This is a genomic window from Meridianimarinicoccus aquatilis (assembly GCF_004358675.1).
Lineage (GTDB): Bacteria > Pseudomonadota > Alphaproteobacteria > Rhodobacterales > Rhodobacteraceae > Meridianimarinicoccus > Meridianimarinicoccus aquatilis.
On record NZ_SMZO01000023.1, the window covers coordinates 1 to 54,387 of the forward strand.

General features: G+C 58.1%; 64 protein-coding genes, 1 tRNA gene and 1 pseudogene (1 of these 66 only partly in view). 45 read left to right on the top strand and 21 right to left on the bottom strand.

Annotation, left to right across the window (positions count from 1 at the left end; genetic code table 11):
- The 22 genes from tuf to rpmD all read left to right on the top strand — a co-directional run.
- On the top strand, window positions 1–1,176 hold a 1,176-nt coding region (gene tuf / locus E2L05_RS11165; RefSeq protein WP_133341793.1), incomplete at its 5' end, for an elongation factor Tu.
- Between the two features lie 82 nt (window positions 1,177–1,258).
- The gene (rpsJ, locus tag E2L05_RS11170) at window positions 1,259–1,567 is read left to right on the top strand and encodes a 30S ribosomal protein S10 (protein ID WP_007792792.1); all 309 of its coding nucleotides are present in this window, start codon (window positions 1,259–1,261) and stop codon (window positions 1,565–1,567) included.
- A gap of 14 nt (window positions 1,568–1,581) precedes the next feature.
- Entirely contained in the window at window positions 1,582–2,424 is an 843-nt protein-coding gene (rplC, locus tag E2L05_RS11175) for a 50S ribosomal protein L3 (protein WP_133342995.1), read from the top strand.
- Window positions 2,421–3,041 (top strand): 50S ribosomal protein L4, encoded by a 621-nt coding sequence (gene rplD, locus E2L05_RS11180; protein ID WP_133342996.1) that lies wholly within the window; start codon window positions 2,421–2,423, stop codon window positions 3,039–3,041. The genes rplC and rplD overlap by 4 nt, the downstream gene beginning before the upstream one ends.
- Window positions 3,038–3,334, top strand: a complete 297-nt coding sequence (locus E2L05_RS11185; RefSeq protein WP_133342997.1) for a 50S ribosomal protein L23 — start codon at window positions 3,038–3,040, stop codon at window positions 3,332–3,334. The genes rplD and E2L05_RS11185 overlap by 4 nt, the downstream gene beginning before the upstream one ends.
- Before the next feature lie 422 nt (window positions 3,335–3,756).
- A complete protein-coding gene (gene rplB, locus E2L05_RS11190; protein WP_133342998.1) occupies window positions 3,757–4,599 on the top strand; it encodes a 50S ribosomal protein L2 in 843 nt (280 codons plus the stop codon).
- Window positions 4,600–4,602: 3 nt separating this feature from the next.
- Window positions 4,603–4,881 carry a 30S ribosomal protein S19 gene (rpsS, locus tag E2L05_RS11195; protein ID WP_133342999.1) on the top strand — a complete coding sequence of 93 codons (279 nt, stop codon included), beginning with the start codon at window positions 4,603–4,605 and terminating at the stop codon, window positions 4,879–4,881.
- A gap of 3 nt (window positions 4,882–4,884) precedes the next feature.
- On the top strand, window positions 4,885–5,265 hold the full coding sequence (rplV, locus tag E2L05_RS11200) for a 50S ribosomal protein L22 (RefSeq protein WP_133343000.1): 381 nt from the start codon (window positions 4,885–4,887) through the stop codon (window positions 5,263–5,265).
- A complete protein-coding gene (gene rpsC, locus E2L05_RS11205; RefSeq protein WP_133343001.1) occupies window positions 5,265–5,984 on the top strand; it encodes a 30S ribosomal protein S3 in 720 nt (239 codons plus the stop codon). Before rplV ends, rpsC begins: the two co-directional genes overlap by 1 nt.
- A 12-nt stretch (window positions 5,985–5,996) precedes the next feature.
- The gene (gene rplP, locus E2L05_RS11210) at window positions 5,997–6,410 is read left to right on the top strand and encodes a 50S ribosomal protein L16 (protein WP_109812295.1); all 414 of its coding nucleotides are present in this window, start codon (window positions 5,997–5,999) and stop codon (window positions 6,408–6,410) included.
- Window positions 6,411–6,530: 120 nt separating this feature from the next.
- A complete protein-coding gene (locus E2L05_RS11215) occupies window positions 6,531–7,151 on the top strand; it encodes a TIGR02466 family protein (protein ID WP_133343002.1) in 621 nt (206 codons plus the stop codon).
- Between the two features lie 202 nt (window positions 7,152–7,353).
- Window positions 7,354–7,563, top strand: coding sequence for a 50S ribosomal protein L29 (gene rpmC, locus E2L05_RS11220; protein WP_133343003.1), 210 nt, complete (start codon window positions 7,354–7,356; stop codon window positions 7,561–7,563).
- Window positions 7,564–7,566: 3 nt separating this feature from the next.
- Window positions 7,567–7,797 carry a 30S ribosomal protein S17 gene (gene rpsQ / locus E2L05_RS11225; protein WP_133343004.1) on the top strand — a complete coding sequence of 77 codons (231 nt, stop codon included), beginning with the start codon at window positions 7,567–7,569 and terminating at the stop codon, window positions 7,795–7,797.
- A 74-nt stretch (window positions 7,798–7,871) separates the two neighbouring features.
- Window positions 7,872–8,240, top strand: a complete 369-nt coding sequence (rplN, locus tag E2L05_RS11230) for a 50S ribosomal protein L14 (RefSeq protein ID WP_133343005.1) — start codon at window positions 7,872–7,874, stop codon at window positions 8,238–8,240.
- Window positions 8,240–8,545 carry a 50S ribosomal protein L24 gene (gene rplX / locus E2L05_RS11235; RefSeq protein ID WP_133343006.1) on the top strand — a complete coding sequence of 102 codons (306 nt, stop codon included), beginning with the start codon at window positions 8,240–8,242 and terminating at the stop codon, window positions 8,543–8,545. Before rplN ends, rplX begins: the two co-directional genes overlap by 1 nt.
- Entirely contained in the window at window positions 8,545–9,105 is a 561-nt protein-coding gene (gene rplE / locus E2L05_RS11240) for a 50S ribosomal protein L5 (protein ID WP_133343007.1), read from the top strand. The genes rplX and rplE overlap by 1 nt, the downstream gene beginning before the upstream one ends.
- A gap of 19 nt (window positions 9,106–9,124) precedes the next feature.
- Window positions 9,125–9,430, top strand: a complete 306-nt coding sequence (gene rpsN / locus E2L05_RS11245; protein WP_133343008.1) for a 30S ribosomal protein S14 — start codon at window positions 9,125–9,127, stop codon at window positions 9,428–9,430.
- A 13-nt stretch (window positions 9,431–9,443) separates the two neighbouring features.
- The gene (rpsH, locus tag E2L05_RS11250) at window positions 9,444–9,836 is read left to right on the top strand and encodes a 30S ribosomal protein S8 (RefSeq protein WP_133343009.1); all 393 of its coding nucleotides are present in this window, start codon (window positions 9,444–9,446) and stop codon (window positions 9,834–9,836) included.
- A gap of 12 nt (window positions 9,837–9,848) precedes the next feature.
- Window positions 9,849–10,382, top strand: a complete 534-nt coding sequence (rplF, locus tag E2L05_RS11255; RefSeq protein ID WP_133343010.1) for a 50S ribosomal protein L6 — start codon at window positions 9,849–9,851, stop codon at window positions 10,380–10,382.
- A 10-nt stretch (window positions 10,383–10,392) separates the two neighbouring features.
- Window positions 10,393–10,752 carry a 50S ribosomal protein L18 gene (gene rplR, locus E2L05_RS11260; RefSeq protein ID WP_133343011.1) on the top strand — a complete coding sequence of 120 codons (360 nt, stop codon included), beginning with the start codon at window positions 10,393–10,395 and terminating at the stop codon, window positions 10,750–10,752.
- Window positions 10,753–10,880: 128 nt separating this feature from the next.
- Window positions 10,881–11,456 carry a 30S ribosomal protein S5 gene (gene rpsE / locus E2L05_RS11265; RefSeq protein WP_133343012.1) on the top strand — a complete coding sequence of 192 codons (576 nt, stop codon included), beginning with the start codon at window positions 10,881–10,883 and terminating at the stop codon, window positions 11,454–11,456.
- Window positions 11,457–11,467: 11 nt separating this feature from the next.
- On the top strand, window positions 11,468–11,656 hold the full coding sequence (rpmD, locus tag E2L05_RS11270; RefSeq protein WP_133343013.1) for a 50S ribosomal protein L30: 189 nt from the start codon (window positions 11,468–11,470) through the stop codon (window positions 11,654–11,656).
- Between the two features lie 325 nt (window positions 11,657–11,981).
- Here rpmD and E2L05_RS11275 read toward each other — a convergent pair whose 3' ends face one another.
- Complete coding sequence (locus E2L05_RS11275) at window positions 11,982–13,160, bottom strand: benzoate/H(+) symporter BenE family transporter (protein ID WP_133343014.1); 1,179 nt, start codon at window positions 13,158–13,160, stop codon at window positions 11,982–11,984.
- Between the two features lie 281 nt (window positions 13,161–13,441).
- Here E2L05_RS11275 and rplO point away from each other — a divergent pair, with 281 nt between their 5' ends.
- The 15 genes from rplO to E2L05_RS11350 all read left to right on the top strand — a co-directional run bounded on the left by rplO (window position 13,442) and on the right by E2L05_RS11350 (window position 27,738).
- Window positions 13,442–13,915, top strand: a complete 474-nt coding sequence (gene rplO / locus E2L05_RS11280) for a 50S ribosomal protein L15 (RefSeq protein WP_133343015.1) — start codon at window positions 13,442–13,444, stop codon at window positions 13,913–13,915.
- 101 nt (window positions 13,916–14,016) lie between these two features.
- On the top strand, window positions 14,017–15,387 hold the full coding sequence (secY, locus tag E2L05_RS11285) for a preprotein translocase subunit SecY (RefSeq protein WP_133343016.1): 1,371 nt from the start codon (window positions 14,017–14,019) through the stop codon (window positions 15,385–15,387).
- A 69-nt stretch (window positions 15,388–15,456) separates the two neighbouring features.
- Window positions 15,457–16,572: a porin gene (locus E2L05_RS11290; RefSeq protein ID WP_133343017.1), complete on the top strand. Its 1,116-nt coding sequence runs from the start codon at window positions 15,457–15,459 to the stop codon at window positions 16,570–16,572.
- 321 nt (window positions 16,573–16,893) lie between these two features.
- Window positions 16,894–17,262, top strand: coding sequence for a 30S ribosomal protein S13 (rpsM, locus tag E2L05_RS11295; protein ID WP_133343018.1), 369 nt, complete (start codon window positions 16,894–16,896; stop codon window positions 17,260–17,262).
- A gap of 15 nt (window positions 17,263–17,277) precedes the next feature.
- Window positions 17,278–17,673, top strand: coding sequence for a 30S ribosomal protein S11 (rpsK, locus tag E2L05_RS11300; RefSeq protein WP_133343019.1), 396 nt, complete (start codon window positions 17,278–17,280; stop codon window positions 17,671–17,673).
- Between the two features lie 112 nt (window positions 17,674–17,785).
- Window positions 17,786–18,802: a DNA-directed RNA polymerase subunit alpha gene (locus tag E2L05_RS11305; protein ID WP_133343020.1), complete on the top strand. Its 1,017-nt coding sequence runs from the start codon at window positions 17,786–17,788 to the stop codon at window positions 18,800–18,802.
- A 223-nt stretch (window positions 18,803–19,025) separates the two neighbouring features.
- Complete coding sequence (gene rplQ, locus E2L05_RS11310) at window positions 19,026–19,445, top strand: 50S ribosomal protein L17 (RefSeq protein WP_133343021.1); 420 nt, start codon at window positions 19,026–19,028, stop codon at window positions 19,443–19,445.
- A gap of 83 nt (window positions 19,446–19,528) precedes the next feature.
- Complete coding sequence (locus tag E2L05_RS11315; protein ID WP_133343022.1) at window positions 19,529–20,839, top strand: replication-associated recombination protein A; 1,311 nt, start codon at window positions 19,529–19,531, stop codon at window positions 20,837–20,839.
- A gap of 31 nt (window positions 20,840–20,870) precedes the next feature.
- Window positions 20,871–21,251, top strand: coding sequence for a fluoride efflux transporter CrcB (gene crcB, locus E2L05_RS11320; protein ID WP_133343023.1), 381 nt, complete (start codon window positions 20,871–20,873; stop codon window positions 21,249–21,251).
- Window positions 21,248–22,291, top strand: a complete 1,044-nt coding sequence (locus E2L05_RS11325) for an RluA family pseudouridine synthase (protein WP_133343024.1) — start codon at window positions 21,248–21,250, stop codon at window positions 22,289–22,291. The genes crcB and E2L05_RS11325 overlap by 4 nt, the downstream gene beginning before the upstream one ends.
- Before the next feature lie 19 nt (window positions 22,292–22,310).
- Window positions 22,311–23,024, top strand: a complete 714-nt coding sequence (locus E2L05_RS11330; protein ID WP_133343025.1) for an ATP12 family chaperone protein — start codon at window positions 22,311–22,313, stop codon at window positions 23,022–23,024.
- Between the two features lie 265 nt (window positions 23,025–23,289).
- Window positions 23,290–24,306, top strand: a complete 1,017-nt coding sequence (locus tag E2L05_RS11335; RefSeq protein ID WP_133343026.1) for an amino acid ABC transporter substrate-binding protein — start codon at window positions 23,290–23,292, stop codon at window positions 24,304–24,306.
- Between the two features lie 113 nt (window positions 24,307–24,419).
- Window positions 24,420–25,634, top strand: coding sequence for an amino acid ABC transporter permease (locus E2L05_RS11340; protein ID WP_133343027.1), 1,215 nt, complete (start codon window positions 24,420–24,422; stop codon window positions 25,632–25,634).
- A 1-nt stretch (window position 25,635) separates the two neighbouring features.
- On the top strand, window positions 25,636–26,937 hold the full coding sequence (locus E2L05_RS11345) for an amino acid ABC transporter permease (RefSeq protein ID WP_133343028.1): 1,302 nt from the start codon (window positions 25,636–25,638) through the stop codon (window positions 26,935–26,937).
- Window positions 26,938–26,967: 30 nt separating this feature from the next.
- The gene (locus tag E2L05_RS11350; RefSeq protein ID WP_133343054.1) at window positions 26,968–27,738 is read left to right on the top strand and encodes an amino acid ABC transporter ATP-binding protein; all 771 of its coding nucleotides are present in this window, start codon (window positions 26,968–26,970) and stop codon (window positions 27,736–27,738) included.
- A 33-nt stretch (window positions 27,739–27,771) separates the two neighbouring features.
- Here E2L05_RS11350 and E2L05_RS11355 read toward each other — a convergent pair whose 3' ends face one another.
- Both E2L05_RS11355 and argB read right to left on the bottom strand, forming a co-directional pair.
- On the bottom strand, window positions 27,772–28,278 hold the full coding sequence (locus E2L05_RS11355) for a SixA phosphatase family protein (protein ID WP_133343029.1): 507 nt from the start codon (window positions 28,276–28,278) through the stop codon (window positions 27,772–27,774).
- 24 nt (window positions 28,279–28,302) lie between these two features.
- Complete coding sequence (argB, locus tag E2L05_RS11360) at window positions 28,303–29,169, bottom strand: acetylglutamate kinase (protein WP_133343030.1); 867 nt, start codon at window positions 29,167–29,169, stop codon at window positions 28,303–28,305.
- Window positions 29,170–29,287: 118 nt separating this feature from the next.
- On the opposite strand from argB, the gene E2L05_RS11365 reads away from it, so the two are divergent.
- The gene (locus E2L05_RS11365) at window positions 29,288–30,025 is read left to right on the top strand and encodes an SDR family NAD(P)-dependent oxidoreductase (RefSeq protein ID WP_133343031.1); all 738 of its coding nucleotides are present in this window, start codon (window positions 29,288–29,290) and stop codon (window positions 30,023–30,025) included.
- 15 nt (window positions 30,026–30,040) lie between these two features.
- Here the strand turns inward: E2L05_RS11365 and yihA are convergent, their stop codons facing one another.
- The 6 genes from yihA to ttcA all read right to left on the bottom strand — a co-directional run bounded on the left by yihA (window position 30,041) and on the right by ttcA (window position 36,513).
- Complete coding sequence (yihA, locus tag E2L05_RS11370) at window positions 30,041–30,700, bottom strand: ribosome biogenesis GTP-binding protein YihA/YsxC (protein WP_133343032.1); 660 nt, start codon at window positions 30,698–30,700, stop codon at window positions 30,041–30,043.
- A complete protein-coding gene (locus E2L05_RS11375; RefSeq protein WP_133343033.1) occupies window positions 30,697–31,338 on the bottom strand; it encodes a CatB-related O-acetyltransferase in 642 nt (213 codons plus the stop codon). The genes yihA and E2L05_RS11375 overlap by 4 nt, the downstream gene beginning before the upstream one ends.
- Window positions 31,335–32,081 (bottom strand): MOSC domain-containing protein, encoded by a 747-nt coding sequence (locus tag E2L05_RS11380; RefSeq protein WP_133343034.1) that lies wholly within the window; start codon window positions 32,079–32,081, stop codon window positions 31,335–31,337. Before E2L05_RS11380 ends, E2L05_RS11375 begins: the two co-directional genes overlap by 4 nt.
- Window positions 32,078–33,895 (bottom strand): membrane protein insertase YidC, encoded by a 1,818-nt coding sequence (yidC, locus tag E2L05_RS11385; RefSeq protein ID WP_133343035.1) that lies wholly within the window; start codon window positions 33,893–33,895, stop codon window positions 32,078–32,080. Before yidC ends, E2L05_RS11380 begins: the two co-directional genes overlap by 4 nt.
- A 129-nt stretch (window positions 33,896–34,024) precedes the next feature.
- Window positions 34,025–35,416, bottom strand: coding sequence for a putative bifunctional diguanylate cyclase/phosphodiesterase (locus tag E2L05_RS11390; RefSeq protein WP_165971742.1), 1,392 nt, complete (start codon window positions 35,414–35,416; stop codon window positions 34,025–34,027).
- Between the two features lie 224 nt (window positions 35,417–35,640).
- On the bottom strand, window positions 35,641–36,513 hold the full coding sequence (gene ttcA / locus E2L05_RS11395) for a tRNA 2-thiocytidine(32) synthetase TtcA (protein WP_133343037.1): 873 nt from the start codon (window positions 36,511–36,513) through the stop codon (window positions 35,641–35,643).
- A gap of 129 nt (window positions 36,514–36,642) precedes the next feature.
- Here ttcA and E2L05_RS11400 point away from each other — a divergent pair, with 129 nt between their 5' ends.
- Window positions 36,643–37,626 (top strand): alpha/beta hydrolase, encoded by a 984-nt coding sequence (locus E2L05_RS11400; RefSeq protein ID WP_133343038.1) that lies wholly within the window; start codon window positions 36,643–36,645, stop codon window positions 37,624–37,626.
- 15 nt (window positions 37,627–37,641) lie between these two features.
- Here the strand turns inward: E2L05_RS11400 and yidD are convergent, their stop codons facing one another.
- Genes yidD through rpmH form a run of 3 tightly spaced genes read right to left on the bottom strand, consistent with a single transcriptional unit; the run spans window position 37,642 to window position 38,466 of the window.
- Entirely contained in the window at window positions 37,642–37,863 is a 222-nt protein-coding gene (yidD, locus tag E2L05_RS11405; protein WP_133343039.1) for a membrane protein insertion efficiency factor YidD, read from the bottom strand.
- Window positions 37,860–38,315 (bottom strand): ribonuclease P protein component, encoded by a 456-nt coding sequence (rnpA, locus tag E2L05_RS11410; protein ID WP_133343040.1) that lies wholly within the window; start codon window positions 38,313–38,315, stop codon window positions 37,860–37,862. Before rnpA ends, yidD begins: the two co-directional genes overlap by 4 nt.
- A 16-nt stretch (window positions 38,316–38,331) precedes the next feature.
- Window positions 38,332–38,466, bottom strand: a complete 135-nt coding sequence (gene rpmH, locus E2L05_RS11415; RefSeq protein ID WP_027262933.1) for a 50S ribosomal protein L34 — start codon at window positions 38,464–38,466, stop codon at window positions 38,332–38,334.
- Between the two features lie 280 nt (window positions 38,467–38,746).
- On the opposite strand from rpmH, the gene E2L05_RS11420 reads away from it, so the two are divergent.
- The 4 genes from E2L05_RS11420 (at window position 38,747) to E2L05_RS11435 (ending at window position 42,514) form a co-directional block, all read left to right on the top strand.
- Complete coding sequence (locus tag E2L05_RS11420) at window positions 38,747–39,478, top strand: TVP38/TMEM64 family protein (RefSeq protein ID WP_133343041.1); 732 nt, start codon at window positions 38,747–38,749, stop codon at window positions 39,476–39,478.
- Between the two features lie 2 nt (window positions 39,479–39,480).
- On the top strand, window positions 39,481–40,896 hold the full coding sequence (locus E2L05_RS11425; RefSeq protein ID WP_133343042.1) for a dihydrolipoyl dehydrogenase family protein: 1,416 nt from the start codon (window positions 39,481–39,483) through the stop codon (window positions 40,894–40,896).
- Window positions 40,897–40,957: 61 nt separating this feature from the next.
- Window positions 40,958–42,358: a sensor histidine kinase gene (locus tag E2L05_RS11430; RefSeq protein WP_133343055.1), complete on the top strand. Its 1,401-nt coding sequence runs from the start codon at window positions 40,958–40,960 to the stop codon at window positions 42,356–42,358.
- 79 nt (window positions 42,359–42,437) lie between these two features.
- A tRNA-Arg gene (locus tag E2L05_RS11435) sits at window positions 42,438–42,514 on the top strand.
- Window positions 42,515–42,986: 472 nt separating this feature from the next.
- Here E2L05_RS11435 and E2L05_RS11440 read toward each other — a convergent pair.
- The 9 genes and pseudogenes from E2L05_RS11440 to E2L05_RS11475 all read right to left on the bottom strand — a co-directional run bounded on the left by E2L05_RS11440 (window position 42,987) and on the right by E2L05_RS11475 (window position 52,917).
- Window positions 42,987–43,745 carry a COG3904 family protein gene (locus E2L05_RS11440; RefSeq protein ID WP_133343043.1) on the bottom strand — a complete coding sequence of 253 codons (759 nt, stop codon included), beginning with the start codon at window positions 43,743–43,745 and terminating at the stop codon, window positions 42,987–42,989.
- The gene (locus E2L05_RS11445; protein ID WP_133343044.1) at window positions 43,742–45,019 is read right to left on the bottom strand and encodes a hypothetical protein; all 1,278 of its coding nucleotides are present in this window, start codon (window positions 45,017–45,019) and stop codon (window positions 43,742–43,744) included. The genes E2L05_RS11440 and E2L05_RS11445 overlap by 4 nt, the downstream gene beginning before the upstream one ends.
- Before the next feature lie 71 nt (window positions 45,020–45,090).
- Window positions 45,091–46,380, bottom strand: coding sequence for a PQQ-dependent sugar dehydrogenase (locus E2L05_RS11450; protein ID WP_133343045.1), 1,290 nt, complete (start codon window positions 46,378–46,380; stop codon window positions 45,091–45,093).
- Between the two features lie 720 nt (window positions 46,381–47,100).
- Window positions 47,101–48,483 carry a hypothetical protein gene (locus E2L05_RS11455; protein WP_243721947.1) on the bottom strand — a complete coding sequence of 461 codons (1,383 nt, stop codon included), beginning with the start codon at window positions 48,481–48,483 and terminating at the stop codon, window positions 47,101–47,103.
- A 6-nt stretch (window positions 48,484–48,489) separates the two neighbouring features.
- Window positions 48,490–48,906, bottom strand: a pseudogene (locus E2L05_RS21330) (TniQ family protein); the annotation flags it as partial.
- Window positions 48,903–49,856, bottom strand: a complete 954-nt coding sequence (locus tag E2L05_RS11460) for an ATP-binding protein (protein ID WP_165971743.1) — start codon at window positions 49,854–49,856, stop codon at window positions 48,903–48,905. The gene E2L05_RS11460 and the pseudogene E2L05_RS21330, both read right to left, overlap by 4 nt.
- Window positions 49,846–51,990 carry a DDE-type integrase/transposase/recombinase gene (locus tag E2L05_RS11465; protein WP_133343048.1) on the bottom strand — a complete coding sequence of 715 codons (2,145 nt, stop codon included), beginning with the start codon at window positions 51,988–51,990 and terminating at the stop codon, window positions 49,846–49,848. Before E2L05_RS11465 ends, E2L05_RS11460 begins: the two co-directional genes overlap by 11 nt.
- Window positions 51,987–52,397 carry a TnsA endonuclease N-terminal domain-containing protein gene (locus tag E2L05_RS11470; protein WP_133343056.1) on the bottom strand — a complete coding sequence of 137 codons (411 nt, stop codon included), beginning with the start codon at window positions 52,395–52,397 and terminating at the stop codon, window positions 51,987–51,989. Before E2L05_RS11470 ends, E2L05_RS11465 begins: the two co-directional genes overlap by 4 nt.
- Window positions 52,398–52,710: 313 nt before the next feature.
- Complete coding sequence (locus E2L05_RS11475; protein ID WP_243721948.1) at window positions 52,711–52,917, bottom strand: helix-turn-helix domain-containing protein; 207 nt, start codon at window positions 52,915–52,917, stop codon at window positions 52,711–52,713.
- A gap of 206 nt (window positions 52,918–53,123) precedes the next feature.
- Between E2L05_RS11475 and E2L05_RS11480 the strand changes: the two genes are divergently transcribed.
- Window positions 53,124–53,735 (top strand): hypothetical protein, encoded by a 612-nt coding sequence (locus tag E2L05_RS11480; protein ID WP_133343050.1) that lies wholly within the window; start codon window positions 53,124–53,126, stop codon window positions 53,733–53,735.
- 428 nt (window positions 53,736–54,163) lie between these two features.
- Window positions 54,164–54,387, top strand: partial view of an AAA family ATPase gene (locus E2L05_RS11485; RefSeq protein WP_133343051.1) — the 5' end (the start) only. 1,282 nt of this gene lie beyond the right edge of the window; 224 of the gene's 1,506 nt are visible here — the first part of the coding sequence; its start codon is at window positions 54,164–54,166; its stop codon lies off the right edge, out of view.

Sequence of the window (54,387 nt, forward strand, 5' to 3'; positions counted from 1 at the left end):
ATGGCAAAGGCAAAGTTTGAACGGAACAAGCCGCACGTGAACATCGGCACGATCGGCCATGTTGACCACGGCAAGACGACTCTGACGGCGGCGATCACGAAGTATTTCGGTGATTTCAAAGCGTACGACCAGATTGACGGCGCGCCCGAAGAGAAGGCTCGTGGGATCACGATCTCGACCGCGCACGTGGAATACGAGACCGAGAACCGCCACTACGCACACGTCGACTGCCCCGGCCACGCTGACTATGTGAAGAACATGATCACCGGTGCGGCGCAGATGGACGGCGCGATTCTGGTTGTGAACGCAGCTGATGGCCCGATGCCGCAGACCCGCGAGCACATCCTGCTGGGTCGCCAGGTTGGTATCCCGACCATGGTCGTCTACATGAACAAAGTTGACCAGGTTGACGACGAAGAGCTTCTTGAACTCGTCGAGATGGAAATCCGCGAACTGCTGAGCAGCTATGAGTACCCGGGCGACGACATTCCCGTGATCCCAGGCTCCGCTCTGGCAGCGATGGAAGGCCGTGACAACGAGATCGGCGAAGAGTCCATCAAGAAGCTGATGGCTGCCGTTGACGAATGGATCCCGACACCTGAGCGTGCGGTTGACCAGCCGTTCCTGATGCCGATCGAAGACGTGTTCTCGATCTCTGGCCGCGGGACTGTTGTGACCGGCCGTGTTGAGCGTGGCGTGATCAACGTTGGCGACGAAATTGAAATCGTCGGCATCCGCGACACCAAGAAAACGACCTGCACAGGCGTTGAAATGTTCCGCAAGCTGCTGGATCGCGGTGAAGCAGGCGACAACATCGGCGCATTGCTGCGCGGTGTGGACCGTGAAGGCGTTGAGCGCGGCCAGGTGCTGTGTAAGCCGGGTTCGGTAAAGCCGCACACCAAGTTCGAGGCAGAAGCTTACATCCTGACCAAAGACGAGGGTGGCCGTCACACCCCGTTCTTCGCCAACTATCGCCCGCAGTTCTACTTCCGCACGACGGACGTGACCGGCACGGTGACATTGGCTGAAGGTACGGAAATGGTAATGCCGGGCGACAACGTCAGCTTCGCAGTTGAGCTGATCGCACCGATCGCCATGGAAGAGAAACTTCGCTTCGCGATCCGCGAAGGCGGCCGCACCGTTGGCGCGGGCGTGGTTTCGAAAATCCTCGACTAATCAGACCTTCGGGAATGCAAGTGGGGCGCCCGATACTGGGCGCTCCACCTCTCTTTTCCATGCCGCGAAAGGCGACACGACAATGCAAAGCCAAAATATTCGCATCCGGCTGAAGGCGTTTGACTATCGGGTTCTGGACGCCAGCACCCAAGAGATCGTCAATACGGCCAAGCGCACGGGCGCTCAGGTACGCGGTCCAATCCCGCTGCCGAACAAGATCGAGAAATTCACCGTGCTTCGGGGACCCCACGTGAACAAGAAATCGCGTGACCAGTTCGAAATCCGGACACACAAGCGTTTGCTCGACATCGTCGACCCAACGCCGCAGACCGTGGACGCGCTGATGAAGCTCGACCTGGCTGCCGGCGTTGACGTCGAGATCAAAGTATAAGGAGGGCACCCAGAATGTTGCGCTCTGGAGTTATCGCTAAGAAGGTGGGCATGACCCGCCTGTTCATGGAAGACGGCAAGCAGGTTCCAGTAACCGTGCTTCAGCTCGACAGTCTGCAGGTCGTTGGCAAGCGCACCGCTGAAACGGATGGCTATTCCGCCGTTCAGCTTGGCGCAGGCAATGCCAAGGTCAAGCGGGTCAGCAAGCCGATGCGCGGCCACTTCGCCGTTGCAAACGTGGCCCCCAAGCGCAAGCTTGTGGAATTCCGCGTGGCACCTGAGAACCTGATCAACGTCGGTGAGGAAATCACCGCGGATCATTACTTCGCAGGCCAGTTTGTTGACGTGTCTGGTACGTCGATTGGTAAGGGCTTTGCCGGTGCGATGAAGCGTCACAACTTTGGCGGTCTTCGGGCCAGCCACGGTGTGTCGATCAGCCACCGTGCACACGGGTCGACCGGTCAGTGTCAGGATCCGGGCAAAGTCTTCAAAGGCAAGAAGATGGCTGGTCACATGGGCGCCGCCCGCGTGACAACGCAGAACCTGCAGGTGATCCGCACCGATGCCGACCGTGGCTTGATCATGGTCAAAGGCGCGGTACCGGGTTCCAAAGGTGGCTGGGTTACGATCAAAGACGCTGTCAAGAAACCGTTCCCAGAGAACGCGATCTTGCCTGCTGCTCTGAAATCGGCTGCTGAAGAAGCCAAGCGTTTGGCGGATGAAGCAGCTGCCGCCGCTGCAGCTGAAGAGGAAGCCGCCGCAAAGGCAGCAGCCGCTGAAGCCGCCGCCGCCGAAGAAGCCGCGCTGAAAGAAGCCGAGGCTGATATCGCCGCCGAGAAGAAGGACGACGACGCATGAAACTCGATGTGATCAAACTGGACGGCGAAGCCGCCGGCACGGTCGATCTGGGCGACGACGTGTTCGGCCTGGAACCTCGTGCGGATATCCTGCACCGTGTTGTCCGCTGGCAGCGTAACAAGGCGCAGGCCGGTACGCACAAGGTCAAGACACGGTCGGAAACCAGCTACTCGACAAAGAAAATCTATCGCCAGAAGGGCACCGGCGGCGCACGCCACGGTGACCGGAACGCGCCGATCTTCCGCAAGGGTGGTATCTACAAGGGTCCGACCCCACGCAGCCACGCGCACGACCTGACCAAGAAGTTCCGCAAGCTTGGGCTGAAGCACGCTTTAAGTGCAAAGGCACAGTCCGGGACCCTCGTTGTTCTGGAAGACGCGGCCTTGGCAGAAGCCAAGACCAAGTCGCTGGCGCAGGCTATCAAAAAGTTGGGCTGGAAGCGTGCGCTGATCATCGATGGCGCCGAGGTGAACGCAAACTTCGCACAAGCCGCGGCAAACATTGATGGGCTCGACATTCTGCCGTCCATCGGGGCCAATGTTTATGACATCCTCAAGCGTGACACCTTGGTGATCACAAAAGCGGGTGTCGAAGCGCTGGAGGCGCGTCTGAAATGAGCACCAAACCAGAACACTACGACGTGATCCGCAAGCCGATCATCACAGAGAAGGCAACCATGGCGTCCGAAGCCAATGCTGTTGTGTTCGAAGTGGCGATCAACGCGAACAAGCCGCAGATCAAAGAAGCGGTGGAAACACTTTTCAATGTCAAAGTGAAGGCCGTGAACACGACCGTCACCAAGGGCAAAGTAAAGCGGTTCCGCGGTATGCTCGGCAAGCGTCGGGACGTGAAAAAAGCATATGTGACGCTCGAAGAGGGCAACACAATCGACGTGACGACCGGCCTTTAATCGGCTGCGCGTTGAAGCAATTTGAGCCTCGGCATTTCGGTGCCGGGGCTTTTTCTTTTGCCCGGAGGATTGGCAAGATTTCCGTGGTCTTTTTTGCAGCGTCGCCGTTAGGATATGGCGCATGCGCAGCCTCGTTGCCGGGCGAACAAGCCTCTGTTTTGCAACGCAAAAATTTTACGCGTGGCGAATGCTCATTGCGGCCACGGCCTGCCGGGATGCTCATTTGTTTGCCTTGCAAAACTATCGTGGTTCGGAAGGTTGACCCTTCGTCCCTGCTTCACTAAGAGGTCCTATCGGCACGGCCCCGGATTCGTCTGGGGCCGCTGATTTTTTATCGGATACCTTCGGGGATCTACACGTCTGGGGATTGTCGCGGCTCTTGCTCGCAAGGCAGGCCCCACTAACAACGGAAGACAGAAAGCATGGCACTTAAGTCGTACAAACCGACGACGCCTGGCCAGCGCGGGCTGGTTCTGATCGACCGTTCGGAGCTCTGGAAAGGGCGCCCGGTTAAATCTCTCACTGAGGGTTTGACCAAATCGGGCGGCCGGAACAACACCGGACGGATCACATCACGCCGCCGCGGCGGTGGGGCAAAGCGTCTCTACCGGATCGTCGATTTCAAACGCACCAAGTTCGACATGTCGGCAGTGGTTGCGCGGATCGAATATGACCCGAACCGGACGGCCTTCATCGCACTGATCCAGTACGAAGATGGCGAACAGAATTACATCTTGGCGCCTCAGCGTCTTGCAGTTGGTGACAAGATCATCGCTGGGGCGAAGGTTGACATCAAGCCGGGCAACGCAATGCCTTTCTCCGGCATGCCGATTGGTACAATCGTCCACAACATCGAACTGAAGCCCGGCAAAGGCGGCCAGATGGCCCGCGCTGCAGGGACCTACGCCCAGTTCGTTGGTCGTGATGGCGGTTACGCGCAAATTCGTTTGTCTTCGGGCGAACTGCGCCTCGTGCGTCAGGAGTGCATGGCCACCGTCGGTGCCGTGTCGAACCCAGACAACTCGAACCAGAACTACGGTAAAGCCGGCCGGATGCGCCACAAGGGCGTTCGTCCTTCGGTGCGTGGTGTCGTCATGAACCCGATCGACCACCCGCACGGCGGTGGTGAAGGTCGGACCTCGGGTGGTCGTCACCCGGTGACGCCATGGGGCAAGCCGACCAAGGGTGCACGCACCCGCGACAAGAACAAGGCATCGCAGAAGCTGATCATCCGCTCGCGTCATGCCAAGAAGAAGGGCCGCTAAGCCATGGGACGTTCCGTCTGGAAAGGGCCTTTTGTCGACAGCTACGTGCTGAAGAAGGCCGAAAAATCCCGCGAGTCGGGTAAGAACGAAGTCATCAAGATCTGGTCACGGCGGTCGACAATTTTGCCGCAATTCGTGGGTCTGACCTTCGGTGTGTACAATGGCAAGAAACATATCCCGGTGAATGTCTCCGAAGATATGATCGGCCAGAAGTTCGGTGAATATTCTCCGACCCGGACCTATTATGGTCATGCGGCGGACAAGAAAGCGAAGCGGAAGTAAGTCATGGGCAAGGAAAAGAACCCCCGCCGCGTGGCTGAAAATGAAGCAATGGCAAAACTGCGCATGCTTCGTACCAGCCCGCAGAAGCTGAACCTTGTGGCGCAGATGATCCGTGGCAAGAAAGTCGACAAGGCATTGGCCGACCTGACTTTCTCGAACAAGCGTATCTCGGACGATGTGAAGAAATGTCTTCAGTCGGCCATCGCCAACGCCGAAAACAACCACAATCTTGACGTGGACGAGCTTGTCGTCGCCGAGGCGTATGTGGGCAAGAACCTGACGCTCAAGCGCGGTCGTCCGCGGGCGCGTGGCCGGTTTGGCAAGATCATCAAGCCGTTTTCGGAACTCACCATCAAGGTCCGTCAGGTCGAGGAGCAAGCATAATGGGTAATAAAGTAAATCCCGTCGGCATGCGGCTTCAGGTCAACCGGACCTGGGACAGCCGTTGGTATGCTGACACGAAGGATTATGGCGATCTTCTTCTTGAAGACCTTAAAATCCGCGACTTCATTCATGAAGAGTGCAAGCAAGCCGGCATTAGCCGTGTGATCATCGAACGTCCGCACAAGAAGTGCCGCGTTACGATCCACACTGCGCGTCCCGGTGTGATCATTGGCAAGAAAGGCGCGGACATCGAAACGCTCCGCAAGAAACTTGCCAACATGACCACAAGCGAAGTTCACCTGAACATCGTGGAAGTCCGCAAGCCTGAGCTGGATGCGCGTCTCGTTGCCGAGAACGTTGCGCAGCAGCTTGAGCGTCGTGTGTCCTTCCGTCGTGCGATGAAGCGCGCTGTCCAAAGCTCCATGCGTATGGGGGCACTGGGTATCCGGCTTAACGTCGCTGGTCGTCTTGGCGGCGCAGAAATCGCTCGGACGGAATGGTATCGTGAAGGTCGCGTGCCGTTGCACACACTTCGTGCCGACATCGACTATGGCTTCGTCGAAGCGACGACCCCCTATGGAATCATCGGGATCAAGGTCTGGATCTTCAAGGGCGAGATCATGGAGCACGATCCAGCCGCGCGTGACCGCAAGGCTCAGGAGCTTCAGGATGGTCCCGCACCCCGCGGCGCAGGCGGCAATCGCCGCGGCGACCGGTAAGGAGAGACTTCAATGCTTCAACCAAAACGCACGAAGTTCCGCAAACAGCACAAAGGTCGGATTCACGGCCTCGCTAAGGGCGGATCCGATCTCGCATTCGGCACATTTGGCCTGAAAGCCACTGAGCCAGAGCGTATTACAGCACGTCAAATCGAAGCGGCACGCCGCGCGATGACCCGTCACATGAAACGTCAGGGCCGGGTCTGGATCCGGATTTTCCCAGATGTTGCCGTGACCTCCAAGCCCACCGAAGTTCGGATGGGTAAAGGTAAGGGTTCCGTTGATTTCTGGGCCGCAAAAGTAAAACCGGGCCGGATCATGTTCGAACTGGATGGCGTGGCCGAGCCAATCGCCCGTGAGGCCCTGCGCCTTGCTGCGATGAAGCTGCCAATCAAGACCCGCGTGGTCGTCCGCGAGGACTGGTAAGCTTTAGGGTTACCGCAAACTGATTAAGACCTCGCCGGGAAACTGGCGGGGTCTTTTCTTTTGGCGGGGCAGGTGCGCTTCGCCTCTCGCAGCGGGCGTTTGAGTGGGGTATGAACCGGCATGGCTCAAATAGACTCTCTCTTTGTTACCCGTCTCTACCGCGCGCGCCTTGATGAATGTGCGCCAAAGGTGGACGTATCTGAACTTGAAACATCCTGCATGACCATCGCCGATGATGACGAGGCGGGGCAGGACTGGTGCGAGGCGAACGATTACCCTGGCTACACCAGCTATGCATCGCTGACCGATCTTCCTTGGCGGTTTCCGATCTTCAAGGATCTGGTCCAAGCGCTGGACAAGCATGTCGCCGCTTTTGCCAAGGATCTGGCGTTTGATCTCGATGGGCGTGCGCTGAAACTGGAAGACATCTGGATCAACATTCTGCCAGAGGGCGGCGTGCATGGCTCGCACATCCACCCGCACAGCGTGGTCAGTGGCACGACCTATGTGGCGATGCCGGAAGGCACCAGCGCGCTCAAGTTGGAAGACCCGCGCCTGCAAATGATGATGGCCGCGCCTGCGCGCCTGAAAGATGCACCGCCTGAGTTGCGCAGCTTCGTCTATCTGCGCCCTGATGTGGGCGATGTGTTGCTGTGGGAAAGCTGGCTGCGCCATGAGGTTCCCATGAACATGGCGGAAGACGAACGGATCAGCGTCAGTTTCAACTACGGTTGGGCCTAAGAATCGGGCGTCGAGTGGCGCTATTATCGCTGTATTCTGTGTCATTTTCGCGATTCAGCGGCCGTTCCTGAATACAGGGTTGCCTTGAGCGCATTTGGCGCGTATGCGGGCCGCTCATTCATGAACTCCACCGGAATCATGGTGACCCGCCGCGCAAGCGGACAAGGGGCCTACCGGTGATGTTGAGAAAAAGGAAAAGGCGATGAACGCCCAGGACTTGAGAGACAAGACCCCTGATCAACTCCGCGAAGAGTTGGCGAGTCTGAAGAAAGAAGCGTTTAACCTGCGCTTCCAGCAGGCAACTGCTCAAATGGAAAACACATCGCGTATGCGCGCCGTCCGTCGTGACGTTGCACGTGTGAACACGATCCTGAACGAAAAGGCGGCTGCAGCCGCCAGCACGGAGGCCTGATCTATGCCAAAACGCATCCTGACTGGCACCGTCACATCTGCCAAGAACGACCAGACCGTAACCGTGTCGGTAGAACGCCGCTTCACGCATCCGGTTCTGAAGAAGACGATCCGGAAATCGAAGAAGTACCGGGCTCATGACGAAGCGAACACCTTCAAGCAAGGCGATGCTGTCCGCATCATCGAATGTGCGCCTAAGTCGAAAACCAAGCGCTGGGAAGTTCTGACCGCCTAAGGTCGAACCAACCAGCTTGATCGAAACCCTGGGGACACGGGCAAGATGCCCCCCCACAGGTCGGGAGAAACCACATGATCCAGATGCAGACCAATCTGGATGTCGCTGACAACTCCGGCGCACGCCGGGTGCAGTGCATCAAGGTCCTGGGCGGTTCCAAACGGCGCTATGCTTCCGTGGGCGACATCATTGTCGTCTCCGTGAAGGAAGCGATTCCGCGTGGCCGCGTTAAGAAAGGTGACGTCCGCAAGGCCGTCGTCGTTCGGACCGCAAAAGAAGTACGTCGTGAAGATGGCACCGCCATCCGCTTCGATCGCAACGCAGCAGTCATCCTGAACAACAGCGGCGAGCCAATCGGCACCCGTATCTTCGGGCCGGTTGTTCGTGAATTGCGCGCGAAGAACTTCATGAAGATCATCTCGCTGGCTCCGGAGGTGCTCTGATGGCTGCCAAGCTGAAAAAAGGTGACAAGGTTCGCGTTCTTACGGGTAAGGATGCTGGCCGTGACGGTGAAATCACTTCCGTCGATCCAAAATCTGGCAAAGCTGTCGTGGAAGGGATCAACATTGCGATCCGTCACGTCAAGCAGTCCCAGAACGAGCAGGGCGGCCGCGTCCCCAAGGCGATGCCGATCGACCTGAGCAACCTCGCGCTGCTGGACTCCAATGGCAAACCGACGCGCGTTGGTTTCCGTTTTGATGACGGCAAGAAAGTGCGCTTCGCCAAATCCACCGGGGAGGCTGTCTGATGCTCGACACCACCGATTACACCCCGCGTCTCCGCGCGCTCTACGATGCCGAGATCAAGGCAAAGATGCGCGAAGAGTTCGGCTACAAGAACGACATGCAGATCCCCAAGCTCGACAAGATCGTGCTGAACATGGGCGTCGGCAAAGCCGTTCAGGACACCAAGAAAGTGAAATTCGCTCAGGAAGATCTGACGAAGATCGCTGGCCAGCACGCTGTCACAACGCGCGCCAAGAAATCGGTTGCCGGTTTCCGCGTTCGTGAAGACATGCCGCTGGGCACCAAGGTGACCTTGCGCTCGACACGCATGTACGAATTCTTTGACCGTCTGGTCACTGTCGCACTGCCCCGCGTCCGCGATTTCCGCGGCCTGAACGGAAAATCCTTTGACGGTCGTGGCAACTACGCCATGGGCCTGAAGGAACACATCGTCTTCCCTGAGATCGAGTACGACAAGGTAGACGAAGTTCGTGGCATGGACATCATCATCTGCACCACCGCGCCGACTGACGCGGAAGCCAAGGCGCTGTTGAAGTTCTTCAACATGCCCTTCAACAGCTGAGCCGCGGGAGAGTTACGACATGGCTAAAAAAGCAATGATCGAACGCGAGAAGAAGCGTCAGGCGCTGGTGGACAAATATGCCGCCAAGCGGGCCGCTCTTAAAGAGATCGCGACCGATGAATCCAAGCCGATGGAAGAGCGTTTCAAAGCGCGCCTGAAGCTTGCAAAACTGCCGCGGAATTCTTCCGCAACACGTCTTCACAACCGTTGCCAGCTCACCGGACGCCCGCACGCTTACTATCGTAAGCTGAAGGTATCTCGGATCGCGCTGCGGGAACTTGGCTCGAATGGCCAGATCCCCGGTATGGTCAAGTCAAGCTGGTAAGGGAGGGTATAGTATGAACGATCCTCTGGGTGATATGCTGACCCGCATCCGCAACGCGCAGATGCGTGGCAAGTCCACAGTCTCTACGCCGGCGTCCAAACTTCGTGCCTGGGTGCTCGATGTTCTGGTCGACGAAGGCTACATCCGCGGCTACGACAAGTCTTTTGACAAGCTGGGTCACCCCACGCTGGTCATCAGCCTCAAGTACTTTGACGGCACGCCCGTCATCCGCGAGCTGCAGCGCGTTTCGACCCCTGGTCGCCGTGTGTACAAAGGCAGCAACGAACTTCCGCAGGTCCGTCAGGGTCTCGGCGTTTCCATCGTCTCCACGCCTCAGGGCGTGATGTCGGATGCATCTGCACGAACCGCCAATATTGGTGGCGAAGTGCTTTGCACCGTATTCTAAGGAGGTCCGGTAATGTCTCGTATTGGTAAAAAACCGGTCGATCTGCCTTCGGGCGTTTCGGCATCGGTATCGGGCCAGATCGTTGAAGTGAAAGGCCCTAAAGGGACCCGTACCTTCACCGCGACTGACGACGTGAACGTAGCGATGGAAGATAACACCATTTCGGTTACGCCGCGCGGCAAGTCCAAAAAGGCGCTCCAGCAGTGGGGCATGAGCCGCACCATGGTCGCCAACCTTGTTGAAGGCGTGACCAACGGTTTCAAGAAAGAGCTTGAGATCACTGGTGTTGGTTATCGTGCTCAGATGCAGGGGAACACTTTGAAGCTTGCTCTTGGCTACAGCCACGATGTTGATTTTCAAGTCCCCGCCGGTGTGACCGTGACCTGCCCCAAGCAGACCGAAATCACCATCGAAGGTATTGATCAACAACTCGTTGGCCAGGTTGCGGCAAACATCCGCGAATGGCGTGCTCCTGAGCCTTACAAAGGCAAGGGTATCAAGTACAAAGGCGAGTTCATCTTCCGTAAGGAAGGCAAGAAGAAGTAAGGACGGGCAAATGGCTAACAGTAAACGTGATCTGTTCCTCAAGCGCCGTCTGCGCGTCCGGAACAAGCTGCGGAAAATGGCTGATGGGCGTCCTCGCCTGTCGGTTCACCGCTCCAACAAGAACATCAGCGTTCAGCTCATTGACGATGTGAACGGCGTGACCCTCGTGTCTGCCTCCTCGCTCGAAAAAGATCTGGGCGTGGTCGGCAAGAACAACGTCGATGCCGCTGCCAAGATTGGCTCGGCAATCGCAGAACGCGCCAAGGCGAAAGGCATTGAACAGTGCTATTTCGACCGCGGTGGCTTCTTGTTCCACGGGAAGGTCAAGGCACTTGCCGACGCCGCTCGTGAAGGTGGCCTGAAGTTCTAAGAACGACCGATATCACTGCGTAGGCGGCGCTTCGGCGCTGCCTCGATGATCGGGGGGCCGCCACACAAACGTGACGCCCACCGCGATCGGACAGACCGGCGCAGCGCGCCAAAAGAAAAGGATGCCTCATGGCAAGAGATGACAACCGCCGGGGTGGTCGCGACCGCGACGAGAACCCGGAATTCGCAGATCGCCTGGTTGCGATCAACCGCGTGTCCAAGACGGTCAAGGGCGGTAAACGCTTTGGCTTCGCAGCGCTCGTCGTTGTAGGCGACCAAAAAGGCCGCGTCGGTTTCGGCAAGGGCAAGGCCAAAGAGGTCCCCGAGGCGATCCGCAAGGCAACCGAGCAGGCGCGTCGTAACCTGATCCGCGTTCCACTGCGTGAAGGCCGCACACTGCATCACGATGTTTACGGACGTCACGGCGCAGGCAAGGTCATCATGCGCACAGCACCACAGGGTACAGGCATCATCGCCGGTGGTCCAATGCGTGCCGTGTTCGAAATGCTGGGTGTGCAAGACGTTGTCGCGAAGTCGCAAGGCTCGCAGAACCCCTACAACATGATCCGTGCCACACTTGACGGTCTGCGCAACGAAAGCAGCCCACGTATGGTTGCACAGCGTCGCGGCAAGAAAGTTGCTGACATTCTGCCCAAGCGGGATGGCGCACCGGTTGCCGAAGCTGCTGAAGCGTCGGAAGGCTGAGGAGAGTACCCATGGCAAAAACCATCGTCGTAAAGCAGGTCGGTTCGCCGATCCGCCGCCCCGCCAAACAGCGTGATACGCTGATCGGTCTGGGTCTGAACAAGATGCACAAGACTCGCGAACTGGAAGATACTCCTTCGGTCCGCGGCATGGTCAATTCGATCCCGCATCTCGTAGAGATTATCGAAGAACGCGGCTGAGCAGGCCAAGGTTCGGAAGATTGGAAAGCGCACCGATTTGGTGCGCTTTTTTCGTTTATATATTTGGGTTTGTTCCTTCTTTCCCGCGATCAAGATTGATGGCAGTGCTGGGTGAGCGTCGGCGATTGCAGTGATACCGCCGTGGCTTGTTTGCACATGATCCGCCGTCCTAATTACGGCCTAACTGCGTTACGCATAGTGGCTTCGTGGCCGACCGGAAGGTGCTGCCTTTGGCGCGCACGTTCTAACCGCTGCGTCGGCTGGACACTGTCGGTTCTGTCGCGGCGATCCGCCCTCGCCTGACCTTGCTCGCGTGTAGGGCAGATCATGGGGTTGGCTGGCGCAAACGCTTGCCGCTCCACACAACAACACCAGCCAAGACGCCCCAGAACGCGCCACTGATCCCGAACAGGGCCATGCCACTTGCGGTTATAAGGAAGGTCAGGGCAGGGGCCTCGATCTGGCGATTGTCGCTGAACGCGGCGGAAATAGACCCGGTGAAGGCCGGGATCAGCGCCAGACCGGCCACCGCCGTTATCAATCCGGCAGGTGCGATTGCGGCGAGCGTCGTCACGAGGCCAGCGGCAAAGGCAAGTGACACATAGACCACGCCCGACGCGACCGCAGCCCAGTATCGCCGCGACGGATCAGGCCCTGCATCTTCGCCTGCCATCATGGCCGCAGTTATCGCTGACATGTTCGCAGGGATTGCGCCGAAGGGGGCAGCAATCAGACTGGCCAGACCTGTTTGACGGATCAAGGGCTGCCGCTTGACCGAGTAGCCGTGCAGTTCAAGAACCGCGAAGCCAGGAATGTTCTGTCCCGCCATAGTGACCAAAAACAACGGCACCGAAATCGATACGAACCCGTGCACGGTGAACACCGGCGCGACGATGGCAAAGTCGCCGAAGCCAGCTGTTGTTTGCCACGCTGCTCCGTCAGATAGGTCGACGTTAAAGTAGACGACCAGCAGAAATGCCAGCATTGCAAGCGGCATTGCGGCCAAGCGGTCCCACATAAGCCCGATCAGCCAAGCAATCATCACCGGAAGCACAAAAAGCGGGATCGCCCCCAACGCAAGGGCAGGGGCGAGACACAGCTTCAGCAACACGCCTGCCAAAAGGGCATTGGCCACGGGTTTCGGGATTGCCGCCACAACGCGCCCAAGTGCCGGAACCATGCCGGTGAGGATGATCAGACCAGCACAGCATATGAACGCCCCGACCACTTCGGCAAAACCACCGGTTGGGGCAATCGCAGAGGCGAGAAACGCCGCGCCGGGTGTGGACCAGGCGACAGCTGCGGGAATTCGCGTGAGAAGTGGAAGTATAATGCTGCACAGGCCCATCGCCAATGTCGCGGCGAACAAGCCGGTCGCAGCTTGCGCTTGGGTCGCGCCGGTTGCCGTCAATCCAGCCAGAACAATTGCAAACGACGCCGAATAACCGACAAAGGCGGCAAGCAGCCCAATATACGCCGCTGGGGCGGTTAAATCACGGAACATAAGAGAAAACTCGCAGCTTGGTTGGCCGTACTGTGCCGTCACTATGCGAGCAATGACACAGGGTTTCCAGCGACATGTGGTCCGGGTTGCATGGCTGCCATAGCCACGCGCGGTGGCACCTAACGTTACATGCGAACTTCAACGTGGGGTGCCGGGCCTTGATCCCGGCGCGGAACCCCCCTATACGCGCCCGACAGCCCATCGGGGTTGGAATCACTGATATGCCGTGGCTGCCCCACACCGTCGCTGGTAGGGCACGTCCGGCCAAGGAGAAAAGCGACATGAAACTGCACGAACTTCGTGACAATGCCGGTGCGGCAAAGAAATCCAAGCGCATCGGTCGTGGCCCCGGCTCTGGTAAGGGTAAAATGGGTGGCCGCGGTATCAAAGGTCAGAAATCCCGTTCGGGTGTGGCTATTGGTGGCTATGAAGGCGGCCAAATGCCCCTGTACCAGCGTCTTCCAAAGCGCGGCTTCAACAAGCCGAACCGCAAGGAATTCGCAGTGGTCAACCTTGGTCTGATCCAGAAATTTATCGACGCCGGCAAGATCGACGCGGCCCAGCCCGTTGACGAAGACGCGCTGATCGCATCGGGTCTGGTGCGCCGCAAGCGGGACGGTATTCGCGTTCTTGCAAAGGGCGAAGTGACCTCTGCTGTAAGCCTCACAGTCTCCGGCGCTTCCAAAGCAGCGGTTGACGCGGTGGCGAAAGCTGGCGGATCACTGACAGTCACATCCGCGGCGGCTGCTGAGTAAGCGGTTGCGAGTGGCCCTAGGGCCGCTTACATCCTGCATAGGTTTTCCAGCGCCGCCGACCGGAAACCGGTTCGGCGGCGCTCGCATGAAAGAGATATCGCATGGCATCAGCAGCGGAACAAATGGCCGCGAACATGAGTTGGGGCGCCTTTGGTAAGGCGACCGAACTCAAGCAGCGCATCCTCTTCACCCTCGGGCTGCTCGTGGTGTACCGGGTCGGGACTTATATCCCAGTGCCCGGCATTGACGGCAACGAGTTGCGCGCATTCATGGATCAGGCGGCCACAGGTATTGGCGGCGTTCTGAACATGTTTACCGGCGGCGCGATTTCCCGCATGGGGATCTTCGCGCTTGGGATCATGCCGTACATTTCTGCGTCGATCATCATTCAGCTTCTCGCGGCCATGTGGGGCCCACTGGAGCAGCTGAAGAAAGAAGGCGAGCAGGGCCGCAAGAAGATCAACCAGTACACGCGCTATGGCACGGTCTTTTTGGCGACTTTTCAGGCCTACGGTCTTGCTGCCAGCCTTGAGGCAGGCGGGTTGGCCCACGATCCGGGTTGGTTCTTTCGCGTCGCCTGTGTGATTACGCTTGTTGGCGGCACCATGTTCCTGATGTGGCTGGGCGAACAAATCACGGCCCGCGGCATCGGTAACGGCATCTCGTTGATCATTTTCGTCGGCATCATCGCCGAAGTTCCCGCGGCTTTGGCACAGTTCTTTGCGTCCGGTCGCTCTGGCGCGATCAGCATACCGGTGATTATCGGTGTCCTGCTGATGGTGGGCGCAACGATTATCTTCGTGGTGTTCATGGAACGCAGCCTGCGCAAGATCCACATTCAATACCCGCGCCGCCAAGTCGGCATGAAGGTGTATGACGGTGGCAACTCGCATCTGCCGATCAAGGTGAACCCGGCGGGCGTTATCCCTGCGATCTTCGCGTCGTCTTTGCTGTTGCTGCCCACTACACTTGCGACCTTCTCCGGGGCGCAAACGGGTGCAGTGATGTCTACGATCTTGGCCTATTTCGGTCCAGGGCAGCCACTTTACCTGCTGTTCATGGTCGCGATGGTGGTGTTCTTCACGTATTTCTACACGTTCAACGTGGCATTCAAGCCCGATGACGTGGCGGACAACCTGAAGAATCAGAACGGATTCATCCCTGGTATCCGGCCCGGCAAACGCACTGCAGAGTATCTCGAGTATGTCGTGAACCGCGTCTTGGTGCTCGGGTCCGCTTATCTTGCGGTGGTGGTTTTGTTCCCGGAAATCCTGCGGTCACAACTTGCCATCCCGTTCTACTTCGGTGGCACGTCGGTGTTGATCGTTGTGTCGGTAACGATGGATACGATCCAGCAGATCCAAAGCCACTTGCTGGCCCATCAGTACGAAGGCTTGATTGAAAAATCGAACCTGCGCGGCAAGGGGCGGTCCGGTGGCAAGTCGAAGCGGCGCCCACCCGCCCGCCGTTGAACTTGACGGAAACTTGACGGCACGCGCATAGTTTGGACCTAGGTTTCTTCTTTGAAATGGGTCTGAATCATGCGCGTGCCTTATTCTATCGGACTAGGCGTTTTTGCTGCTGCGATGCCAATCTCTGTTGCGGCGCAACCCCTGGAGTATGGCAATGACAGCGGGGGCAGTGTTACTGCCTATGGCCAGCTCAGTCCGACCTATCTGGGCGTCGATGACGGTACAGAAAAAGTCGACGAACTGGCAGACAACGCCCGGTCGAACAGCCGCGTTGGCCTGATCATTGATCAGGACTTCAGTGACCTGACCCTTAGCTTTGTTTTCGAAACCGCCCTTGGCGCACCTCAAACCTCTGGCTTCTCGCAGGGGTTTCAGCCGGAGTGGGATTGGCAGCGGACGAACATTCGCCGCGTTGAGTTGATCATGTCAGGGGCGTTTGGGATCGTGTCGCTTGGGCAAGGGTCAATGGCGTCGGATGGCACGGCGGGATCCGACTTGTCCAAAACCACGATGGCCAGCACCGTTACAACATCCGATACTGCTGGCGGTTTTAAGTTCCGTTTCGCGGACGGTCGACTTTCAAGCGTGAAGCTGGGCAATGTGTTCAGCGATTTTGATGGCGGTCGGCGCAACCGGATCCGCTATGAAACGCCGAAATTTCTCGGCGGCACTGATACAGGCGGGCTAAGCGTTGCCATCGCCTATGGCCAAGAGATTCTCGCAAAAGGGAATGACGATGAGTTCTACGATATCGGGCTGTTTTATGCCGAAGAGGCGGGTCGCTTTCGCATTCGCGGCGGTGCGAATTATGCGTGGGTCGATGGCGCGACGGTGACTGAAAGCTTTGCAGCGTCTTTGTCAGTACTGGACATGCCGACAGGTTTAAACGGCACGCTGGCCGCAGGCGGCGATCCTGATGGTGGTAGCTATGGCTATGGCAAACTAGGCTGGTTCAAGAGCCTTTGGGATGGCGGGGTGACTGCCCTTTCGGTCGACTATTATCAAGGGCGAGACTTCAATGTGGCCGGGTCCACATCTGACGCGTGGGGCGTTCAAGTCGCGCAATTTGTGGATCAGCTCAGTCTGGAAGCCTATCTCGGGTTCGCGCGGGCCAGCTATGATGATGCGGCAGGATCGTACGACGACATCGACTCGACCCTCGCCGGTGTTCGCTGGAGGTTTTGACTTTTGCAGTGGGTTGATCCCAATCCTTCAGCGTTCTAGGGTCGAGCGAGATGCGCCGCGATGCGCCCTGCTGGAACGCTGCGGTGTTCCATGCGCCCTTGAGGGGCGGAGTGGCGCATTGCTTTTGGTGTTGACCTCAAATCCGATTCCCACTACGCGGTCATTTCTCGATAGGAATCGACTGCGCGGCACTGTGTCATAAGCACCTCTTGCTGCCTTTGGTTCTCAGCGAAATCTCATTGGCGGAGGCTGGGCATTGTTCAGCCGATGTTGTGAAAAAAGGTTCTGGGACTACGGAACCGCAACGAAAGGACGAACGACTTGGCACGTATTGCCGGCATCAACCTGCCGACCCAGAAACGGGTCCCTATTGCACTGACATACATCCACGGCATCGGCCCCTCGGCGGCAAGCAGCATCTGCGAAGCCATCGGGATCGAGGCGTCCCGCCGTCTGAACGAATTGTCGGATGCGGAACTGCTCGCCATCCGCGAACACATTGACGCCAACTTCACTGTCGAAGGCGATTTGCGCCGCGAAGTGCAGATGAACGTCAAGCGCCTGATGGATCTTGGCTGCTATCGCGGTCTGCGCCATCGTCGCAATCTGCCTGTGCGCGGTCAGCGTACCCATACCAATGCCCGCACCCGTAAGGGCCCGGCAAAAGCCATTGCTGGCAAGAAGAAGTAAGGGAGGGCATAGATTATGGCACGTGAAACCCGTCGCGCAGCACCGAAGCGCAAGGAACGCAAGAACATCGCCGCAGGTGTGGCGCATGTTAACTCGACGTTCAATAACACAAAAATTCTGATCTCTGACGTTCAGGGCAATGCCATTGCATGGTCCTCTGCCGGGACAATGGGCTTCAAAGGGTCGCGTAAATCGACACCTTATGCAGCTCAGCTCGCCGCAGAAGATGCAGGCAAGAAAGCTCAGGATCACGGCGTGAAAACGCTGGAAGTTGAAGTCCAGGGCCCAGGCTCTGGCCGTGAAAGCGCCTTGCGCGCTCTGGCGGCTGTCGGCTTCAACATCACGTCCATCCGCGACGTGACACCGATCGCACATAATGGCTGCCGCCCGCCCAAGCGTCGCCGCGTCTGATCTATAGAATTCAGAGGTGGGTCGTGCCCTTTGGCACGGCCCGTTTCGTCATTTTTCCTCGGGTGTTTGCCGCTTCGGACATGGGCAGCAAACGAGCATGGAGGCGACACGCATGATCCAGAAGAACTGGCAAGAACTTATCAAGCCAACACAGCTTGTGGTTAAGCCGGGCAACGAGCCCGCGCGCCAAGCCACAGTGGTGGCTGAACCGCTGGAACGGGGCTTTGGCCTGACAATGGGGAACGCGCTTCGGCGTGTCCTGATGTCGTCGCTTCAGGGCGCCGCGATCACCAGCGTTCAGATCGACAACGTCTTGCATGAATTTTCGTCCGTTGCGGGCGTCCGCGAAGATGTCACCGACATCGTGTTGAACCTCAAGGGCGTTTCCATCCGCATGGGCGTCGAAGGTCCAAAGCGCGTATCGATTTCGGCCAAAGGGCCGGGCATCGTGACCGCCGGCGATATTTCCGAGACAACAGGCATCGAGGTTCTGAACAAGGACCACGTGATCTGTCACTTGGATGACGGTGCTGACGTATTCATGGAACTGACGGTCAACACCGGCAAGGGCTATGTTGCGGCTGACAAGAACCGCCCCGAAGATGCGCCCATCGGTCTGATTCCGATCGACGCGATCTATTCGCCGGTCAAGCGCGTAAGCTATGACGTGCAGCCCACCCGCGAAGGTCAGGTTCTGGACTATGACAAGCTGACGCTGAAGATGGAAACCGACGGGTCTGTCACCCCGGACGATGCCGTGGCCTATGCTGCGCGTATCCTTCAGGACCAGTTGCAGATCTTCGTCAACTTCGACGAACCCGAGCCCGCGCGCGGTGAAGCCGAAGATGACGGTCTGGAATTCAACCCGCTGTTGCTCAAGAAGGTCGACGAACTGGAGCTTTCCGTCCGCTCTGCGAACTGCCTGAAGAACGACAACATCGTGTATATCGGCGATCTGATCCAGAAGACCGAAGCAGAAATGCTGCGCACCCCGAACTTCGGCCGCAAGTCTTTGAACGAAATCAAAGAAGTGCTGTCGGGTATGGGTCTGCACCTTGGCATGGACGTCGAAGATTGGCCGCCCGAGAACATTGAAGACCTGGCCAAGAAGTTCGAAGACCAGTTCTGATGCGCCGTTGCGCGTGCGGCTGACGCTGCGCGCGCGGGCACCGACGTGATACCGACGTCGCACCGACACGATACCGGCGGTGCGGCAACGGCAAAAAGGGAAGGGCGGGCACGATCCCGCCACCCCCGACGATCCGGGCATTCGCCCCAAGGAGAGCGGCTGACACGCATCGGCTGCCAGACAAAGCAAAACCGCCCGTAGAGGGCAAATTCGGAGACTAGACATGCGCCACGCACGCGGATACCGCCGCCTTAACCGTACCCACGAACACCGCAAGGCTTTGTGGGCCAACATGGCCGGCTCGCTTATCGAACATGAGCAGATCAAAACAACACTGCCCAAGGCAAAAGAACTGCGCCCCATCATCGAAAAGATGATCACACTTGCCAAACGCGGTGATCTGCACGCGCGCCGTCAGGCCGCAAGCCAGTTGAAGCAAGACGCTTACGTCGCAAAACTGTTTGAAATTCTCGGGCCACGCTACAAAGATCGTCAAGGCGGCTATGTGCGTGTTTTGAAAGCCGGTTTCCGCTATGGTGACATGGCGCCTATGGCCATCATCGAATTCGTTGACCGTGACGTTGACGCGAAGGGTGCTGCTGACCGTGCCCGCCTCGAGGCCGAGGAAGCTGCCGAGGATTGATCCTCTGCTGCACTGCATTTGGAAGGGCTGGCCACCGCGCCGGCCCTTTTGCTTTTGTTCTGACCGCCCGATAGATTGCTTGCATGGCCGACCTTTTCAGCTCTGACGCGCCGCCCACGGCCAACAGCCAACGTCCCTTGGCGGACCGGCTTCGCCCTGCGGCTTTGGCCGAGGTGATCGGGCAAGATGCCGTTCTGGGACCAAGCGCGCCGCTTGGGGCCATGCTATCGACGGGGCGTCTGTCGTCCATGGTTCTTTGGGGGCCGCCGGGGGTGGGCAAGACGACCATCGCCCGATTGCTCGCCTCCGAAACCGATCTGCACTTTGTTCAGATCAGCGCGATTTTTTCCGGGGTGGCCGAGTTGCGCAAGGTCTTTGCCGCCGCCGCAGAACGGCATCGCTCAGGGGGTGGTACGCTACTTTTCGTCGATGAAATCCACCGCTTCAACAAGGCACAGCAAGACAGTTTTCTGCCGCATATGGAAGATGGGTCGATTGTCTTGGTTGGCGCGACCACCGAGAACCCATCTTTCGAATTGAACGCGGCTTTGTTGTCGCGGGCGCAGGTAATGGTCCTGTCACGGCTTGAGGATGACGCCCTGTCCGATCTTGCGGCTCGAGCAGAAGCGCTGACGGAAAAGGTATTGCCCCTGTCATCCGATGCGCGGCGAGCCCTCATCGAAATGGCGGATGGTGATGGTCGCGCTTTGCTTAATCTGATCGAAGCCGTGCAAAGCTGGGCGCTGGCCGAGCCATTGGATACGGCGGGACTATCAGCGCGTCTGGCGCGGCGAGCGGCGCAGTATGACAAATCGGGCGACGCACATTACAACCTGATTTCGGCGCTTCATAAATCGGTGCGCGGCTCTGATCCTGATGCTGCACTCTATTGGTACGCTCGGATGCTGGAAGGGGGGGAAGACCCCCGGTACCTTGCGCGCCGCCTGACCCGGATGGCGGTCGAAGACATCGCCCTGGCCGACCCACAGGCGCAAACGATTTGCCTGGGCGCTTGGGATACGTTCGAACGGCTGGGAAGCCCGGAGGGCGAGTTGGCGTTGGCTCAAGCTGTCATCTATCTTGCTCTCGCGCCAAAGTCGAACGCGGGGTATGTGGCGTACAAGGCAGCTCGGGTTGCCGCCAAGAAAACAGGGTCGGCGCCGCCGCCCAAGCACATTCTGAACGCCCCCACGGGGTTGATGAAGGACCAGGGTTATGGGTCTGGCTATGCCTATGACCATGATGCCGAAGATGGGTTTTCGGGGCAGAACTATTTTCCGGACGGAATGGAACGTCCCGGTTTCTATCAACCCGTGGAACGGGGCTTCGAACGTGACCTGGCCAAGCGGTTAGAGTATTTCGAACGCCTGCGGGCCAAACGGGCACAGAGTTGACCAGCCTGTCGACAGGCGAAAGGAACGAGCGATGAATGGATGGACAGTGGCACAGGTCGCCGCCGGGGGCGCGATGGGCGCGTCCGCGCGATACATGACCGGGGTGGCGGTCATGCGCGTATTTGGCCCCGGCTTTCCCATTGGAACCTTGATCTGCAACGTCACCGGGTCCTTCTTGATGGGCGTTCTGGTCGTCACGCTTGCCCATTACAGTGGCACACGGTTCGCGCCGCTGTTGATGGTGGGCTTGCTTGGTGGGTTCACGACGTTTTCCAGCTTCTCGCTGGACGCAATTACACTTTATGAACGCGGCGCGACAGGCCATGCGGCGGCCTATGTACTGGCATCCGTGTTGCTGTCGTTGGCTGGGTTGTTCGCTGGTTTGGCTTTGACAAGGGCGGTGTTGGCATGAGCGGTGTTCAAATCCTCACGGTTGGGACTGACGAAAGCGAACAGCGGCTTGATCGCTGGTTTCGCCGTCATTTTCCTCATGTCAGCCAAGGCCGGGTCGAAAAGCTGTGTCGCAAGGGTGAGATTCGGGTTGATGGGGGGCGGGTGAAAGCCGCCTCGCGCGTTTCCCCCGGTCAGCAGGTTCGCGTGCCGCCGTTGCCCGATACTGCTGCGCCCGAACCTGACCGCGCGCCGCGTGTGTCAGACGAGGACGCGCGGATGATCAATGAGTGCGTGATCTATCGCGACGAGCATATCATCGCGATCAACAAGCCACCGGGTTTGCCCAGCCAAGGCGGTAGCGGCCAGTCACGTCACGTGGACGGGATTTCCGAAGCGTTGCGGGGCGACAAACCGGAAAAGCCGCGCCTTGTGCACCGGCTGGACAAAGACACATCCGGTGTCTTGCTGTTGGCACGCACCCAATCCGCCGCAACGGATCTGACACGCGCATTCCGGTCCCGATCTACGCGCAAGATATATTGGGCCGCTGTCGCAGGTGTGCCGCATCCGCAAATGGGCACCGTGCGGTATGGTCTGGTGAAGGCGCCGGGTCATGGGGCAAGGGGCGAGGGCGAAAAGATGCTCTGCCTGCACCCTAACGAAGTGGAACGTACCGACGGCGCGAAGCGCGCGACAACCGACTACGCCGTCCTATCCGCTCTCGCAAAGCGATGCTCTTGGTTGGCACTGGTTCCGATCACTGGCCGAACGCACCAGTTGCGTGCGCATATGGCCGAATTGGGCCATCCGATCATCGGGGACGGTAAATATGGCGGATCGGGGCAAGAGAACCTTGGCGACGGGTGGGGCGCGCAGCTGGGCGGTGAGCTTTCGCGCAAATTGCATCTGCACGCGCGGCAGATTTCCATCACCCATCCTGTCACCGGGTCGCGGCTGACGATCACGGCACCGCTTCCTGATCATATGGCACGCACCTGGAAGGCCTTTGACTGGCACCCAGCAGATGTGCCTGCCGATCCATTTGAAGACGAAGACTGACTAGTAACGGATCATTAGAATGACTGAGTGGAAGCAAAAGCGGTTCTGGACATCCGCGTCGGTGGGCGAAGAAGCCGATGGCTACTGTATTCTTCTGGACGGGCGCGCAATCAAAACCCCGTCAAAGGCGCCTTTGGTTGTGCCCGCGGCCGCACTGGCGGGGGCAATCGCTGCCGAATGGGATGCACAAGCCGAAGCCATCGACCCCAATTCCATGCCGTTGACGCGAATTGCGAATACGGCGATCGACAAAGTGAAGGTGCAGCAAGCCGAGGTCGCCGAGATTTTGGCCGCCTATGGCGAAAGTGACCTGCTTTGCTATCGCGCGGAACGGCCAGCGGAATTGGTGGCGCGGCAGGCCGAGGCATGGGATCCGCTTTTAGTGTGGGCGAAGGAAATGCTGGACGCACCGCTCGATGTGGCGGCGGGGGTTATGTACATCCCACAACCAACTGCCAGCGTCGCGGCCCTGAGCCGCCGGGTGGAAGCGCTGGATGCTTTCGATCTGGCCCCATTCCACGATCTGGTGGCGTTGACCGGCTCACTGGTGATCGGCCTTGCCGCGCTTCAGGGCGTGCGGCCTGTGCAAGACCTTTGGGCGCTTAGCCGAATCGACGAGACATGGCAGGCGGAACAATGGGGTCATGACGATGATGCTGCCGCTACGGCAGCCATTAAAGCCGCTTCATTTGCGGATGCGGCGCGTTTTTATGCGCTTCGCCACGCGGGCTGATCCTGACTATCCCTTAAAAGGTGAATTGTTGCGTTCCACAGTGGTTTGCGGCCCTCGGAGTGCTGTTTTTTTGCGCGATAGGAAGAATAAAGAGGCTTTTCTTTCATTGTCTCAAGGGTTTTTCCCGCTGGTCAGGGTTGACGTCTAACTGTGCTTTTGCACAAGTTCGCAGCGGCGCTATGTTTCTAATGGTACCGTAATCGAGACCGGTTCGGCCAACGGATCGTTAAAAATCCACGTAAGTGGACCATCAGGGGAAAATGATATGAAGAAAACTGTGTTCCTTGGCGCACTCGCAATTGCGGGCGTGGCGGGCGTAATGGCTTCGGCCCAGACACTGGATGATGTGAAAGCGCGCGGCGCTTTGAATTGCGGCATCAGCACCGGTCTTGTCGGCTTTGCCTCGCAGGACGCAAATGGCGAATGGCAGGGCTTTGACGTTGCAGTCTGCCGCGCTGTCGCAGCTGCCGTACTTGGCGATGCGTCCGCCGTCGACTTCACGCCAACCACAAACCAGGTCCGCTTCGAGGTGTTGAACTCTGGCGAAATCGACATGCTGGCACGTAACACCACATGGACCTTCTCGCGCGACGTGGACCTGAAACTGGAATTCGCCGGCGTCAACTATTACGACGGTCAGGGCTTCATGGTACCCGCCGCGCTTGGCGTGACATCGGCAAAAGAGCTGGACGGCGCGACCGTTTGTATTCAGGCCGGCACAACGACCGAACTGAACCTTGCTGACTTCTTCCGCATCAACAACATGAGCTATCAGCCGGTCCCGATTTCGACCGCGTCTGAAGCGCAACAGCAGTACCTTGCAGGCTCGTGCGATGTGTACACCACGGATGCGTCCGGTCTGGCCGCGACACGTGCTGCATTCGAAGATCCATCGGGCCACATCATTCTGCCTGAGATCATTTCCAAAGAGCCACTTGGCCCGCTTGTTCGCCACGGCGACAATGAATGGGGCGACGTCGTTCGCTGGACTTTGAACGCACTGATCGCGGCTGAAGAACTGGGCGTCACATCGGCCAACATCGAAGAACTGGCCGCCGGTACAGACAACCCAGAGATCAACCGCCTGCTGGGCAGCGAAGGCAGCCTTGGTGAAATGCTGGGTGTTTCGGCTGACTGGGCAAAGAACGCAATCGCCGCCAACGGCAACTACGGCGAAATCTTTGAGCGCTACATCGGTCAGAACACTCCGATCGGTCTTGCGCGCGGCTTGAACGCACAGTGGACCGAAGGCGGCCTGCTCTACGCACCGCCCTTCCGCTAATCTGATCAGGGCGGCGGAGTTGATAACTTCGCCGCCCTATTCTTTATCTGCCGTGCCTTTTGCACCCGCGCTCCCCGCGCTGTACTCAGCCTGACGCGCATAGGACTCCGAACATGAGCACAATGAGCGATCCGACGCAGCCGGTCTTCCGACTGAGCATGCTGGTGAACGATACACGGTATCGTGGCATCACTTTTCAGATCATCGCCTTTTTTGCGATCGTCTTTCTATTTGGCTGGATGGCCTGGAATGCGACCCAAAACCTTGCCGCGTTGGGGCAGAATATCTCCTATGGCTTCCTCGGAGAGGGCGCAGGGTACGATATCAACCAAAAGCTTATTCCCTATGCCAGTACCGACACCCACCTGCGGGCGGCGTTTGTCGGCATCCTGAACACATTGCTGGTCGCTTTTCTGGGCTGCATCACGGCCACGATCATCGGTGTTACGGTCGGCGTTCTTCGCCTGTCAAACAATTGGCTCGTTGCAAAGTTGATGTCCGGTTACGTGGAAATCTTCCGGAACGTTCCAGTTCTGATTTGGATCCTGATCATCTTTTCGGTCATGTCGAACGCGTTGCCTGCGCCCAGTGCCTTTCGCGGCGAGAATGCGACCGCTTCCATGGTGATGGATGCCTTCGCGTTCACCAACCGAGGGGTCTATATCCCCCGCCCAGTGTGGGAGCCGGGGTCGTGGATGGTGGTGACCGTGTTTTTCCTGTCCATCGTTGGCATCTTTGCGCTGCGCCGGTATGCCGTGAAATTGCTGTTCGACACCGGGCGTGAAATTCCGGTCTTAAAGCTGTCGTTGGCCATATTCTTTGTCCCCACGCTGCTCGTCTATTTCCTGACAGGGATGCCAATTTCGCTGGCGTACCCGTCGTTGCAGGGTTTCAACTTCCAGGGTGGCATTCAGATATTCGGGTCGCTGATCGGACTTTGGTTCGCTCTGGCGTTGTATACAGGCGCGTTCATTGCAGAAAATGTGCGCGGCGGTATCATGTCCGTGAGCAAGGGCCAGACCGAAGCCGCGGCAGCATTGGGAATGCGACCGGGGCGGATCATGCGCCTTGTGATCCTGCCGCAAGCGCTTCGTGTGATTATTCCACCTCTGATTTCGCAGTACCTGAACCTGACCAAGAACTCGTCACTGGCAGCCGCGGTTGGATACATGGATATCACCGGGACCCTTGGCGGCATCACGTTGAACCAGACGGGCCGAAGCTTCGAAGCGATCCTTCTTCTGATGCTGTTCTATCTGATTATTTCGCTGAGCATCGCCGGAGTGATGAATATCTATAACAATGCCATCAAGCTGAAGGAGCGTTGAGATGAGCGGCAGCGCACCCAAAATTCAGGCATTTGTCCGCCATGATACCCTGCCATCCGTTGCACCGCCTGTGTCAGAAACCGGCGCTGTGAAATGGCTGCGAGAGAACTTGTTCAGTTCTGTCGGCAACTCGATCATGACTCTTCTGGCGGCTTACTGCTTGTATGCTCTGATCAGTGCGATCGTGCCATGGGTCTTCAACGGTGTCTGGCGGGCAGACTCGATCCGCGATTGCCGCGAAGTTCTGGATGGGGCGGTGGGCGGATGTTTTGCTGTCATCGCAGAACGCTGGCCGCAGCTTGTGTTCGGAAACTACCCGAGCGAGCATTATGGCCGGGCCGTCATCGCATTCTTGATGCTGTTCGTCGCATTGGCGCCGATTTTGTTCATTGAACTGCCACGCAAAATGCTGTGGTTCACCGGCCTGTTTCCCTTTATCGCTTATTGGTTGATTTGGGGCGGGACGTTGTGGCTCCCAATTTTGGCGCTTGTTGGTGTTGTGGCGGGCTTTGCAGCCTTCCGGGCGCTTGAAACCAAGTCGTTCTTTGGGGCGTTGATTGCAGGTTTGGTCGTCACATTGGCGTTTTGGCTGTTCTTGGCTGGTCCGTTGTCCACTGGATTGTCGAGTGTCGTACCGTTGACGTTGGAGCGTGTCGAAAGCCGAGAAATCGGCGGCTTCATGATCAACTTCATCTTGGGGACGTCATGCATTGCTTTGTCTTTGCCGCTTGGGATCGCGCTGGCGCTGGGGCGGCAATCAAACCTTCCGATCATCAAGATGATCTGTGTAATGTTCATCGAATTCATCCGCGGCGTGCCGCTGATCACACTGTTGTTCGTGGCCTCTGTGATGCTGGCGTACTTCCTGCCGCCGGGCACGAACTTTGACCTGATCCTGCGCGTGATCATCATGATTACCCTTTTTGCGTCGGCTTATATGGCCGAAGCCATTCGCGGCGGCTTGGCCGCGCTGCCAAAGGGCCAGTACGAGGCAGGCGATAGCCTTGGGTTGGACTACTGGCAGTCCATGCGTCTGATTATCCTGCCGCAAGCTTTGAAAATCGCCATTCCTTCGATCGTGAACATCGCCATTTCGTTGTTCAAAGATACCACGCTGGTTTCGATCATCTCGATGTTCGACATGCTGGGCATGATCAAAGGTCCGATCCTGTCATCGACGGACTGGTTCGGGGTTTACTGGGAACTCTACGTCTTCGCGGCGCTTTTGTTCTTCGTCTTTACCTTCGGCATTTCGAAATACTCGCAATATCTCGAGCGTAAGCTCGCCACCGACCACCGCTGATCCTTGGGGACCGACATGAGTGATACATCAATGGCAGAAGCGCCGACGCAAATGAAAGTGTCCAGCGAGGTCGCAATCGACATTCAGGGCATGAACAAGTGGTACGGGTCATTCCACGTATTGCGGGACATCAACTTGACTGTCTATCGCGGCGAGCGGATCGTGATCTGTGGGCCATCCGGCTCGGGCAAATCGACTCTGATCCGATGCATCAACGCGCTGGAAGAACACCAGCAAGGGTCGATCAGCGTCGATGGCACGATGCTGTCATCCGATCTGAAGAACATCGACAAGATCCGATCAGAAGTCGGGATGTGCTTTCAGCACTTCAACCTGTTCCCGCATCTGACCATTCTGGAAAACTGCACGCTGGCACCGATTTGGGTTCGGAAAACACCCAAGAAGCAGGCCGAAGAAACGGCGATGCATTTCCTTGAAAAGGTCAAAATTCCCGATCAAGCGAACAAGTACCCCGGGCAGTTGTCCGGTGGTCAGCAGCAGCGCGTGGCCATCGCACGCAGTTTGTGCATGAAGCCCAAGATCATGCTGTTTGACGAGCCGACATCAGCGCTTGATCCGGAAATGATCAAGGAAGTTCTGGATACGATGATCCAGCTCGCCGAAGAGGGCATGACCATGCTATGCGTGACCCACGAAATGGGGTTTGCACGTCAGGTGGCGAACCGTGTCATCTTCATGGACCAAGGACAGATCGTTGAACAGAACAAGCCTGAGCCGTTCTTCAACAACCCGCAGAGCGAGCGGACAAAACTGTTCTTGAGCCAGATCCTGGGTCACTAAGGCGACAGCAATGGCCGGGTGCAACGCGCCCGGTCAGTCTGTCAGATCACGCGGAACGATAAAGTCGATCACCTGTCCGGACCGGGGCTCGATCTCTGCCCAAGTCGTATTGGGAAACTCTACGATCAGTGTCGACAGAGTTGGGAAGGCCACGAACCGACTGTGGCTTGGTGGGCTGGTGACCAACCCATTCGCTAGATTTCCGATACCGGGATTATGAGCGACAACTGTTACGCTTTGCTGACCGCATGTTCGGATCTCATTCAGCAAGGTCGTGGCGCTCGCCAAGTATAGCTGCGGCAGGACCTTTAGATCATGCGCGCCTTTCAGATGTTCTGATACACGCTGCCATGTCTCTCGGGTGCGCGCCGCGTCAGAGCACAGCGTCAGGTCCGTCTCATAGTTATGATCCGCAAGCCACGGCCCGATTGCGTCACACGCATCGCGGCCGCGTTGGTTCAAGATGCGTTCATGATCGCTTGGCACATCGTCGGACCAATCGGATTTGGCATGGCGCATGAGTATTAGGCGAAGTGACATGCAGTTGGTCCCTTTCCAGAACAATCAAGTCGCACGAATGATCGATCCCGCGCCGTGGTCGGTAAACAATTCCAGCAGGCACGCATTAGGGGCACGACCGTCAAGAATGACCGCAGCACGCACGCCGCCGCGTAAAGCTGCCAGCGCGGTTTCCGTCTTGGGAATCATTCCTCCAGCAATCACACCTTTTTCAGTAAGCGACCTGATTTGCGGTGCTGTGAGTTCCGTCACCACGGCACCTGTATCATCCTTCACGCCGGCCACGTCTGTCAGCAAAAGCAATCGCCGCGCCTTGAGGGCTGCCGCGATTGCACCGGCGGCGGTATCACCGTTGACGTTATAACTTTGTCCGTTTTCCCCAACGCCAAGGGGCGCAATCACCGGGATCATCCGCGCGCCAAACAAGGTGCGCAGAACGGTGGTGTCCATCCTGTCAGGAGTACCAACGTAGCCAAGCGCGGGGTCGGTCTGCTTGCAGACCATCAGGTTCCCATCCTTCCCGGACAAGCCGACCGCGCGGCCGCCTTCAGCGTTGATTGCTGCAACGATCCGCTTGTTGATCAGCCCGGCAAGCACCATTTCAACCACATCCATGGTGGCGGCATCTGTGACCCGTTTGCCGTTCACGAACTCTGACTTTATGTCCAGTTTTGCCAACATGTCATTGATGGCGGGGCCGCCGCCGTGAACGACAACCGGGTTCACACCGACCTGACTCATCAATGCGATATCGCGGGCGAAGCTTCGCATCGCTTCATCGCTGCCCATGGCATGCCCGCCAAGTTTGATCACAACAGTTGCCCCGTTGAACCGCTGCAAATAGGGCAGGGCTTCTGAAAGCGTGCGCGCGGTGGCGATCCAGTCAAGCTGCATGGCGTTCTGTTTTTTCATCCCTTTGGGTCCCAGTACCTGTTTGCGCGGTGTTAGTCGTTGCGCGTCACGCTGCCAAGGGGCAGAGATTGAATGCCCGCCACAGGTTGATAGGTTGACGGGACCAAAAGGGGATACAATGACCGAGGCTGGACAACGGACAATTGTGCTGACGGGGGCGAGTCGCGGGATCGGGCACGCCACGGTCAAACGTTTTTCTGCGGCAGGTTGGCGGGTCTTGACTTGCTCGCGGCACCCCTTTGATGATCGGTGCCCTTGGCCCGGCGGCGAAGAAAACCATATCCAGATCGATCTGGCTGATCCGAAGAAAACGATTGAGGCGATAGAAGATATCCGCACAAAGCTGAATGGTCGGCTGGACGCGCTGGTGAACAACGCTGGCATTTCGCCCAAGGCTGAAGATGGCGGCCGGCTGAACACGCTGGATACTGATTTGCGGACATGGGGCCATGTGTTCCACGTGAACTTTTTTGCGTCCGTGATCCTGGCGCGTGGCCTGCGCGAAGAGTTGTCAGCGGCTGGCGGCGCCGTGGTAAATGTCACATCCATCGCAGGCTCGCGTGTGCATCCCTTTGCCGGGGCAGCATATTCGACGTCAAAGGCGGCGCTGGCGGCGCTCACACGCGAGATGGCGCATGATTTCGGCCCCTATGGTGTCCGGGTTAACGCCATTGCACCGGGAGAGGTCGAAACCTCCATCCTTAGCCCTGGTACGGACAAGATCGTTGAACGCCTGCCATTGCGGCGGCTCGGTCAGCCATCTGAAGTTGCGGATGTGATTTATTTCCTATGCTCTGACGCGGCGAGCTATGTCACAGGCACAGAAATAGAAGTGAACGCAGGTCAGCACGTCTGAGCGGGCTTTGGTCGCTTAGCTCTGTTCCGTTAGCGTGGTGATTGTACTGCGCAAGGTCGCGATGCCGTCACCGTTTTCTGACGAGGTCAGGATCAGTTCTGGATAGGCGGCAACATGCTTTGCCAGCGCACCTCGCACTTGAGTCAGCATCTTGTCCCGCTCGCCGAGTTTAATCTTGTCGGCCTTGGTCAGAACCACTTGGAACGGTACAGCCGATGTATCGAGCAACGACAGGATTTCTTCATCAACGGCTTTAATCCCGTGGCGGCTGTCAATCAGCACAAAGGCGCGGCGCAACGTGGCGCGGCCGGACAGGTAGTTCTTCAACAGGCGCTGCCACTTGTCGACCACGGCCACTGGCGCATTGGCAAACCCGTAGCCGGGAAGGTCCACCAAATAAAGCGGGCCACGTTCGAAAAAGTTGATCTCTTGGGTGCGGCCCGGTGTGTTTGACGCACGCGCCAGCGACTTGCGCCCAGTCAGAGCATTGATCAGCGTCGACTTTCCGACATTGGACCGGCCTGCGAAGCAGATTTCGACCCGGTCGGCCGGGGGTAGGCCCGACATGGCGACGACACCCTTCACGAAAGTGGTTTCGGCGGCAAAGAATTTGCGACCCCGTTCGCGTGACGCCTCATCGGGCGCCTCAACAAGGGGAAAAGGGAGGGAGGTCATGTGGCGGACTCCAGTGCAGTGATGTCGGCACCGCGCACGGCGTTGATATTGCGCATCAGCTTGTCGCGCGGCCAGTCCCACCACGCAAGGGAAAGAAGCCTTGCGACAGTGGCATCGTCAAAACGGCTGCGCACAATGCGGGCCGGGTTGCCGGCAGCGACGCTATAGGGCGGCACGTCCTGCGTAATGACTGCGCGTGCGGCGATTATTGCGCCGGGGCCGATGGTGACGCCGGGCATCAGCGTTGCCTCTGTGCCGATCCAGACGTCTGCCCCGATCACAGTGTCGCCGCGATTTTCGGCGGCCCATGTTGCGGGGTCGAACCCGACTTCCCAGCCATTGCCAAAAATGTTGAACGGGAAGGTCGACACCCCACCCATCGCGTGAGTTGCCCCGTTCATGATGATCGTTGTGCCCCGGCCAATGGCGCAGAATGGCCCGATGGTCAGGCGATCGCCAACAAAGTCGAAGTGATATCTGACATTCGTGTCGAAAAACGCGGATGCATCCACGGGATCATCGTAATAGCTGTAATCGCCCACGGTGACATTAGGCCGTCCTTCGGCCAATGGCTTAAGAAAGACGATTTGATCAGTCGCAGAAAGGGGATGCAGCGTGTTTGGGTCTGGGCCGATCATAGCACATGTACCGTATCGCCTTCGGCAAGAACGCCGCCTGTGGTGACCACGGCATAAACGCCAAAATCGATATGGCCCCATGTGTCCTTTAGCGCGCGCAGGGTCTGCGCATCCCGGTGGCCTGTTTCGGGATTGGCTTCGGTCGCGCGGCAGCGAGTATTGCGCATTTCGACTTTCAGCGTGGTATCGCCAATCTGGAGCGTTGAACCAATCAGATCGAATTCCTGCCACGGCTCAAACCCGTCGATCCACAGATTTGCCCGAAAGCGGTCCCGCGAAAGGTCGGTGCCAAGCTGGTCTGACAGCGCGCGCAGCGAGGCGGTGCTGCATAAGCTGATCGACGGAAAGGCTGTGTCTGTCATTCCCTGCTGCACGGCGCGGGTGACCGCAACCGGGGCAGGGCGCCCTTCGGCAACCAACGGCGTGACCCACTTCAGAAACGCGGCGGTGTCCCCATCCGGTGCAAAGCTGAGATCGGGCTGGTCCGGGTGGCGGAGGGTGATATTCCCGGTCGCCTCATCCAGCTGCGAGGTGATCGCCATCAGCCTTGGGCTTCCGGCACCGCGTGTGAAGGAATTGCAGACCGCCCACCCCCCGTTGGGATCTTCTGCCCCCTCACGCAGCACCGCCCACGTGCGGTCCCATGGCATGGTTTCGCCTTGGACGAGGCTCACGCTTGCCAGCCGTTCGCGCCCATGCCCTTTGATTGGGTGGCGCCATATGGCGGCAAGCGTTGGTGTCATGTGTCTTTCTTGGCGCTTTTCTTGCGCAAGCCAGAAACCATGTTCCCGAAGATATCGGGTTTATAGCCGTGGCTGCGCATAATGAAGTACTGCTGCACGAATGTAATCGTGTTGTTCGCGATCCAGTAGAGCACAAGGCCGCTGGCGAACGAGCCGAGCATGAACATGAACACCCAAGGCATCCACGCAAAGATCATGGCCTGCGTTGGGTCGGTGGGTGCCGGGTTCAGCTTTTGCTGCATCCACATGGAAATACCCAAAATGATCGGCAGGATGCCCAAGGACACGATCGCGAAAATAGACCCCGCTTCGGGCGGCGCATAGGGAAGCAACCCGAACAGGTTCAAGATGGACGATGGATCAGGTGCCGAAAGGTCGCGGATCCAGCCAAGCCAAGGGGCGTGGCGCAGTTCGATCGTGACGAAAATAACCTTGTAGAGGGAAAAGAAGATCGGGATCTGCATGATGATCGGCAGACAGCCTGCAGCAGGATTCACCTTTTCCTTTTTGTAGAGCTGCATCATTTCTTGCTGCATTTTCTGACGATCGTCGCCAGCCCGCTCTTTTAGCTTCTCCATTTCAGGCTGAAGCTCTTTCATCTTCGCCATCGACGCATAGGACTTCCAGGCAAGGGGGAGCAACGCCGCTTTGATGATCAGCGTCAAAAGGATGATGGACCAGCCCATATTGCCGATGATCAGGTTCAACTCGTGCAGCAGCCAGAAAATTGGCTTGGTCAGGAAGAAGAACCAACCCCAGTCGATGCTGTCGACGAATCCGAGAATGCCGAGGTTTTCTTCATAGCCTTTGATGGCTTCCCATTCCTTTGCGCCCGCAAACAGGAAGGTTTGGACTTCGGTGGTGGCCCCGGCAGCGACAGTCTGCGTCGGCAGGCGGGTTTCGGTCTGATAGATGTTCGCGCTTGGGACGAATTTGGCAACCGACCGGAAGCTTTGCCCCGGCGCCGGAGCGAGGGTCGTCATCCAATATTTATCCGTGAAACCGACCCAGCCATTTTCCGCGACATCGATGATTTCAACCTGTGCGGCCTCGGCGGCGTTCACGTCTAAGTCTTCCATATCGCCGTATTCGATTTCCTGCAGTTCGCCATCGGACATGCGAACGACGCCTTCGTGCAGGATAAAGAAGTTGACGGTGTCCGGCTCTCCGTGGCGCGCGACAATGCCGTAAGGTGCGAGGCGCACATCCGATCCGGTGCTGTTTTCGACACTCTGAGTGACAGACAACATGAACTTGTCGTCGATGCTCATGGCGCGCCGGAACACGAGACCATTGCCATTGTCCCAGACCAAGGTCACGGGGGATGTCGGGGTCAGTTCTGTGCCGCTTTCGATCTGCCATTCCGTGTTGGCACCTGGAACGTCTTCAAACCCGAGGGCGCCGCCGGGAGCCCAGCCGTAAAGGGTATAGTATGCACCAGGAGCGCCGACTGGCGACAAAAGCCGCACGATGTCGCTGTCTGGGTCCAGTGTCTCGTGATAGTCCACAAGGGAGAGATCATCGATCCGACCGCCAGTCAGTGAGATTGACCCAGTGACTTCATCTGTTCGGATTTGCACCCGTGATGCAGCGGACAATGCGACGTCGCGGCTTTCGACAGGGAGCGTGGCGGTGGCATCGGGCGCGGGAGGCGCCGCTGCAACATCTGCTGTCGCCGGGTCGCCCCCGATTTCTGCGACGGGTTGCTCTGCCGGGGCAGGTGGCTCCTCTGGCGGGAAGAGCAGGAACCAGCCTAGGATCACCAGAAAACTGAGAGCCGTTGCCAGAATCATGTTCTTGTTTTGATCGTCCATGTCGAACACCGCCTAAGGATTGGAAACTGGGCCGGTTCAACAGGGGCAAGGGTCGAAGGTCAAGCGGTTTTCCCAGTTTGCAGGTATGTGGTGCGGTTGCGGGTCTGTCTATAAGAGCAAAACAAGGGTCTAAAGCGACTTTCGGCGCAGTGTCGGGCGGATCACAAGAGTTCCAACTTGCGCCCTCAACCAAGCGTGGGTCTCTTCGAATGGCATGGGGTGGGCTATTGCAAATCCTTGAACGTGGTTGCAGCCAAGTTGGGCCAGCATCGCGTGTTCGCCGGTTGTTTCGACGCCTTCCGCAAGTGTTGCGATCCCCAAATGTTCACACATCGCCAGGATCGTCGTGACCATGTTTTGCTGTTCCCGGTCCTTGTCGACACCAGTCACGAAGGATCTGTCGATCTTCAGTCGGTCAATACGCAACTGACGAAGCGTTGTGATCGAAGCATGTCCGGTGCCAAAATCGTCCAAATCTACATGACAGCCCAACGCTGCCAGCGCAGCGATGTTTTTCGCCACGGCATCGTCAGGTGAAGACGTCACAACGCTTTCCAGCACTTCGATTGCTAGCCGGTCCGGTGTCAGGTCGAACCTGTCGATTTGCCAAGAAATCCGTTCGGCCAGAGCCGGGTTGTTCAGATCGGCCGACGACAGATTTACACCCACAGAAGGTACATCAAGGCCCTCAGCATCCCACGAGGCGAGCGCCCGAAGCGATTGTTCGACCATGACTTCGCCCAACCGTTCCAAGAGGCCCGCGGAATCCAAAGCGGGCATGAAGTCTGACGGAGGAATGGGGCCGCGGTCTGGGTGGTGCCATCGAACCAGTGCTTCAAACCCTGTTACGCGCCCGGTATCTGTGCTGAGTTGTGGTTGGAACCAAGGCTTTATGTCGCCGTTTTCCAGTGCGTGGGCGACGTCCTGTACAAGCATGTCCCTTGTGTTGCGTCTGGCGCGCATCGCCGGCGCATAAATTCGAATTGAACCTATTCCAGCGCCACGCGCTTCTACTAGGGCCGTTTCGGCTGCCTCTATAATCGCATCGGGGGTCGGCGCATTCAGCCCATTTGCCTGACACAGTCCGACAGACGCCCTAAGTCGCGCGAATCCTGACCCAACCTGAACTGGATCGGCGAGCGTACTTTGCACGCGGGTTGCGATTTGCATCAGCGATTCGATGTCCATCGGGGCAGCGGAGCCGACGACGATAGCAAAACTGGCGTCTTCTAATCGGATCACGGCGTCTTGTTCACGAAGGGCGGATCGCAGCCTGCTCTTGACCCTATCTATCAAGTCTTGCGCAGCACTTGGCCCGGCCTGCGCGATTGCGCTGTTCAGATCATCGGCCCTGACAAAAAGGCAGGTCGCCCCAAGGTGCATGCGCCCGCCAGCCCCCAAAATCGTGGCTAGGGCATGATGCAAAACGCTGCGCGGATCGTCATTGCTGGTTGAGGCGCGCCTCACGGGCGGGAAGCGGCCCAAGGCAAAAACAGCCAGCGGCAATGTTACGGCGGCCAACAATGCTTCTAACCACCCGGTCACCGCACCTATTGCCACACACACGGATGGAAGGATTGAGAGCGAGAGTGTGGAATATCTTACAAACTGGGCACTTAGCGATCTGAAACTTCTCGCCACATTGTCCGCCATGAACTCCGCCCTCTCTGCACCAGACCGATAAAAGCATGGCAGACGAGGGGTATTCGCAGAGTTAATTCGTGGTCGACCTTTTAGGATGCATTTTAATCAAAGCGCGGCGGGTCATCCGGAGTCTTCGGAGACAGAGCCAGCCCAGCAAAGTCAAACAAGCCCGCGTCAAGCAAATGCGAAGGGCGTGCGTTGGTCAGAGCGCGGAAGATGACCTGACGCCGACCAGGGCTTCGCGCCTCCCATTCGTCAAGAATCGCCTTGACCTGTTGGCGCTGCAATCCATCCTGGCTGCCGCAAAGGTCGCAGGGAATGATGGGATAGTTCATCGCGCGGGCAAAGCGATCACAATCGACCTCCGCCACATGAGCCAGCGGGCGCAGCACGAAAAGATCGCCCTCTTCGTTCACGAGCTTCGGGGGCATGGTGGCAAGCCGTCCGCCATGAAACAGGTTCATAAAAAAAGTTTCCAAGATGTCGTCCCGATGATGGCCCAGAACGACGGCGTCGCAGCCCTCTTCGCGCGCGACACGATAAAGATTGCCGCGGCGCAACCGAGAGCAAAGCGCGCAGAATGTGCGGCCCTGCGGAATCTTATCCACGACGATGGAATACGTGTCCTGATATTCGATACGGTGGGGCACGCCCATGCGTTTCAGAAATTCGGGCAGGACTGTTGCGGGAAAGCCCGGCTGCCCTTGGTCCAGATTGCAGGCAAGAATGTCGACCGGAAGTAAACCGCGCCACTGCAATTCGTGCAGAACGGCCAGCAAGGTATAACTGTCTTTGCCGCCCGAAAGGCACACCAACCAACGCGGCCTGCGCGTTGTTTCATCCCGATCAACCATACCATACGCGTCCATCGCCTCGCGTACCTGCCGCACGATCCGCTTGCGCAGTTTGTGGAATTCGGTGGTAGAGGGGGCGCCGTGGAACAGCGGGTGAATATCGTCAGCATCATCAAGCATCCGATTGCCCTAGCGCTGTGTCCGGATTCTGGCAAGCCCAAGGTCCCGGCCCGGTTGTTTTTCCTCGCATATCGGCGGCCTTGGCGGTTAACCTTGCGGGAGGGATCAAGGTCAAAGCGGGGAACCCAAGTGGATTACGTGTTTACAGTTCGAAAGGTGAGCCGAGGGAGCTTTGTTGCCGAACCGGGACCCGCGCGGTTTTTGAAAGTGCCGCCTGATGCCACTGCGCCGGAGCTGTCGCATCAGGTCCGCAAATCGGACTGGCTGCGCGAGGTGCTGGATGCGTCAGCCGGGCGCATGAACATCAAAACGCACCAGCCGATGGGGGATTTGGTCATCTATGTTCATGGGTATAACCACTCGCCCAAGACGATGCTCGAACGGCTGCGCCATCTGAGGGTGGGGCTGGAGGCGCAAGGTTTCACCGGTGCCGTCATCGGCTATGACTGGCCATCGGCGGACAACGCTTTGAACTATCTCGAAGACCGTTGGGATGCCAAACAGACAGCTAACCAGTTGGTGCGTGAGGGGATAGAAAGCTTCGTGCGATTGCAGCGCCCGGATTGTGAAATAAACCTTCATATCATGGCGCATTCAATGGGCAGTTATGTGGTGCGCGAGGCGTTCGACTATGCTGATGATCGCCGCTCGCTGGCTTCGACAAGCTGGTCGGTCAGTCAGGTGTTGCTGTTCGGGGGCGACATTTCCGCGTCGTCGCTGGAAGACGGCAACCCCAAGGGGTCGTCGCTGTATCGTCACTGCAACCGGCTGACGAGTTACCACAACCACTATGACAATGTGCTGTCCCTGTCGAACATCAAGCGTGTGGGCGTTGCCCCGAGGGCCGGGCGCATTGGTTTGCCTGATAATTGCCCTCGCAAAGGTGTAAAGGTGGATTGTTCGGCGCGGTTCGCGGCGGTGGCTGACTCTTACCGTGGGGACGAGTTCGCGGGACACCGATGGTATTTTACTGACGAGACGTTTCTGCGAGATGCCTATGAAACGTTGATGGGAGATAAGGATCGGGCAAGCGTCAGTACGCGAGAACTGGCCCCGACCGGGAATATGCTTACATTGCGGGCCAGTCCGGCGTCGCGAATTGACCCGACCTGACTCATCGCATCGGTGTCAATCGGGGACGTTGTCGATCCCTGAGCCGCCCCAAGGGTGACAGCGCGCGATCCGGCGGAGGGCGAGCCATCCACCCCGGAGACCGCCATGCCGTTCAATCGCTTCGAGTGCGTAGGCTGAGCAAGTTGGGTGATACCGACATCCATGGCCGACCCAAGGTGATAGGATCAGGCGGTAGGCCCGAACGGGCAGGGCCACCATGTGACCAAGCAGGGTCATTTGCGATGTGCTAGAGCGTGAATTTTTGCCAAGGCATGTTCAAGCTCTGTCTGCATTTCAGCGAAGTCGCGTGTCGCGGTCATACCTGCGCGGCCAATCAGGACGTAATCCCAACCAGACTTCCCATGTGCAGGAAGAACCAGGCGGGCAATGGCGCGCAGACGCCGCTTTGCCCGGTTTCGTGCGACCGCGTTGCCGACTTTTTTGGAGCAGGTGAACCCGACTCGGATCCCAACTGCGCCAGATAAGGCAGCGCTGCGCTGTCGGGCCTGCACAACAAATCCGGGCGTCGCACGATGAAGTGCCCGGGCCGCAGACAAAAAGTCTGCCCGTTTCGCCAGAACAGAAATCTCTGGCTGCGTTGGATGTTCCAACCCAGACGCAACAAAGCCGCCTGCGTCCTGCGCGGCGGCCAAGTCACGATCAGTGGCTGGGCTATGAGGCCCGGTCACGGTGCAAAGGGCGCTATTACGCGCTCAATTCCTTGCGGCCACGCGCGCGGCGGGCGTTCAGGATTTTGCGGCCGGCTTTGGTTGCCATGCGCGAACGAAAGCCGTGGCGCCGTTTGCGGACCAAGTTGCTGGGCTGAAAGGTGCGTTTCATCGCGCCGTCTCCGTCTGTTGCAGTCCGTTGCGGGTGGATTCGCGGACCGGTGGAATTTCGAAGTTCCGCGTTTAGGCGCAAACTGTGGCTACGTCAATTGATATGGGGCGGAAAACTGTAACAAAGCGTTCCGGGGCCGTGTTGGGCCCTGCTGAACCTGTAACAATTCGCACGGCTTCTCACGATGCGCCCTTAGCCCATCACCCGCGCGTGAGGGGGGCTAGGACGAACGCAAATGATAGGTCAGGTCTTAGGCAACACCAAGCCTTAGGATACAAATATGACCGAACAAGTTCCTGCTGAGAAGTCTGGCCTTGCCCGACGACTCCCGTTGATTGCCATTGGGGTGATCGCACTTATCGGCGCGTTCACCTTGCGCGACGTGCTCAGCTTCCAAGCCCTCGCGGAGAATCGCCAAGCTTTGCTGGCCTTTAGGGATGAGCACTATGCGGCAACTGTGATTGCCTTTGTTGCGTTCTACGCCACCATCGTGGCCTTCAGCCTTCCTGGGGCGACAATTGCAACACTGACAGGTGGCTTTCTGTTCGCAACGTTCCCAGGTGTGCTGTTCAACGTCACCGGAGCAACGGTGGGTGCGGCCGGCATTTTTCTGGCCGCCCGCTGGGGCTTGGGCGAACGGCTTGCCGCACGCATGGATTCGTCCACTGGAACGGTGCGCCGCATCAAAGACGGAATTGATGCGAACCAGTGGGAAATGCTGTTCCTGATCCGGCTTGTTCCGGCAGTTCCGTTCTTTGTCGCCAACCTTGTCCCTGCATTGGTTGGCGTGCCCATGGCGCGATTCGTGATCACCACCTTCTTGGGGATCATCCCCGGTGCATTGGTTTACACCTCTGTCGGTGCTGGTTTGGGCGAAGTGTTTGCCCGAGGCGAGACGCCTGATCTTGGGGTCATCTTCCAACCTGAAATTCTTTTGCCAATCCTCGGGCTTTGCCTGCTGGCGGCGCTACCCATCCTGCTCAAGGCCGTGCGCGGCAAGAAAGGTCTGTAATCATGGAACGCATAACATGTGATATTTGCATCATCGGTGCCGGGTCTGGTGGGCTGTCGGTCGCGGCGGGGGCGGCGCAAATGGGCGCCAGTGTGGTTCTGATCGAAGGCCACAAGATGGGTGGCGATTGCCTGAATTACGGGTGCGTCCCTTCCAAGGCGTTGATCGCTGCGGGCAAGCACGCGCATGCCATGACAACCGGTGCGGAGTTTGGGGTCACGCCGACTGAGCCGCACGTGAACTATGCTGCTGCGAAGGATCATGTGGCATCCGCCATAGCGACCATTGAACCGCACGATAGCCAAGAGCGATTCGAAGGCTTTGGAATTCGCGTGTTGCGCGATTTCGCCGAATTTACATCGCCGACCGAGGTCCAGGCGGGCGATACGGTTGTGACCGCGCGCCGGTTTGTGATTGCGACAGGGTCCGGCCCGTTTGTTCCGCCGATCCCGGGTCTGGCCGAAGTTCCGTATTACACAAATGAGACGATTTTCGCCCTGCGCGAGCAGCCAGAACACCTGATCATCATTGGTGGCGGCCCCATCGGGTTGGAGATGGCGCAGGCGCACCGGCGTTTGGGCAGCCGCGTCACGGTAATCGAAGCGCAAAAAGCGATGGGGAAGGACGACCCCGAAATGGCGGCGATCCTGCTCGACAATCTGCGCGCAGAAGGGATCGATATCCGCGAAGAAACGGCGGCCGAAAAGGTCAGCGGACACGAAGGCGCGGTTACTGTCACTACGCCAAGTGGTGATGTGACGGGCACACATGTTTTGGTTGCGGTAGGGCGCAAGACCAATGTCGAAAAACTTGGCTTGGACAAAGCTGATGTGAAGTTCAGCCCGCGCGGTGTGGATGTCGACGACCGTTTGCGCAGTTCAAATCGCCGCGTTTACGCGATTGGCGATGCGGCGGGTGGTCTTCAATTCACACATGTGGCGGGCTACCACGCAGGGGTTGTAATTCGGTCCTTGTTGTTCAGCCTGCCGGCGAAGGTTCGTACCGACCACATTCCCTGGGTCAGCTATTGCGATCCTGAATTGGCACAAGTGGGTCTGACAGAGGCACAGGCCCGCAAGACGCACGGTGACAAATTGGAAGTGGTGCGCTTTGCCTATGACCAAAACGACCGTGCCGTGGCCGAGGGAAAGACGACAGGTTTGATCAAGGTAATGATCGTAAAGGGCAAGCCGGTCGGCGCTTCCATCGTCGGGGCGCAAGCCGGCGAGTTGATCGGCCTTTGGGCCTTGGTCATTGCCAACAAGCTCAAGATGTCGGCCGTTGCGAATATGGTTGCCCCTTATCCCACCTTGGGCGAAATTAGCAAAAGAGCGGCGGGGGCCTATTACAGCCCGCGTCTGTTTGAAAGCGATACGGTCAAGCGCGTCGTGCGCTTTGTCCAACGCGTATTGCCCTAAGTTCCGGCGCCGGAAAGTGGGACAGTCTGCTGCACGAAAACGGGGTATTCCAAGGGCCGATATGTTCAACTCGCTTTCCGGTCGTTTCCTGATCCTCACAATTGCTTTCGTGATGCTTGCCGAGATCATGATTTTCGTCCCGTCGATAGCCCGGTTCAGAGAGGATTATCTTCTGGACCGGCTAGAGCGGGCGCAAATCGCATCGCTTGCTTTGTTGGCGGACGGTATAGTCAATGAAGGGCTGGAGACTGAACTGCTGGAAAACGCGGGTGTCTATAACGTCGTTCTGCGGCGCGACGCGATGCGCCAATTAATCCTGTCTTCGCCGATTCCAACGCCCATCTCGAACACCTTCGACTTACGCGATCCACCTGCGTCGCAACTGATACGTGATGCTTTGGATCGGCTGCTGACCAAAAAGCCGGAAATTGTGCGGGTCATTGGCAGCCCGACGCGTGACGCCGGACTTTTGATCGAAGTCACAATGGACGCCATGCCATTGCGCGAGGCGATGCTGGACTACGGTTTGCGGATACTGGTGTTGTCAGCGCTCATATCGGCCCTGACTGCCAGCCTATTATTTTTCGCAGTCCGGAGGATGATGGTAACCCCCATCCGTAATGTCGTGGCGCACATGAAAAATTATGCCGAGGCACCTGAAGACGCCCGGCGTATTATCTCGCCAACGGCAACAGTGCGCGAATTGCGTGATGCCGAGGTGGCGCTTCAGACGATGCAGACCGATTTGACAAGCGCATTGCGCCAGAAAGAACGGTTGGCCCAGTTGGGCGGGGCGGTCGCAAAGGTCAGCCATGACTTGCGCAACATTCTCACAACGGCACAGCTGTTTGCAGACATGCTGGAGCGCAGCGATGATCCGCGCGTCAAAAGGTCGGCACCTAAATTGGTGGGGTCCATCAGTCGCGCGGTCAATCTGTGCGAAGGGACGCTGGCGTTTGGTAAGGCAGAAGAGCCGCCGCCCAAGCTGGACCGTCACCCGTTACATACGCTGGTCGAAGATACGCTGGAAAGCGAACGCATGGCAGGCGGAGAGTCTTTGGTGACACTGATCAACGATGTGCCTCCGGGCTTTGTCATCCGCTGTGATGCAGAGCAGGTGTTGCGGATCGTCGGCAACCTTGTGCGCAACGCGCGACAAGCGATCGAAGTCACGGGCGCGGCTGGTCAAGTGCGCGTCAAGGCGACAGAGTCCGAAACGGATTGGAATCTGATAATTTGCGATACCGGGCCTGGTCTTCCGCCCAAGGCCCGTGAAAATCTATTCAAACCGTTTCAGGGGAGTTTTCGCAAAGGGGGCATCGGTCTTGGCCTTGTTATTGCATCAGAGCTGGTGCGTGGGCACGGCGGGAACCTAAGGTTGGTATCCAGCGACGAGAGCGGCACCGTGTTTGCCGTAGACTTGCCAAAGGACGCTGCGACACCGCGCAATTCAACTTCTTGAGCGTCGGAACTGCCTATTGGAAATTACTGCATTTTTACACTTGCAGTCCCAACAACTCAGGACTAAACAGCGGCCTCACGCGCTGGTAGCTCAGTTGGATAGAGTACTTGACTACGAATCAAGGGGTCGGGGGTTCGAATCCTCCCCAGCGCGCCATTATCCTTCATTAGAACATCAAGTAACTTTGACCTTTTGGTTACTAAGTGATTCAAATTGGGCGTGACGCACGTGTCGGCTCGTAAAGTCAGGCTGTTATCTGGTCGTTTTGCTGTGTTGCGGCCCTGACGTCGTTTGTCAGATAAATCCGACTTTCTTACCTTGTCTCTGGCCCAGATCGCATATCGCAAGGCGAGGCTGCCATTTTTGCCTGATGCGGCGAATGTGCAAGCGTATCTCGGTGTGCCCAAGGCTCTTGCATTTGGTTTTGTGCTCGCATCAAGAATTCCAGCCTTGTGAACGGCCCTGAGCGGAGCTTGAACCCGCTCTCAAGATGCAGCGGTGCCACCAGTCAGCGCCACCATTCGCCGAGTTTGAAAAGCTATCGATATGACCTCAATCTGGCAACTGGCAGGCTTGCTCCAATGCTTCCACCAACATCCGCATTCGGATTGACCCGATCAAGCACTGGTCAGGACGCGTCTTTCTCTGTTGGAAATCCAAACGTTTCCAACTGCTCTGGTAACAGAATGTAAATCTCATCCGGCGGCGTCGTTAGCGCGAATTGCATCACGGCGGGATCAATTCCCATTTCGATCAAGTAAACCATCACGTCGCCTTGGCCGCGCTGAATATCTTCAACGGCGAAGGCTGCGGGCAGCACGGTGCTTTGGCCGAAAAAGTGCTGATGCACCCCAATATAGGCGTCTTCTTCGATGGTGCGTTCAACGCCGCCTGCAAATAAATAGGGGCAGGCGGAATAGCAGAATTCGCCCCGAAGTACCTGAGTGCCGATTTCGGCTTTGCGGATATGCCGCCCAAGCGCAAGCGCGTCCAGAACCGACCCGCCTGAACTTTGCAGGATTAGCGTCTCTGGCGCCGGTTCGGCGGCTGTGAGCAAGCCGATGATCCGCTCGCCATCGCCCGGTGCGATGGCGCCCTCCAGCCTGTAGACTGCGCCGTTTTCCTGCGCCAAAGCCAGCCGTTTGGGGAGTTTTCCGGGTGCTCGGGCGGGCTGCGTTGCTGGCGCATCGCGGCCCGGTCGAAAGACGCGGCGCTGATCGCCCGGTTGGACCGGCTCCGTCAGGCGCGGCTGACTTGGGCTGAGCGACGGCAGGCCCAGCTTCGCGCCGCTTTGGCTATCACCGAGGATCAGTAACCCGCCAATCACCAACTGGAACACAAGCACACCGCTGAGGGCCCGTGCGACGGCATTTTTCCGAACCTTCACGCAGATTTCCCAGAGATCGGGGTGACGTGGCTTTCCTCTTTTTCGGGCACGTTGCGGGCGCGCTCTATCTCATCAAGGGCGGCAACGGCTGCGCGCGCATCAGCCAGAGTGAGTGTGTCCTGCGCCGCGCTACCATCGCGGCCGGCGCGGATTGCCGAATGAGTCACCGCCAAGATCAGAACCAGCACCGCTGGCAACAGATCGATTGCAATGGCACCGGCCCATGACGGAATGAAGTTTCCAGCGTAAAGGATTACCGCATCGGCAGACGAGATCGGTGTGTAGGTAACGTCTTGTGCCGGTTCCAAAGCGATGACTGCCTGTGCTGCGCGTGCGAGCGTTTGGGCACGCTGAGCCAGCACATCAAGCACTGACGTGATCGTCGCGGCCTGATCTGACCTGTTCTGATCGGTCCGCCCATCCAACTCAGGAAGAACCACCGAAGCCGCGAGGTCATTGGCTGCCCGATCGACAAGAGATGCGACGGAAAGCTGCCGTATGCCAGTGATCAGCCCTTGCAGCCGCACCGCCTGTTCCGAAAATTCAACACTCCGCGCTTCGACTGGGCCCGGCTCGACCGTCAGCGCGCGCATCCGGCTCAGAATCGCATTGCCGCTGGCAAAGGCTTCTTCGACCAACGGTGTCTGGCTGGCAATCTGGGCCTCCAGCGCGGTTAGTTCCGCCGACTTTTGCCGGAGCACGCGAAACACTGCCCCACGTCCTGCCATCCCGGAGAGCGAGCCTGCAGCCTCTTGTTCTGACAGATCTTCAAATGATTGGCGCGTCCGGGCCACGTCGCGTTCCAACGCCTGTCCGGTCAAAGCAACTTCGTGCGCCCGCTCCAAACTTTTCTGATAAGCCTGCACGGTCTGCGCCAGATGCTGTTCGACTGCTGCCGACCCGGCCAAGGCTGCTGCATTCAGCCACGATGACATTGCGACAATGGCAAGGCAGCCAAGGCCCATCGCCCCCAGCAACCCGACCCGAGACCGCGCCGTGCGCATCGCGGGAAACAGGCGCAAAAGATAAGACCAGAACACAAAGATCCCCACCGACACAGCGGTTGAATAGGCCACGGCGGCGAAAACCGACATCGCCCCATTGTCATCAAGCAAAGAAGACACGCCAAGGTAGGTGTATATCCCAGAGGCAACCGCCAACACACCAAGCGCCGTTCCCGAAAAAGTGTCGAGCCAGGTTAAATGGCCTTCGAGCTCGCGCGCATGGCGTGCACCAGTCTCTGAGTCTGACTGCGCGTTGGATGGGTTGGACATCGCGATTCCCCGGATTTCATTTGTTCAACCTAGAAGGGATGGGCAAAGTTTCCAAGCGTGGCCCCATTGGGTCAGGCCCCGGTGACCCGCCAAATGACATCGCCCACATCATCCGCCATCAAAAGCGACTTTCCATCCGGGCCGACTGCAACCCCAACCGGACGGCCATAAGCATCCTTTTCATCCTCTGACAAAAAGCCGCTAAGGATATCCCGCGGGGCACCGCTTGGCGCGCCATTCGCAAAGGGCACGAACAGCAACTTGTAACCGCTCAGGATGGATCTGTTCCACGACCCGTGCTGACCGATAACCATGCCTTCGCCAAAACCCGGCAGCGTGCCCTCTGGCATCCAGCACAACCCCAGAGATGCCGTGTGCCCGCCGAGCGCATAGTCAGGTGTGATTGCCCGCGCGACGAGCGCCGCGTCCTGTGGGACGCGGTCATCGACCGTGTCGCCCCAATAGCTATAGGGCCACCCGTAAAAGCCGTTCTCCTGGACCGTTGTCAGGTAATCCGGCGGGGTTTCATCGCCCAAACCATCGCGTTCGTTGACGACAGTCCAAAGTGCGCCGGTTGCCGGCTCCCACGCCATGCCAACGGCGTTGCGCAGGCCAGATGCATAAACCCGTGCCTCTTCGGTCGCCACGTCCAGTTCCCAAATCGCTGCGCGGCCTTCTTCGACTTCCAGTCCTTGGTCGCCAATGTTGGAAAGCGAGCCAACCCCGGCATAGATCTTGGTTCGTTCCGGCGACACGATCAGGCTGCGTGTCCAATGCCCGCCGGGCTTGAAATCGACCAGCTTTGTACCCGTGCCAGAAAGCGATACGGCACCGTCTTCATAGTCGAACCTGACGATTCCATCGGTGTTGCCCAAGTAGAATTTAGACCCGACCAAGGCCATTCCGAATGGCTGGTTCTGATTCTCGACAAACACTTCGCGGGTTTCGGCAATACCGTCCCCGTCCGTGTCTCGCCACAGCGTGACGCGGTTGGCGCTGTCGCCGATGGCTTTCACCCGGCGCATCGTTGCTTGCGCCGCATGGTCCATCAGGGTCTTCGGCGCGCTTGGTTGCTCTTTCGACTCCGCGACCAGAACATCCCCATTTGGTAGAACCTCGATCCAGCGAGGATGATCGAGACCTGCTGCAAACGCATTGACCTTGAGGCCCGGCGCACAGGTTGGCACATGCCCTTCGTCCCAGCCGCGGGCAGAGGGCAACTTTAGTGTCATGATCCCTTGCTTTTTCGCCTCCGGGATCTGCGGTGTGGCCCCAAGCGCCTGCGCTGACGGCGCCTGTGCGCGGCGCATGCGCGACACGGCACCTCCTATGAGCGATGTTGCCTTTGCGATCACATCCATACCGTCACTCCCCCACGATTTGGTTTGACGGTAGCGCCAAGCACGGCAAGACAAAAGCCTGTTGCGGCACAGGATGGATCACGCCAATGCGCGAATTCTCTTAAAGGGTGGAAGCCATTGTGTGTGCAGAAGCCACTGTTTGAAACCTCGCGTATTTGAGGCCAGTCAGCATGTCAAAACGCTACGAAATGTCCAGATCGCGACATTAATGTCCAACGCACGCTTCAAGTATCCCGAGCCAAAGCTGTCGTCCAGAAGCCCGCTCAAGAAGGTCCGCAGTACAGGACAACGCAGGCGTTCCATCAGGTATATCCAAGGTCCGCGTGCGCACCGATTAGGAGTGGTAAAGAAGCGGAGACAGGCACGGCGGCAGGAGCGACAAAGGTCAACTCATCTATTGCTGTCAAGAACAGGAATCAAACCGCCACAGATAAAGAGTGCGTTGAACAGCAACGACTGTGATTTTTGGTTTGTGGGAAGGGGCACATAGTTTTGCCTCTGAGCGTCAAAATTTTCTTTTGAATTCAGTGCCCCGAAATCTTGATGCTGAACTGAAGCTGCCTTTTTCGTCAGATAAGGTTGCCTCTCGGAAGATATGAAAAAAGCCGACACAGTTGTCGGCTTTCTCAAGGCTCGTCGAGTCAGAAGGTCTTGAGGGTGGAATGCACGGGCTGCGGCCCCATCAGGCAGCAAGACCCAGCGGCGTTCCTGACCTTATATCTAGCTCACATCGCGGCGGCGAAAGATGATCCGGTTCTCACCGTTGAAGATGAGTGGTTCGACGCCGTTTTTGTAGAGCTCGCGACAGAGATTGGCGGTATCGCGTCGCAGCTCGTGAGCAAGATCGGCAGCCGCGATGTAGTGTTCGCCGAACGCTGCGACGGAGGTCGCATCGACCACCCGCCAGCGTTCGGAGGACCTTTTGGTCTTCGGAGCAGCACTCAAGTAGCCTGCGTTCACCAGATTGCGGATTGTTGCGGTATCGACCCTTAGCTTACCGGCAGCGTCCGACATGCTGATCGCACCAGCTGAGCTCTGGCCTATGGCCGTTTTCGCCCGCTCGACAGATATCAGGAAATCGTTGAACCTTGCGTCTGCGCCCGCCGCGCAGCGTAGCGGAATGTTGTGTTCGAAAATCAGATGCAGGAGTTCGAGGGTCGAACATTGGCACGCGGGCGTGGCCGCAATGAGAGAAACCTCATCATTGGCCGGTTCCAAATCAGGGCGTGTTTGGCGGTATAAGCGACCGATAAAGGCGTCGAGATCCTCCCTTCGGAAATACGGCGCGTTTCGGGCCATCTCTCCTGCTTTCTTGATGAGCCCTTCCACGACGAACGTGCGCAGCAGGTGGATGTCCAGCCCGAGATAGTCTGCCGCATCGAACCCGCGTAGCACGCCGTTGGTTTCATTGGCGAGCTTTTGCAGCGTCGCCCGTGACGGGTAGCGGTGATAGGTGATGGCACCAGATTTTCCCGATTTCGAGATGTCGCCACGCTCCAAGAGCTTATGGCGCAGCATCCGTTCGTTGATGCCGTAGGCCTTCGCGCCTTTACGAAGGGAATACACCTGTTGCCTGTCGCAACGTATCCGCAGGACTGTGCTACCGACGAGCACGGGATAGGTCCGCAGGATGTAGTCGAAGACCGTCTGACGGATGTCATCGAAGGCGGCATCATCCTCACGCTGGGATAGCCAGGTCAGGAAAGAACCTGCAATCGCACCGTAAGTGTGACAGCCAGGGCCTGGCTTTAAGCGAAGCTCTTCAAGCGCTGCGACCATCTGATCAGGTCCGTTGCATAGGACGTCGTATCCGGCTGCACCGGCCTCAAGCCATTGTCGTTCGGTCGTTTCCGCTCGACTGGCTCTGGGGCCTCGCGTCAGCAAAAGGCCGAAATTTTCGCAAAGCTGTGCCGCGACATGGAACTCCAGCGTGTCGAGCCAACGGCCCGCAGACGTGCCATCCAATCGGCCAAGGAGGTAGCGCTCCAGAGATCGCGCTTCTTCGGCAACGATCTGGATGTCGTCTACGTCCATATTGTCGACCATCCGCGCGAAATCATAGCTGTGCTTGTGATGCGAGGGAGGCGGGACCTCGATCAACATGCAAGAATGCCGGGCGCAGGTTCGGATTGAAGTGAGTTGCCATGCCCCGAGATGAAACGGGCCATGGGCACCATACTCTGAAAGAGCTTCAGCGGCACATTTCGGGCATCCTCTGATCGTGCTTCGGCTGTAGGCCGTGAACCTCGGCGCTTCTGCCCCCAGCTGATAATTCGTCTTCGACGGGGCGTGGGGCGTCCAGGTGCGGAGTTTAGTGTGATCGCACCCGGCGAGTGCGGCAACCCGCTCGATCTCCACCGGGTCGCCGACCTTCAGAGCGCGATAGGAAATGCTCATGTCGGCGCAGAAAGACTGAAGGCTGGCGGTCCCGTTCTTCCGCGCGATGCGGGACGCAAGCGACGTCGCGCTTTCACCGGGTACCGGGGTGACGGTGAGGGGAAGCGGCTTGAGGGGTGACAACATCATGTGCGGTTCTCCCGAGAAAACACTTGGCGGGCGTCGATGCGCATGAAGTCCGGCACGACAAACGGGTTGAACTCGGCATCGCAGGAGGTCCGCCGATGGTAGGCCCTGATGAAATTGCGCTGGTTCAGCGTCTTCTGGCCTTGCAAGTAGGCATCCTCGATGGCGTCGAGGATCAGGACAATGGCGATGCCGAACTGGTTTGCCGCAGCATGGACCACGCGTTCGCCGTGGGATAATTCCAGAACGTCATCCTCTGGTTCGAGCTGCGCCAGTTCGCAGTAGTTCTCGAGCAGGTCGAGAATATCATCACCATATGCAGCAGCGGATAGGCTCTCGAACCGAACGGTCCGCATGCGCCGAGCGAGCTGATGGTCGTGGTTGAGGATGTCTTCCAGCTCGTTTGTGCCCGACAGAATGATCCCAACTGGCCATTCCGGGTCCGTCATCAGAGTCTTCAGCATGGATGTCACTGAATCCAGCTCGTGCTTGGTGCCCCGCGACGCCAGGTCCTGCGCCTCGTCGAGATGCACGAACAAAACGCGCCGCTCCTTCAGGTGATGTTGGACCAGGTCCCAGATGTACCAAGCATGGCGATCGGCACCGATGGGGTAGCCGAGCGCCCGAAGCAGCATCTGCCCGACGAATTTCAGCGTTGCGGGCGATGGTACCCGCAAACTGATGATGGTTGAATCTCCGTATCCCTGATCGGCCAGCCTCTGCCTTTCTTGGGCAAGAAGATGGGTGATTGCCGCGCTTTTTCCGGCCCCGGAGTGCCCGGACAGGGCAAGCCCTTGCGCCTCGCTGATACGGTCGGTCTGGATGTCTACGAGCCTTTTCTCAGCGAGGATGGAGAACCCTTCTGCCAGAGGAACGAAGCGCTCGTGATCGACGAAATACGCCTTCAGTTCAGCGACCCGTTGTGCCGCTTGGGTGATCAGATCATTTCCCATCATTGAACCCCCAGCGTCTGCGGTTCTTGCTTCTCGTTCGACGCTCGGAGATCGGCCCGTCATCGTCGCTGTCCGGCTTCCGAGATGTGTCCGTTGGCGGAGTAATGGAGATTGCGTCATTAAGCAGGTCGTTGCTCGGCGGCATGTATCCTAACCGCTGTTCATCAGAGCGGAGCGGATAGTGCAGTGCCGCATCTGCGCGGGCGACGTCCACGTCGGTCACATGGAAAGGGGTCAGGGCGCGCAGCGCGAATGCGCGGCGGTTCGCGTCCGATATCCGCGCGATAGCCCGCTGTACCTTGGGCGCGTCCAACTTCGCAGCACGCGCATGTGCGTGACGAACGGCCCGGATGCCCTCGCGCAGCTCATCGAAGCTCACGCCCTCAAAGCCGGGTTGATTGGCGAGCGCCGGATACCAAGTGGCTCCGACCTTGACGGCGATCCAGCCGATGTCCTGTAGATCGACCCTGATTTCCACCTCCCGTATGGGGGAGTGCAGATAGGCTTCCCGCAGCGCCTCGCAGCTATAGCTAAGCCCCGAGAACAGTACGCCCTCGTCGTTGAGCTTCCGGGGCATCGGCCTGCCGAATGCCTTCCTGAGGGTCAAACCATCCGGCACCGGGGGCGTCCCGTGTTCAGCCACCAGCCGCTTCCAAGCTGCATTCGGGGTTTCCCCCTTCAGCGAGCCGTGTGGCTGGTTGTGATAGATATCAACGATATAGGTGAGCAGGACCTTGATCAGATCATCGTCACACAGACAGGCGAGCATTTCTGAAGGATAGTCACCGCGATCAACCGTGTCGAAGAAGGTCCGGCCTGCCAGCAGCGGCATGAGCTGATGCCCGAGAGTGCGGAAGAAGGACTCGATGTGCCCCCGCATCCAAGGGATGCCAGCAGGCGGCAAGTGCGACGTGACCCCAAGTGACGCTACCGTTGCCTGGAAGGCATCCGAGACGAAGGCAGGCCCCATGTCGGTCACGAGGGGCCCGATCCCGCCATGATGATGCCATGTGCTCTCGCATTCGGCCGCCTGGGCCAGCGGGGTCTTGTCCTCAAAAATCTGCCGCAGCGCGCGGATTGCATCATCCGAGTTCGGATTGTCGGCCAGTCGCATCGACACGACACATTTCGTGGCGCAGTCGATCGCAAGATACATCCAGCGCCGCCCTGTCTCGAATTTCCTCTGCCGATCCGGCGGCAGGTGCTCCCAGATGCCTGTCAGCGTCAGCAACGATATGACGTCGAGCTTGTTTTCATCCATCTCGACCCGCTCCATGGGGCGCACGACATCGGGACCGTTGCTGCTCATGGCAAATTTTCTGGCGGCCGCAGACGCGCCATGTCGTTTTGCGCAGACGTAGAATGGGTCGGCCGAACCCAATCGGCGTTTAACGCTGGAGGCAGAGGGGATCGTGAGCGGCGTTGCCCCCGCGCTGGCTCTGCGCGCGTTCTCTTCGGAGAACAGTGCCCGAGTCTCCTGAATAGACTGGACTTTGGTTGGTTGCTGCGTGTCGGCGTAAATCTCGATGACCTGGTTCATCAGGGCTTCCGCCTTTGGACACCAACGCCGGGTCCGATTACCGGATAGGTGAGTGGCCGGAATGAGCGAAAGTGCAGAGTAGCCTGCAGCCTGATAGGAGCGGACCCACTGCAAGACCGTCCGGCTTCCCGGCAGCTTGCGAGTTTTTATTTCCTTGCCCGGTCGTATCTTGGCAAAGGCCGCTGCGCCTTCGCCAACGAGCCTGGCCGTCACTGATGCGAGCTGCGCTTTGGCCTGCTCATAGGCCCGCTGCGTGCGTTTGACGAGGCCCGCAGCTTCGAGAGCCAGGAAGGCGTCACAGACGGCCTTCCGCCAGATCACCAGCCGTGCGGTCTTTTCCGACAGTTCGCTGATGACCTGCACAGGTTTGTCGCGGCGCGCCTCTTGGGTGGCCCGGTCGAAATACCCGGCAAAGTAGGTCGTGTCCGGCCGACGCATCATCTCGGCGAGCTCCTGGTGGCAAAACGCCTCGGTTATCCCCGGCTGGCCGACGCGCTCGAAGGTGCCGCCTTTGTCGTCGATCTCAAGCGGGCGCATGGCGACGCCCGCAGTGGTGATCATGTCGGAGCTTGAGAAGCGAAAACGCAGGGTCATGCCGCCACATCCGTCAGAGAGGGACGTGACCAGGCGAGCTTCCGCGCCGCATCAGCGGCAGCCTGTCGGTCAATGTGCTGGTCCGTAACGAGCAGAACGCGATCCGCAAATGACTTGGTTACTGCCGCAGAGACAGCTTCAAGCTCGGAAGCAAAGTTCAGCTTCAGCACACGCTGTATAGGTTTGACGGCCACAGCAATGCGCTCGCCGTCCGTTTTCGTGACCAAGAAATCGAAGACATGCCGCGCGGGGCGGCCGTTAGTGCCGACATAGGATATCGCCGGGGGTTGTTCACGGATGTGGTGCACGTCGTCGCGTACCAACATCAGGCAGAGGAAGGCGTATTCGAGCGCGCTCTCGAAGTGGATGATGCGCGGGTGCTCGAAGCCGGGCAGCAGTGCGACCATCGAGCCGCGAAGGCTCCCTTTTGAACGGCGCGCAGGCACTCGGGTCGCGTGGCTCGGCTCCGGCCCGCGGTAGAACAAGGTGTTGTACATGATGTTTTGGAGCGCACCTCACCTGGGCGCTGACCCATGTGGATCGAAGCAGGCGCGGGGCGACATCCCCCTATGTTTGAGATGAGTTTGACTGCCCTGCCGAGAGACGCCCCGGCAGGTTGACTTTTCGTGAGACTCAGGGGATGAATAGGGGTTGGCTTCAAACGACGCTTATTCAAAAGGCCTTCCTGTTAGCGCAGGAAGGTCTTTTCATTTCCCGATGTCAGGTGTTGTTTGCCGCGCTGTCCTCCTCTGGTGCGTAACGGTCGGGGAAAAGCTCGGCCGGAGTCGTCTCGACTGCATCGGCAAGGGCTTTCTCGATTTTCGAAGACCTGCGCAGGCCTTGGCTGACCAGCGTAACCGTCGAACGCAGAACCTCCAGCTCGCGGGCGACTGAGGCAATGGATTTGCCACGTAGACGTAGCTCCATTTTCAGTCGTTCATGAGCTGGGTTCACTGTGTGTGACATCGACGCTGTAACCATGATTGCTGGAACTTCGTGATCCGGAGGGAATCAGCTATCAACGAATCAGTCAAGGATAACTGTTTGGAATCATGTGGTTAAAAAGTGTGGCGAAATTTTCAAGATGGATGTCGGTAGAATTTCACCGGAGTTTTTAGTCAGAGGAAGGGTCTATGGCCGAAGCAAAACGTCATCTGGAGGTTTGTGGTGACTTCGTCGTCGTCTTTACGGGTGGCGAAGGTCATGGTGTCCATCACTCTGAATTAATTGACTTGATGGCGCACAGCCGGTCGCTGGCTGAGGTTCGGGAGCGTTTCGCCGGCAGCCGATCCAATCTGATCGAGACGTTGAAGCATTTCGGCTATGATTTCGACGCGCTGCTCCAATCCCAGTTTCGCGAGGGGTATCGCGACACGGCCTTGGCGAAGCTACATCGCGTTGATCCGAAGTGGATCGCTCGCAAGCGGGAGGCACTGGGATTCCCGAACTCGCCGGGGCGGTCGCGTGTGGAGTTCTCATCTGAACAAGTGAGAATAGCATATGACGCCGCTGGCAGCTTCGCCGGTGCCGCAAGGTTGATGGGCATCGATAGGCAGACATTCAAGAAGTTATATGCCCAAGCGTTAGAGAAAATGGAGCCGGGGAATGATGGCAATATAGACCAGTCTCCGGGCAATGACCGTTTCGCAAAGGCGCGCGCAGAAACGCGCCGCGTCGGCCACAGGGTTTGCTATTCGGAGGATGAGCTGAAGAAATTCTTCGACGACGAGTGGGGAGAGAGTTGATCGCTTCATACAGTGGTCAGTGAAGAGCGATCTTGGCAATCAAAATGATCAGCAATGGCTATTCGGGCGTGCGATGCTCAGGCTGGAATGCGCAGGAAGCAGACATTGCCACTGACCCTGGAGGTCCCGCTGCACTCGATACTATCGGCCCGTTGCTGCCGTTCGCCGATGTGCTCAGTGCTGCGCCGCAGAGCCGCCAAATCGGACATTTATGCATTGCGCAGCGTTGTCGAAAGCGGAGCGGCAGCCAAGTGTGACCTTTTGCTCGTTCGCCGCAAGAGCCCGGTTCTCGCGGCGACTACGGAGACCTCTGTAGGTGGGATGGTTCCCAGACACATGCTTTCTTGCGTTACTTGCTGCTCTGTTGTTCTATTGCTGCAGCGTGAAGTTAGCTGAAGGGTAAAATCCTGTACTACGTGCTGAAAACAATGGCAGATCCGCCAACTCCAGGAGATTTCCTTCTCGTGGAAGACAATTGGGATGACTGGTTTACCTACGAAACCAAATATTATCTTTATTACTGCGATGCGGACGGAAAACTTGTCGAAATCGGCGCTATAAAAATTGGCCAATTCGATATGAAAAAGGGGCAGCGCCGGCCCACTATACCCGAAAAATTTAATTTTCTCGGCGATGAATTTTTCTCCGTTGG

Bases quoted from the DNA above. Each gene is read 5' to 3' on its own strand.
- rpsJ (WP_007792792.1), top strand. From the start codon at position 1,259: ATGCAAAGCCAAAATATTCGCATCCGGCTGAAGGCGTTTGACTATCGG.
- rplC (WP_133342995.1), top strand. From the start codon at position 1,582: ATGTTGCGCTCTGGAGTTATCGCTAAGAAGGTGGGCATGACCCGCCTG.
- rplD (WP_133342996.1), top strand. From the start codon at position 2,421: ATGAAACTCGATGTGATCAAACTGGACGGCGAAGCCGCCGGCACGGTC.
- E2L05_RS11185 (WP_133342997.1), top strand. From the start codon at position 3,038: ATGAGCACCAAACCAGAACACTACGACGTGATCCGCAAGCCGATCATC.
- rplB (WP_133342998.1), top strand. From the start codon at position 3,757: ATGGCACTTAAGTCGTACAAACCGACGACGCCTGGCCAGCGCGGGCTG.
- rpsS (WP_133342999.1), top strand. From the start codon at position 4,603: ATGGGACGTTCCGTCTGGAAAGGGCCTTTTGTCGACAGCTACGTGCTG.
- rplV (WP_133343000.1), top strand. From the start codon at position 4,885: ATGGGCAAGGAAAAGAACCCCCGCCGCGTGGCTGAAAATGAAGCAATG.
- rpsC (WP_133343001.1), top strand. From the start codon at position 5,265: ATGGGTAATAAAGTAAATCCCGTCGGCATGCGGCTTCAGGTCAACCGG.
- rplP (WP_109812295.1), top strand. From the start codon at position 5,997: ATGCTTCAACCAAAACGCACGAAGTTCCGCAAACAGCACAAAGGTCGG.
- E2L05_RS11215 (WP_133343002.1), top strand. From the start codon at position 6,531: ATGGCTCAAATAGACTCTCTCTTTGTTACCCGTCTCTACCGCGCGCGC.
- rpmC (WP_133343003.1), top strand. From the start codon at position 7,354: ATGAACGCCCAGGACTTGAGAGACAAGACCCCTGATCAACTCCGCGAA.
- rpsQ (WP_133343004.1), top strand. From the start codon at position 7,567: ATGCCAAAACGCATCCTGACTGGCACCGTCACATCTGCCAAGAACGAC.
- rplN (WP_133343005.1), top strand. From the start codon at position 7,872: ATGATCCAGATGCAGACCAATCTGGATGTCGCTGACAACTCCGGCGCA.
- rplX (WP_133343006.1), top strand. From the start codon at position 8,240: ATGGCTGCCAAGCTGAAAAAAGGTGACAAGGTTCGCGTTCTTACGGGT.
- rplE (WP_133343007.1), top strand. From the start codon at position 8,545: ATGCTCGACACCACCGATTACACCCCGCGTCTCCGCGCGCTCTACGAT.
- rpsN (WP_133343008.1), top strand. From the start codon at position 9,125: ATGGCTAAAAAAGCAATGATCGAACGCGAGAAGAAGCGTCAGGCGCTG.
- rpsH (WP_133343009.1), top strand. From the start codon at position 9,444: ATGAACGATCCTCTGGGTGATATGCTGACCCGCATCCGCAACGCGCAG.
- rplF (WP_133343010.1), top strand. From the start codon at position 9,849: ATGTCTCGTATTGGTAAAAAACCGGTCGATCTGCCTTCGGGCGTTTCG.
- rplR (WP_133343011.1), top strand. From the start codon at position 10,393: ATGGCTAACAGTAAACGTGATCTGTTCCTCAAGCGCCGTCTGCGCGTC.
- rpsE (WP_133343012.1), top strand. From the start codon at position 10,881: ATGGCAAGAGATGACAACCGCCGGGGTGGTCGCGACCGCGACGAGAAC.
- rpmD (WP_133343013.1), top strand. From the start codon at position 11,468: ATGGCAAAAACCATCGTCGTAAAGCAGGTCGGTTCGCCGATCCGCCGC.
- E2L05_RS11275 (WP_133343014.1), bottom strand. From the start codon at position 13,160: ATGTTCCGTGATTTAACCGCCCCAGCGGCGTATATTGGGCTGCTTGCC.
- rplO (WP_133343015.1), top strand. From the start codon at position 13,442: ATGAAACTGCACGAACTTCGTGACAATGCCGGTGCGGCAAAGAAATCC.
- secY (WP_133343016.1), top strand. From the start codon at position 14,017: ATGGCATCAGCAGCGGAACAAATGGCCGCGAACATGAGTTGGGGCGCC.
- E2L05_RS11290 (WP_133343017.1), top strand. From the start codon at position 15,457: ATGCGCGTGCCTTATTCTATCGGACTAGGCGTTTTTGCTGCTGCGATG.
- rpsK (WP_133343019.1), top strand. From the start codon at position 17,278: ATGGCACGTGAAACCCGTCGCGCAGCACCGAAGCGCAAGGAACGCAAG.
- E2L05_RS11305 (WP_133343020.1), top strand. From the start codon at position 17,786: ATGATCCAGAAGAACTGGCAAGAACTTATCAAGCCAACACAGCTTGTG.
- rplQ (WP_133343021.1), top strand. From the start codon at position 19,026: ATGCGCCACGCACGCGGATACCGCCGCCTTAACCGTACCCACGAACAC.
- E2L05_RS11315 (WP_133343022.1), top strand. From the start codon at position 19,529: ATGGCCGACCTTTTCAGCTCTGACGCGCCGCCCACGGCCAACAGCCAA.
- crcB (WP_133343023.1), top strand. From the start codon at position 20,871: ATGAATGGATGGACAGTGGCACAGGTCGCCGCCGGGGGCGCGATGGGC.
- E2L05_RS11325 (WP_133343024.1), top strand. From the start codon at position 21,248: ATGAGCGGTGTTCAAATCCTCACGGTTGGGACTGACGAAAGCGAACAG.
- E2L05_RS11330 (WP_133343025.1), top strand. From the start codon at position 22,311: ATGACTGAGTGGAAGCAAAAGCGGTTCTGGACATCCGCGTCGGTGGGC.
- E2L05_RS11335 (WP_133343026.1), top strand. From the start codon at position 23,290: ATGAAGAAAACTGTGTTCCTTGGCGCACTCGCAATTGCGGGCGTGGCG.
- E2L05_RS11340 (WP_133343027.1), top strand. From the start codon at position 24,420: ATGAGCACAATGAGCGATCCGACGCAGCCGGTCTTCCGACTGAGCATG.
- E2L05_RS11345 (WP_133343028.1), top strand. From the start codon at position 25,636: ATGAGCGGCAGCGCACCCAAAATTCAGGCATTTGTCCGCCATGATACC.
- E2L05_RS11350 (WP_133343054.1), top strand. From the start codon at position 26,968: ATGGCAGAAGCGCCGACGCAAATGAAAGTGTCCAGCGAGGTCGCAATC.
- E2L05_RS11355 (WP_133343029.1), bottom strand. From the start codon at position 28,278: ATGTCACTTCGCCTAATACTCATGCGCCATGCCAAATCCGATTGGTCC.
- argB (WP_133343030.1), bottom strand. From the start codon at position 29,169: ATGAAAAAACAGAACGCCATGCAGCTTGACTGGATCGCCACCGCGCGC.
- E2L05_RS11365 (WP_133343031.1), top strand. From the start codon at position 29,288: ATGACCGAGGCTGGACAACGGACAATTGTGCTGACGGGGGCGAGTCGC.
- yihA (WP_133343032.1), bottom strand. From the start codon at position 30,700: ATGACCTCCCTCCCTTTTCCCCTTGTTGAGGCGCCCGATGAGGCGTCA.
- E2L05_RS11375 (WP_133343033.1), bottom strand. From the start codon at position 31,338: ATGATCGGCCCAGACCCAAACACGCTGCATCCCCTTTCTGCGACTGAT.
- E2L05_RS11380 (WP_133343034.1), bottom strand. From the start codon at position 32,081: ATGACACCAACGCTTGCCGCCATATGGCGCCACCCAATCAAAGGGCAT.
- yidC (WP_133343035.1), bottom strand. From the start codon at position 33,895: ATGGACGATCAAAACAAGAACATGATTCTGGCAACGGCTCTCAGTTTT.
- ttcA (WP_133343037.1), bottom strand. From the start codon at position 36,513: ATGCTTGATGATGCTGACGATATTCACCCGCTGTTCCACGGCGCCCCC.
- yidD (WP_133343039.1), bottom strand. From the start codon at position 37,863: ATGACCCTGCTTGGTCACATGGTGGCCCTGCCCGTTCGGGCCTACCGC.
- rpmH (WP_027262933.1), bottom strand. From the start codon at position 38,466: ATGAAACGCACCTTTCAGCCCAGCAACTTGGTCCGCAAACGGCGCCAC.
- E2L05_RS11420 (WP_133343041.1), top strand. From the start codon at position 38,747: ATGACCGAACAAGTTCCTGCTGAGAAGTCTGGCCTTGCCCGACGACTC.
- E2L05_RS11425 (WP_133343042.1), top strand. From the start codon at position 39,481: ATGGAACGCATAACATGTGATATTTGCATCATCGGTGCCGGGTCTGGT.
- E2L05_RS11430 (WP_133343055.1), top strand. From the start codon at position 40,958: ATGTTCAACTCGCTTTCCGGTCGTTTCCTGATCCTCACAATTGCTTTC.
- E2L05_RS11445 (WP_133343044.1), bottom strand. From the start codon at position 45,019: ATGTCCAACCCATCCAACGCGCAGTCAGACTCAGAGACTGGTGCACGC.
- E2L05_RS11450 (WP_133343045.1), bottom strand. From the start codon at position 46,380: ATGGATGTGATCGCAAAGGCAACATCGCTCATAGGAGGTGCCGTGTCG.
- E2L05_RS11455 (WP_243721947.1), bottom strand. From the start codon at position 48,483: ATGTTGATCGAGGTCCCGCCTCCCTCGCATCACAAGCACAGCTATGAT.
- E2L05_RS11460 (WP_165971743.1), bottom strand. From the start codon at position 49,856: ATGGGAAATGATCTGATCACCCAAGCGGCACAACGGGTCGCTGAACTG.
- E2L05_RS11465 (WP_133343048.1), bottom strand. From the start codon at position 51,990: ATGACCCTGCGTTTTCGCTTCTCAAGCTCCGACATGATCACCACTGCG.
- E2L05_RS11470 (WP_133343056.1), bottom strand. From the start codon at position 52,397: ATGGTCGCACTGCTGCCCGGCTTCGAGCACCCGCGCATCATCCACTTC.
- E2L05_RS11475 (WP_243721948.1), bottom strand. From the start codon at position 52,917: ATGGAGCTACGTCTACGTGGCAAATCCATTGCCTCAGTCGCCCGCGAG.
- E2L05_RS11480 (WP_133343050.1), top strand. From the start codon at position 53,124: ATGGCCGAAGCAAAACGTCATCTGGAGGTTTGTGGTGACTTCGTCGTC.